The organism is Desulfovibrio sp. JY (genome assembly GCA_021730285.1).
Taxonomy (GTDB): Bacteria; Desulfobacterota; Desulfovibrionia; order Desulfovibrionales; family Desulfovibrionaceae; genus Solidesulfovibrio.
The window spans coordinates 57,672-115,342 of sequence record CP082962.1; the positions used below are offsets into that span (position 1 = coordinate 57,672).

The following is a 57,671-nucleotide window of genomic DNA, read 5'->3' on the forward strand; positions in this document are numbered from 1 at the left end:
CGTGCCCGCTTCGGGCGACTTCCCCTGCCCCCTTCCGAATCGCAGGGCCTGGTCGGGACAGACCGCCAGGCAGTTGCAGCAACCGACGCAACGGGAAAAATCGACCGTCTTTTCCCGGAAGTCGATGCAGCCCGCCTTGCACACGCGCTCGCACCGTCCGCACGCGCCGCAGGTTGCCGGGTCTATCCGCAGACGAAACAAGGCATGCTTCGAAACCATCCCGAGCAGGGTTCCCACGGGGCACAGCGTGTTGCAGTAGAGGCGGCCGTGGCGCGCGCCAAGCCACCCAACCGTCAGCAGCATGGCCAGGGCCACGCCGACGGAAACCGGGGCCATCGCCGGCCACGGGACCTGGTACACGGCATGGATGCCCCACCGTTCGGCGACAAACGCCGCCAGGTTGTTGGCGGCAAGCACGACGGGCTCGGCGAGGTTGGCGAGAATCCGACCGAAATTGCTGAACGGATCGAGCAGGTTGAGCAGCAATCCGCTCCCGGCCAGGAGCAGGAGCACGGTGAGGGCCAGGACCGTGTACCGGATCGCCGCGTGCGGTTTGGAAAACGCGTAGCGTTGCCGCTTTTTCCCGGCGATACGCCGCCTGGCGTCGGACAGGCGGCGTATCGCGTCCTGCAACGTCCCCAAGGGGCAGAAGGTGGAACAGTAGATCCGCCCGAAAAGGAGCGTGAGGGCGATGACGACCAGGAAACCCGTCGCCCCGAGAGCGGCGTTTCCCAGGAAGCGCAGCAGCGACGGGACGAATTGCAGGTAGAGCACGCCATCGGCCAGCCGGCGGACCCCGACGCCCCTGAAGTCCAGGAAAAGCCCCATGGTCAGAACCAGGAAGACGAGGGCGACGGCGACCCGTATGGGCTTGAGCCAACGAAGCGACATCTTAGCCGAGCTTGATGCGGTTGATGGCCAAGTCCTTGAGGTCCATGCGGCCGAGTTGCATGTCCGAGGCGAGCTGGATGTGCCGGATCTCGCCGGGTTCCAGGCCGAACAGCTTGGCCGCGGCCGCATCGGCGGCCACGCAGTCCCGCGAGAGGAGCTGCGCCTTCATGATGGCGACGTCGCTTTCCGACACGCCGCGAGGGCCGTTTCGCTTCATGATGGAGTAGGCGTCCACGACGATGAGGTCCGGTTTGCGCAACGAGGCGAAGTCGGCGATGCACTGGTGCAGGTCGTTGCGATGCCAGTAGCCGCGATCCCAGACCACGCCCATCAGGTTCTTCATGCCGGCGGTGAGCCTGGTGGAACTGTGGTCCTTGAGCACCGGCGCATTGATGAACACGTCCGCATCCAAAAGCGCCTGGTGGACCAGCGCCTTGGTCAGCCGCTTGCCGCGCGGGACCGCCACTTCCCGGTAATACCCCTCGCTGTCGGCCGAGAGCATCTTGCCCCCGGCGTCCTCGACCGCCTTGCCGATGCCGCTCGTGGCATAGCACTGTCGCCAGTTGTCGCAGGTGTGGTCGAAGACGACGACCTCCTTGGCCCCGGCCTCGAGGCACCGCGTCACGATGCGGCCCACCAGCGCGGGGTGGGTATTGGCTCCCCGCTCCGGCGGCACGTCCCAGCCGATATTCGGTTTGACCACGACCTTGCTGCCCTTGGGCACAAAGGCGCCCATGCCGCCATAGGCCTCGATGGCCGCGTCGAACATGGCCTCCGGCTCGCCGCCGCGAACGGCCACCAGATCCCAGTCCTTGCCCTTTTCGGCGGCGACGGCCGCCCTTCCCAAGCCGCCCACGCCGCCGAGCGCAAGACCGGAACCGGCGACGATGCCGCCACGAATGGCTGTCTTTAAAAAGTCACGACGATCCATGGTCTTTCCTCCTGGGGTTGATGCAACATGCGGAGCCCTATTTGACCACGACCAGTTCGTACTCCCGGGTTCCCAGGCCGATTTTTTCGGCGTGCTCCAGACAGGTACGCCATTCGGACTCGGGTCGGGAGTTGGTGAAATGGTCGTGATGGTCGACAAAATCCGGTTTGGCCATGTTGTCCGCAAGCTGGCTGCCCGGCAGCGGCGTGGCTCGCAGGCAGGCGTCCGCGCAGGCCTGATCCAGCGCCAACGGGTCGAAGGAGGCGAACATGCCGATGTTGGGCAGGATGGGCGCGTCGTTTTCGCCGTGGCAGTCGCAGTTGGGGGAGACATCCACGATAAGCGAGATGTGGAATTGTGGACGGCCATCCACCACGGCCTTGGTGTATTCGGCCATCTTGCGGTTCAGCATCCCGAGGGCGGTCTCGAGTTCGAAGGAAATCGCGTCGAAGTTGCATGATCCAAGGCAGCGGCCGCATCCGACGCAGTTGTCATGGTTGACGGCAGTCTTCTTGGTTTCCGGGTCGAAGTGGAGCGCGTCGTTGGCGCACTCCTTCAGGCAGGTGCGGCAACCCTTGCACTTTTCGGGGTCGATGCGCGCCTTGCCGTTGCTGTGTTGCTCGGTCTTGCCCGCGCGCGAGCCGCAGCCCATGCCGATGTTCTTGATGGTGCCGCCGAACCCGGTCATCTCATGCCCCTTGAAATGGGTCAGGCTGATGAACACGTCCGCATCCATGATGGCGCGCCCGATCTTGGCTTCCTTCACATATTCGCCGCCAGCCACGGGCACCGCGATATCGTCCGTGCCCTTGAGCCCGTCGCCGATCAGAATCGGGCAACCGACCGTCAGCGCCGTGAAACCGTTTTCCCAGGCGCACTGGAGATGCTCCAGGGCGTTTTTCCGGCTGCCCGGATACATGGTGTTGCAGTCGGTCAGGAAGGGCTTGCCGCCGAGCTCCTTGACCACGTCGGCCACGGCCCTGGCATAATTGGGGCGCAGGTAACTGATATTCCCCAACTCGCCGAAGTGCAATTTGATGGCCGCGAACCGGCCCTTCATGTCGATCTGTCCGATCCCGGCCTTCTTGATCATCTTTTTCAGCTTGGTAGGCAGACCGTCGCCGAAAGCCTTTGTGCGGAAATCCGTAAAATACACTTTTGCTTTGTCCATGCCTTTTCACCTTTGTTCGCCTACGCGGGTCTCCGCTTTTCCACGCGGCATCCAGCAAGGCTCAGAAATGCAACCGTTTTGGGTCCGATGCCTCGGCTGTGCGATGCCGCTTCCAAAGCGCCCCCACCCACCGCGTGAAGCGCTGCGGCCTGCCGTCAAACCGGACAGGCGCGCCGCGCTTCGGGGTGAGCAGGCGAACGTGCCTGTCTCTGTCTGTCGTGACCGTTCGTGGCATGGCGCTCCACTTATGTCGGGGTGTTGCCGGAGGCCGTAAAATCGGCTGTCGGGATTTATTGCATACTCCCCGGAAAGGACCGGGGGGAGGCACGATCCTCTCAATTTCTTGCCTAATCCGACAAGTCTCTCCCGAATTATCCAACCAGGATGCTGTTGCCAAGAGACTTGCGCGAAAGCCGCATGGCACCACCCGCCAATGCCGGAGGAGGCCAATAAGGAATGGGGGTTAGGGGCGGTCTGACAGTGGGACGCAGGCCTCGAAATCAAATTTTTCCAGCCGCGGCAAGGGCCGCATGAATCGTCTTGAAAGGAAGAAGGAGCGACAAGGGGGCATCAAGGAGCGGTATGGCGCCGTATCCGGCATACCACTGCGCAACACGTTCGTTTTTGGCGTCGATGAGCAGAGCCACACCGCCAGCCTGACTGGCGGCCAGCAGGCACCGGCGTCCGGCGGCCAGCAGGAGTTGTCCACCCAGGCCACGACCTTGCATGGATCGATCCACGGCAAGCCGGGCCAGTCGAAAAACCGGCACCTCATGGCGCGCCAGGCCGCGCGCGACAAACTTGGGAGTACGATCGAAAGCGAGAGACGCTGGGCTGACGCTGTAAAACCCGAGGATCCTCTGGCCATCCGCGTCATCCATGGCGAGGAATGTCTTGGCCCCACCCTGGAGGTGGCTCTTGCGCGCATGGCGGCGCAAAAAATCGTTCAACGCGGCATCGCCACAATCGAACGCTTCCCGATCATGGGTTTTGGCGATCGCCTCTTCGTGCCATGCCGGCACGTCCATGATCATTTCGGCATGGCCTGCGCCGCAGCCAGCAACTTCGCATTGGGGGCGGGCGGATTTTCCAAAAGATCCAGGGCGCGCAGGCTGTCCCGATCGGAGAGACGAAGCCTTTCCGCTTGGTCGATCACCGCGCGTGCAGCCTCCACCGCGCTGCTGACGACAAAATCCGTCAGATTTGTATGTCTGAGAGCAACTGCCCGAAGAAGCAAGGTTTTCTCCTCAGTCGGGATACGAAGCGACATCCGGCTGTTGTCCTCGATAGGGATCTGCGGCATGCCTTTCCTCCTGCCGTTGTACGTTTTCAAAACGTACATATCCCCTCTCCTTTGTCAATACCTCAATTCTTTGTTGCAGCGTCTGGAGCTGCCCCGATTTCATGGACAGCGCATCCGTCGAGAAGGAGACGTTCACGATGTCGAGGGGCTCCCCTTCCCGTCCGGTGTCGACCCGCCGCAACGTGAACCAGCGGTCGGAAGTTCACCGGGGCGTCGCGACCCGACCGACCGAAGCCGCGTTGATTGACTTGGCCCGGGCTCCGTGCCATGTAATCGGGTAACTCTGGAAAATGGTGGTGTTATGAGCAAGACCGAAGGCATCTGGAATGCGCTGAGTTCGTTTTTCATCAAGCACTCGACGACCATCTTCGTCATCGCCACGATCATCTGCCTGGTGCTCATCACCTATCTGACCAACCACCTGCGACCCTATGTCGTCGGGGCCTGGGTGGTGGTCGGCATCCTCACGTCGCTGCTTTTTTCCGGCGTGGCCCTGGTGGTCGTCCTGGCCGTGGCGGCGGTGCAAAAGGCCAGGCACCTGCGGCTGATTACCTACGAGCCCAACGGCGCAAACACGTTGCGCGCCAGCTTCGAGAACGAAAAAATCCGCCTTGGCGAATTTTACTCCCCCTACCTCGTTCCCAACGAGGGCAAGACGTTTACCCACTGCGAGATCGAGGGCCCGGGCGGCCTGTTGTTCCGGGGCACAAGCCGCCTGGAACGCTGCCGCTTCACCCTGTGCGACGTCATCGTGGTCAACGAGGGCGACAAGGTCAACACGGCGGCCCACTTCGTCGACGGGACGTTTACCGACTGCCACTTCGTCAATGTGGCCCTCTACCTGACCCAGGAGACGGCCGCGGCCCTTTTCAAGTCCCACAAGGACGCAACCGGCGAAGAGATGGTGATGTTCTGCTTCAGGCAGGGATAGGCGCGGCGTCCACGGCCAGCATGAGGCTGACCGCCACGATGACCAGGATGGAAAAGACGTAGACCGCCCGGGCCTGACGCTTGTCGTCGCCCGCACCGAAACGGGCCAGACCGAACCAGATCAGGGAAAGCGCCGTGGCCAGCGCGAAAAACCGCATCCCGGCATAGCCGCATACGGTCAGCAGTTGGGCCTCCACCATGAAGACCAGAATATGGCCGGCGATATGCCGCTTGGTGGTGGCGATGTCGCAAGCGACCGGCAGCACGGGGATGCCGGCGGCGCGGTAGTCGTCGTAGCGGCTTATGGCGATGGCATAAGAGTGCGGCATCTGCCAGGAACAAAAAAGCGCCAGCACGAGCAGCGCGCCGAGGTCGAAACGCTGGCTGACGGCGCAGTAGGCGGCAAGCGGCGGCGTCGCGCCGGCAAGGCTCCCGACCAGGGTGCTTAACGGCGAAATGCGTTTGAGCGCCAGACTGTAGGCCCCGACGTAGACGGCGAATCCCAGAACCGTAAGCCCCGTGGCCAAAGCGTTGGTCCCGACCCACAAGACGGCCAGCCCGGCCGCGCCAAGCACCCCGGCGTACACCATGGCGGCCCGGCCCGACATGGTCCCGACAGCCAGGGCCCGGTTCCAGGTCCGGGCCATCCTGCGGTCGATTTCCCGGTCGATGACGTTATTGACGACGCAGGCCGAGGCCACGACCAGGGCCACGCCGGCCAGGACGGCCAGCAACAATCCCGACTCCATATGCCCCCTCGCGGCCAGACCGAATCCGCCGAACGCGGAGATCAGGTTGGCGACGACGATCCAGGGCTTGGCAACCAGCACATACCGCCGCAGCCGGCCGTGCGGCCTTACATACGGGAGTGCAGGCTGTACATGATCCATAACGATCCGCCGATGAAAAGGAACATGATGAAGAAGGTGAAAAGCAGCGACAGCATGTTCCAGTACATGCCCGAGGACCGGTCCAGGTGGAGGAAGTAGTGCAGGTGGACGACGATCTGGATCACGGCGGCGGCGTAGAGGCACAACAGCGTGGCCCCATGCGGCAAGGCGCCGGTCATGACCAGGGCAAAGGGAATGCCGGTCAGCACCAGGGAAAGGACAAAGCCCAGGGTGTAGGTCCGAAAGGAACCGCTGCCGGCCCGGACGTCGCTTTCGCCGGAGGCGTGCGTCTGGCTCATGACATGACCCCCATCAGGTAGACGACGGTGAAAAGCCCGATCCAGATGATGTCCAGGAAATGCCAGAACATCCCCAGGCGGGCCAGGCGGGAGCGCACGGGCACGGTGAGCCCCTTGGTCAGGATCTGCCCCATCATGACGGCCAGCCACAGCAACCCCACGGTCACGTGGGCGCCGTGGGTGCCGACCAGCGTGAAAAAGGCCGAAAGAAACCCGCTGCGCTGCGGTCCGGCCCCGGCCAGGATCAGCCGGGAAAATTCGCCCAGTTCCATGACGATAAAGCCCAGTCCCAGCAGGAAGGTCAGCACCAATCCGGCCAGACCCAGGCCTTTTTTCCCGGCCCCAAGGGCCAGCGAGGCGTAGCCGAAAACCACGCTGCTCGTCAGCAGCAGCATGGTTTCGACAAAGACCTCGGGCAGGTGGAAGAGTTCCCTGGCCGAGGGACCGCCGGCCGTGTTGGGAGCCAGCACCACGTACGTGGCAAAAAGCGCCGAAAACACGATCAGGTCGGTCATGAGATAGAGCCAGAAGCCCAGGGCGTGCAGGCCCGGGGCGTCGTGATCGGCGCCGTGTCCGACCGGCCCGGTCATGGTCGCTGTGTCCGTGGTCATCGTGTCACCTCGTAAAAGATCCCGGTATGAAGCATGGTCATGACGCGCTCGCCGACGCGGCCGCCATGGCCTGGCGGCGCAGGTCCTCGATGCGTTCGACCTCGGCGGCGGGGATGACGTAGTGGATGTCGTCATCGCCGGCCCGGGCGATCACGGCCACCACGATGCCAAGCAGGCCGGCCAGGGCCAGCCACCAGATGTGCCAGATCATGGCGAAGCCGAACAGAAAGGCGAGAATGCCGATGATAAACCCGTATCCGGTGTTTTTCGGCATCTCGATGTCTTCATAATGGTCCGGCCGGGCATAGGCGATGCCCTTCTCCTTCATGTCCCAGAAGGCGTCGATGTCGTGCACCACGGGGATGGTGGCGAAGTTGTAGACGGCCGGCGGCGAGGACGTAGCCCACTCCAGGGTGCGGCCGTCCCAGGGATCGCCCGTCACATCCCGGTTGGCTTGCCGGTTTTTCAGGCTCACGACGAGTTGCATCAGCATGCAGCCGATGCCGCATAAAATGATCAGCGTGCCGACGGCCGCGATGATGAGCAGCGGTTGCCAGGCCGGGTTGTCATAGTGTTGCAGGCGCCGGGGCATGCCCATGAAACCCAGGATGTAAAGCGGCACGAAGGCCAGGTAGAAGCCGATCAGCCAGCACCAGAAGGTGCGCTTGCCCCAGGTCTCGTCGAGGGTGAAGCCGAAGGCCTTGGGGAACCAGTAGACGTAGCCGGCCAGAAAGCCGAACAGCGTGCCCGGGATCAGCATGTTGTGGAAGTGGGCGATGAGAAACAGACTGTTGTGGACCACGTAGTCGGCCGGCGGAATGGACATGAGGACGCCGGTGAGGCCGCCGAGCACGAAAGTCGTCAAAAAGCCGATGGTCCAGTACAGCGGCGTGGTCAGGCGGATCCGGCCGCGATACATCGTGAAAAGCCAGTTGAAGACCTTCACCCCTGTCGGGATGGCGATGAGCATGGTGGAGATGCCGAAAAAGATATTGACGTTGACGCTCGCGCCCATGGTGAAGAAGTGGTGCACCCACACGGCGAACGACAGGAACATGATGGCGGCCGTGGCATAGACGAGCGAGGTGTAGCCGAAGATGCGCTTGCTCGAAAAGGTGGCCACGACTTCGGAGAAAACGCCGAAAGCCGGCAGGATGACGATGTACACCTCGGGATGGCCCCAAGTCCAAAAGAGGTTGGTATAGAGCATCATGTTGCCGCCGAAGCCGTTGGAGAAAAAGTGCATGCCCAGGTACCGGTCAAGCGCGACAAGGGCCAGGGCCACGGTCAGGACCGGGAAGGAGAAGATGAGCAGCACGTTGGTGAAAATCGACGTCCAGGTGAAAAGCGGCAGGCGCATGAGCCTCAGTCCCGGGGCGCGCATCTTAAGGACGGTCACCAGGAAGTTGACGCCGGTCAGAACCGAGCCCACGCCGGCGATCTGGATGGACCACAGCCAGTAATCGACGCCGGTGCCCGGGCTGAAAGCCAGTTCGGTCAGGGGCGCGTAGCCCGACCAGCCGGCCTTGGAAAATTCCCCCACCCCAAGCGAGACCATGACCAGCAGGGCCCCGGCCACGGTCAGCCACAGGCTCACCGCGTTGAGGAACGGAAAAGCCACGTCGCGGGCCCCGATCTGCTGCGGCACCACGATGTTCATCAGTCCGGTCAGAAACGGCATGGCCATGAAAAGAATCATGATCGTGCCGTGGGCGCTGAAAATCTGGTTGAAGTGGTCGGGCGGCAGAAACCCCTGGGAGGCGCCCAGGGCGACGGCCTGCTGGGAGCGCATCAGGATGGCGTCGGAAAAGCCCCGCAACAGCATGATCAGGGCCACGATGATGTACATCACGCCGATTCGCTTGTGATCGACGCTGGTGAGCCACTCCCGCCAAAGGTACGGCCATTTCCGGAAGTAGGTGATGAGCCCGAGGATAAGCAGGCCAAGCAGCGCGGAACCGACGACCGCCCCCATGACGATGGGATCATGATAGGGGATCGCGGCGAGAGTCAGTTTTCCAAGCATGTCAACGCTCCTGTGCGACATCGGGCTGGCCGTGTCCGCCATGCCCCTGGGCGTGCATCATGATATCTCCATAATGGGGGGCCATGGGCGCGGTCTTGTGCATCACGTATTCGAAAAGCCCCGGGGCGATCGAGGAGAAAAGCTGGACGGGGTCCTTCTCGCTGGGCTTACGCAGGGCGTCGAGCCGGGCGATATCGAGCTTGTCCGGCGAAGCCTTGACCTTTTGTACCCAGGCCTCGAAGGCTTGCTGCGACAGGGCCTTGGCCGCAAACGTCATGGTCGGGAAGCCGCGGCCGCTAAATTGCTGGTTTTGCCCGGCGTACACGCCCTCGGTATCGGCCATGAGGTGAAGCCGCGTCTGCATGCCGCCCATGGCGTAGATCTGGCTGCCGAGCTGGGGGATGAAAAACGACGTCATGACCGTGTCCGAGGTGAGCCGAAAGCTGAGCGGCACCCGGGCCGGGAACACCAGTTCGTTGACCACGGCAATCCCCTGGTCGGGGTAGATGAAAAGCCACTTCCAATCGAGGCTCACCACGTCGATGCGAAGCGGCGCGACCCCGACGTCGAGGGGACGGTACGGGTCGAGGCGGTGGGTCTCGCGCCAGGTGATCACCGAGAGCACCAGCACGATGGCCAGGGGCACGAGCCAGACCACGGTTTCGATCCGGCCGCTGTGGGTCCACGTGGGATCGTATTTCGCCTTCGGATTCGAGGCCCGGTACTTCAGCGGAAACCAGATGGCCATGACGATGACCGGCACGACGACCAGCAGCATCAGGACAAAGGCCACGATGATCAACCGCCGCTCCGAATCGCCAATGGGTCCCTTGGGATGGAGAAGGACCATTTCGCTGCAACCGGAAAGCGACGCCACGATGCCAAGCAACATCAGGGCAATGAGCACGACGACCACACTTTTTTTCATGTGCCCCCCAATATCTTGAAAAATCCAGGCTCCATCCATTATTTACTTTTTTGCCGAGAGGTTGTCAACGCACCTTGCCTTTGGCGCCCGGGCGCCGGATCGCGACTCGCCATGATTTGCAACTTCGCGTGTGCCCTGACCGCGTATCTGTTCGCATATACGGGGAAGTCCATCACCTCCCGGGGCGCTCCAAGCCCTCCTCTCCCGGCGCATTTCGCCTGCATGAAAGGCCGTCAGCCTGGGTGCATCCCGGCATCCCGACGCTCAAATCCCGAAAAATTTGCTGCATTCGACGCAACGCACAGGCGATCCACACGAAACGCATATGAACTCCGTCAACAGGATGAAATTAAAGCCATTCCAGAGAATCAGCACCTACGAAAGGACGAGGGGGACGAAGGGACAGGATGGGATTGCGGATCAATCGGGGCCGCCAACGATGCCACCAGGCACGCATATGCCCGCGTAGAGCCTCCTCGAGTGTGCCGCGCCTGTACACTATCCGGCACAGCGTGCTAAATTTGGCGTGTTGTTCTCAAAGACAGTCCTTGTTCCACCGGGAGGCATGACATGAAAACAGTGCTCGTGACGGGCTTTGGTCCGTATGGCAACACGCCGGTCAACCCCTCGAACTTGTCCGCCAAGGCTCTGGACGGCATCACCATCGCCGGCGCGCGCGTCGTGGGCCGGGAGGCGCCCAGCTACTGGTTCACCTGCATCGACAGCGTGGTCCAGGCCATAGCCGAGGTGAAGCCCTGCCTCGTTTTCATGCTGGGGGAGTTCGGCGGACGCTCCATGATCACGGTGGAACGCATTGCGCAAAACTTCAACGATTCCAGCCGGTACAACCTGAGGGACAATGCGGGCAAGGTGCTCCAGGGTGAGCCGGTGGTTCCAGGCGGCCCCGCGGCCCACTCTTCCACGCTGCCCCTGCGGGCCATGGTGCTGGCCATGCGCAGGGCCGGTTTCCCGGCAGACATCTCCGACGCGCCAGGCACGCTCATGTGCAACCACCTGATGTACGGGGTGCTGCACCACATCGCGGCAAACGGGCTTCCAATCCGGGCCGGGTGGGTCCACCTGCCATCCCTGCCCGAGGTGGCCGCCATGGACCAGTTCCTTGGCAATCCCAGCATGTCCCTGGAGACGGTGGTCGGGGGGCTCAAGGTGTCCATTCAGGCTGCCCTGGAGCACGAGAAGGACGTTGATGCGCCGGTATTGTCCCGGTGGCAGTTGTAGAGAGTGATTTCCGATGTGCCCCCAGGGGGGGCGACCAACTGGTGCTGGACGCAGCGCCGGCCCGATCGCTGTAGGGCAGACCTGCGTTCCTGTCGTTTCGTGGATGCGTCAATACTTATCGGAGGATTGTCGTGGACAGGCTGTTTTTCGCCATGGGCGCGCTCTCGGCGTGCTTATCCGTGATCGCCGGGGCGCTTGGATCCCATGCCCTGAAGCACCGGCTGGCCCCGGACATGTTGGCCGTGTTCGAGATCGGCGTGCGCTACCAGATGTATCACGCCCTGGCCCTGCTCGGCGTGGGGCTCGCCTCCGCCAGGTGGGGCGGCACATGCATGAACGTCGGCGGCTGGTGCTTTGTCCTCGGAACCGTGCTGTTTTCCGGGAGCATCTACCAGTTGAGCCTCACGGGCACCACATTCCTCGGCATTGTCACACCCATCGGCGGCGCCATCTGGATGATCGGATGGGTGTCGATCGCCTTGGGGGCGTTGCGGGCGAGGTGAGCTGGCAGGCTTGTACGGCCCGCCCGGGAATAATCGAATGACGGGTGGGATTTGAAATGGCGGACAAATTGGGTCCGCCAACGATGCCAACAGGCATGGCCCGCTGCAAAATGAAAAAGGGGCCAGGACCATCAGTCCTAACCCCTTAAAATTTGGAGCCAGCGAGGAGACTCAAACTCCTGACCTGCTGATTACGAATAAGTTGCTAATATGGTTGCAATGAATTGTGATGCGTTGAAATTTGGTGAATATACCGTATTTACAGGGCATAACCGGATGCCCCAGGTTGACCTCGGGTGCGCTCCGAGTTAGCATTTTGTTAGCCAATGCCGCAACCATGTTAGCAATAGGTTAGCAAAAATGAGCAGGGAAAAAACCAAATTTACCGGGGTATACCGGCGCGTTTCCGACACCCGTCGTCACAATGGCAAGCCCGATATCTGCTTTGACATCAACCACCGCGACTCCACGGGGCGTCTCGTCTGGGAGAAGGTCGGTTGGGCCAGCGAGGGCTATACCGCCCAAATGGCCTCCGACATCCGGGGGGAGCGAATCCGAATCGAGCGTCATACTGGTGTGTTGCCGGAGCGCAGGAAAAAATCCGCCATGACCATGGGCGACGCCTGGGCCATCTTCAAGGAGAAGTGGTTGCCCAATCTGGCCCACCCCCGCGACGAGGAGAGTCGGTATACCTGCCACATAGCCCCGCGCTTCAGTTCCACTCCCCTGGATCGGATTACGCCGCTGGCTCTCGAAACCTTCAAGCAGGAACTGCTCGGCAAGGGGTTGGCCCCGGCGAGCGCCCGCCTCATCCTGGGGGATATCCGCCGCATCTATCGAAAACTCATCTCTTGGAATCTCTACTCGGGCACTGTGCCGACCGACGGACTCAAGATGCCCCGCGCCGACAACGCCCGCATCCGATACCTGACTCCGGACGAGGCGGAACGACTGCTCGACGCCCTGAAAACCAGAAGCCCGTCCTGGTGGCGCATGGCCATGATCAGCTTGCATACCGGCATGCGGATCGGGGAAATTTTGTCCTTGCGTGGCAGCGACATCAATCTGCCATCCAGAGTCGTTCACGTGCGCGACGCCAAGGCTGGCACGCGCATGGCGCACATGACCGATGCCGTCGCGCCGGTATTCGAGGATGTCATGCCCGCCACTCCGGATGGGCTGCTTTTCTGCTCCAGAGAAGGCAAACCGTTGCGTGTGACCGACACTAGCAACACGTTTGCCAAGGTGATCAAGACCCTCGGATTCAACGACGGCCTGACGGATCGCAGGCAGAAAGTCGTATTTCATACCCTCCGACACACCTTTTGCAGTTGGTTGGCGATTCAGGGAGTTCCCCTGTACACCATTGGAGAACTTGTCGGGCATTCCAGCCTGGAAATGACAAAACGTTATTCTCACCTGTGTCCCGACACCAAACGCAAGGCCATCAGCCACGTGGAGGTCATGGCCCAAAATGGCAAGCCCCCTATGGCTGCTCATTCGTCTTGACGCGTTTGCCTTCCAGGTATGCCTGCAACGACTTCCTGGAATAGAGAACTCGCCCACCATCCTTGATGTAGCTTGGTCCTCCGCCGCGACACCTCTTGGTCTTGAGAGTCGCGGCGGACATGGAGAAAAGCTTTGCCGCCTCCTCTTCGGTCAAGAATTCTTTTCGTCTGAGAACTTCTATTTCAGCGACAGGCGCTAACAATTTGGATAAAGCTGCATCCATAGCTTGAGCGATATCATCCTGTGTGAGCTGCATATTTCCTCCATCATTGGCTGGCCAGCCCGGGGCTCCGTCGCCAGCTAGCAACCGTGGGCAACGCGAAATACATGAAGGAAATTCCTTTGTATGACAAGAAAAATTTTTCTCTATATCTCGGAGTGTAATGGTGAGCTCAAGCAGGAGAAGCAAGACAGCCAGCTTGCGGCCAAACTAGCGAGATATCTTTTGACGGATAATTGTTTTTAATCATAAAAGATATTTTTAATAGCTGTCTCGGCCAAATTCCTTGGCAAGCTTCTGCTTGGTTGAAAAGCTGGAATTTCCTGCTTGTACTGCCGGAGAAACGCCAGCATGCAGCTCGGCTAGGTCTTTCCTGTCTCCAGCAAGGCAGCCTGAACGGTGCCGAAAAGAAACAGGAGGGATAAGAGAGCGCATCCAGAGCGCGAGGGACACGGCCATGGGATCGGCTTCGATGGGGGAGCAGTCTTGGACACGACTGACCCCATCGCCATCATAACTCAGATAGCGGCTTAAGCCGCCAAGGACGAGAACACGTATGGCCGGCGTGAAGAGCACCTCGAAGATCCGTTGACAGATCGGGTTGCCTTGCCTGTGGTGATGAGTTACATTGTATCTCAGAAAAAGGAGGTCGCCATGGCTGCCACATCGATGGTCCACGTCCGCGTGGATGAAAACGTCAAGGCTCAGGCGGCGGAAACTCTTGCCACGATGGGCCTTTCCATTTCCGACGCCGTCCGCGTCCTGCTGGTGCGGGTCGCCGCCGAGAAACAGCTGCCGTTCGAGTTGAAGGCACCGAATGCCACGACCCGCGCTGCGATGGCCGAAGCTGAGGACATTGTTAAGACTCGCCGCGCGCGTTTCCAGAGTGCTGAGGAAGTGTTCAATGCCATCGAAGAAGCCGGCCGGCAGTAAACGGGCTCCACTGCCGAGGGCGGCCGATTATACGAAGCCCTTCCTCAAAGATTGGAAGCGGTTGGAGCGTTCAGGCCGATACGATATGCGGCGACTCAAGGAAGTCATGCTGTTGCTGATTGCCAATGACGGGCCGCTCGCACCTGAATGGTCCGATCACCCACTCGTAGGCAATTGGGAGGGATATCGTGAATGTCACGTCGGCGGAGATTTTCTGCTTGTCTACCGACTCGCGGAAGCATCCTCCAGCAGCCTGATTGTTTTCGTCCGCGCGGGCACCCATGCCGAATTGTTTGAATGATGAGAGGGCGTGAGACCGGTCAATCGACTTCGCCACAGACGGTCCTGAGGAGCTTTTCCGCGTCAGCTTCCAGGTGGAGTTGGTCGAGAAACCCATCCGGCAGGTTGGCCAAGAGCTCCTCGGACATCTGCCGAGTCATCCCATCGTTCTTCCTGGGACGGACGGTTTCGTACTGCCGGCGGCTGATCTTGAGGATGCCCAAGGCTTATTTTTAGGAGATGCGGGGCTGACCATTACCCACAGGAATTTTCTGATAATTCTACGGCTCCCGCCTGCCGATTCTGGTTGACGGTGCGTCGCAGGCAAAACAAGGCGAAAGCGATCAACTGCAAGCGGGATTATGCCCGGATTCCCTTTTGCCTTCCGCACTTTCACCGGAATATCTTGCTATTTTTGTGAAATGGCACCAGAAATTCCAGCGAAAGTGCGGAGCGATTACCTCCCTACCAGGCAGGCATTACCGGGGCAAATCATCCTGCCTTCAGCAATGCGACAAACGTATTGAGGGTCTCCTTCAGCGAAAGCGCGGCCGCACATAGCGCTGCCTCGCGAGGCGACGGTGGCTCTGTGCCGTTTGCGACCTTCAGTTCACACATCGACAACGCCTGACTCACCAGTTTCTGCGCTTTCGCTTCAAACTCCTGCACGTCCAATCGAGACACGCATTCACCTCGGCGTTGGGGGCAAGCCAACGACGCACGGCCTCAGTCACTGTCAGCCAAAGCGATACGTTACGCGGCCTGGCGTCTGGCGTTTTCCTTGGCGACGGCGAGAAGGTACGTCAGGTCCTCCCCGAGGATTTCCGCCATACGCTGGGCATCGGATATCAGTACGCCTTGTGGCTTGCCCGTGTTCGTCGCCTTTCCGCGCATGGCCGACCATTTTGCCGCCCCCGCCTTGGCGGGGGCATCCGGCCAGACCATCTTGGCGAACTCGCCTTTTCTCCAGCCTCGGGCGTAAGCCCGTTCGGCGACGAGTTCCACAAAGGACCGCTCCAGTAAGGTTGCGAAATCGTCCATGGTTGCCTCCGGTCCTTTGACTTTAGCGGAAATTCCTTCAGTGTCTAGTGAAAATTTCCTGTTGTGTAAAGAAGGAAATTCTTATAAATTCGTCTCAAGGATAACTCCATGAAAGATATCTTTGATTTGCTCCTTCGTCGTATGGGTTCACACGAGGCTGCAGCCAGGGCTCTGGGCTACACCGGAAGACAGTACCGGAATATCAGAAAAAAAGTCGAAGATGGCGGGAAACTCCACCCGCGTGTGGAGACGTTTATCCTTGTAAAAAGTCAACTTATCCAAGGAAATTCCATCGATTTATTTGATCCCTCGCTGGCGACTGGTGGGGGCGCGGCCCCGGCCGGAAACGTATCGCTCGGCTAGGTATGGTTAATTCCCTGTCGCAAACCCTGCTCAAGATCACAGCTCCAGGCCTTCCGGATTTTTATCAGGGTACGGAGCTTTGGGACTTTTCCATGGTTGATCCCGACAACCGCAGGCCCGTCGATTTCACCCAGCGCCAGAAGATATTGGCTGATATCAGCGCAGCTTATGCCTCGGACAGAAATAATCTGCTGCGCGAACTTATGGAGAAACCCGAGGACGGCCGCATCAAACTTTTCCTGACATGGAAAGGCCTGGGGACGCGCAGGGACAAGGCCGAGCTCTTCCGGAAGGGACAATACCACCCCTTGGAGTTCGCAGGGCCCCGGTCAGAGATGGTTTTCGGTTTTGTCAGGGCACTGGGTGACGACACTGCCCTGGCCATCGTTCCCAGGTTGTTCGCCAAGGCGGCAGGAAACGAGGCCCAATATCCCATGGGGATTTTCTGGGACGATACGAATCTCACCTTGGCCGGGGCTCTTGCAACGGTCCGTTTCCGAGCCGGGACGTTCGCACCCCTTGGTTGTCTACGTTGACGGGCGAAGTGCTCTTACCCGGCCATCGGGTCCAGGAGGGAAACGAACAAATTTATTCTTATGGCTGGTTATAACGGAACGGATACGATAGCTATGAGACAAACCCCGAATCGTGGGGACAACGCGGCACGGTTTACGAGGCGCCGGACACGACTCGGCGCCTGCCCGGCGGCAACCCGGGCGGTGCCCCATAAGGGGCGGGGGGCTCACTTCTAGAAGATTCTTGCCCAGGAGGTTGTGATGTCGGACCGATGTGTTTGCATCCATGGTCACTTCTACCAGCCTCCCAGAGAAAATCCCTGGCTGGAAATCATCGAGGTCCAGGATTCCGCTTTCCCCTATCACGACTGGAATGAACGCGTTACAGCCGAGTGCTACGCCGCCAATGCGGTGTCGAGAGCCCTGGACCAGCAGGGCAGAATCGCCCGTCTCGTGAACAATTACGCCAGGATAAGCTTCAATTTCGGGCCAACCGTCCTCCTGTGGATGGAGCACAACGCCGCCGAGGCCTACCAGGCCATCCTGGAAGCCGACAGGCTGAGCCTGGAGAAATACTCGGGCCACGGTTCCGCCCTGGCCCAGGGCTACAACCACATGATCCTGCCGCTGGCCAACAGCCGCGACAAGTACACCCAGATTCTCTGGGGCATCAGGGACTTCGAGTACCGCTTCAAGCGCAAGCCGGAAGGGCTGTGGCTCCCCGAGACCGCCGTGGATCTCGAATCCCTGGACATGATGGCCGAGCTTGGCATCGCCTTCGCCATACTGGCTCCCAGGCAGGCAAAACGGGTTCGGGCCATTGCCGGGGGCGAATGGCAGCCGTCTGGCGAAGGGACAATCGACCCGGGCATGCCCTACCGAGTATCGTTGCCCTCGGGCAGGGCCATGAACCTGTTTTTTTACGATGGCCCCCTTGCCCGGGCCGTGGCCTTTGAAGGCCTTCTCAACAATGGCGAAGACTTCGCCAACCGACTCATGTCCGGCTTCCCGGCAGATAACGCCGAGCCCCGTTTGGTGCATATCGCGACGGATGGCGAAAGCTATGGGCATCACCACCGCGGCGGCGAGATGGCCCTCACCAGGGCGCTTGATTACATCGAGTTTAACGGCCTGGCGCGGCTGACGAATTATGGCCAGTACCTTGAGGAGCACCCGCCGACCCATGAGGTGGAGATCATCGAGAACAGCTCCTGGAGCTGCGTCCATGGGATAGAGCGCTGGAAATCGGATTGCGGGTGCAACAGCGGCGGCCACTCGGGCTGGAATCAAGCCTGGCGGGCTCCCTTGCGTGAGGCCCTGGACTGGCTCCGGGACAGCGTCAACACGGCTTTCGAACAGTTGGCCCAAGGGTTGCTAAGCGACCCATGGGCCGCCCGCAACGCGTACATTGACGTTGTCGTGGACCGATCGCCCGCCCGGGTCGGCGGATTTCTCAGCCGCCATGCAAGCCACCCGCTTCACGAGGATGAGGAGATCGCAGTCCTGAAGCTCATGGAACTCCAACGGCATGCCATGCTCATGTACACGAGTTGCGGCTGGTTTTTCGATGAGCTCTCCGGGATCGAAACCGTGCAGATCATCCAATACGCCGGCAGGGTCCTGCAACTGGCCGAGCAGCTTTTCAGCTTGTCCTATGAGCCGGAGTTTCTCGATCGCCTGGAACAGGCCAAGAGCAATATCGCCGAACTCAAGGACGGGCGCGGCATCTATGAACGGTACATCAAGCCCGCCAAGATCGATTTGATAAACGTCGGCGCGCACTTTGCCATGAGTTCTCTGTTCAAGGAATACGGAGAACGCGATTCGCTCTATGCCTATTCCGTGGCCACGGAAAACTACCGTCGTTTCCAGGCCGGCAAGGCAAAACTGGCGATCGGACGGGCAAAGGTCATTTCGGAAGTCACCTACGAATTCATCACCCTCTGGTTTGGCGTCTTGCATCTCGGCGATCACAACATCACCTATGGCATTAGCGAATATCTGGAGCCCCAAAAATACGAAACCCTGGTCAAGGAGCTTTCCGAAGCTTTTTCCAACGCCGATCTTCCCAAAACACTCCACGTGCTGGATCAATATTTCCAAACCTCCACGTACGCCCTGACCTCGCTGTTCATTGACGAGCGGCGCAAAATCCTGGGCACGATCATGGAGCCGACGCTGCAAGAGGCTCAGGCCACCTATGACGCGGTCTACGAACACCACGCGCCTTTGATCCGCTTCTTGAAAGAGGCTGGCACGCCGCCGCCCAAAGTCCTGTCCGTGGCGGCGGACATGTGCCTGAATGCCAAGCTCGGCAAGGCCTTTGAGAGCGGAGAACCAGAGCTGCAAACCGTGAGACCTCTTCTGGAAGAAGCCCGGTTGGCGGGCGTTACGCTGGAGGCGACCGGGCTTGGTTTGTCGCTTAAAAACACCATCGAGGGCATGGCGCAACGGTTCGCAGAAAACCCCAGTGAGCTTTCCTGCATGCAACAGTTGAACAATGCCGCGATGCTGGCCCGATCCATGCCGTTCGAGGTCAATCTCTGGAAGCCCCAGACCCTGTGTTTCAAGATCCTCCATGCGCACTGGTCCGAGTTCAAGGACAAGGCCGGTCAAGGAGACGCCGACGCCAAGGAGTGGATCCGGGACGCCACGCTCCTGGCCGAAAATTTTTCCGTCCAACTGCCTTCGCCATAGCCAGCGAACACGACTGGCGCTCCCTGGCCGCATACGGGCCGACACGAAGCAACGCTTCAAGGATTGTATGTTTCACTTCAAGTCCGATGACTCCCGACAGACGCCCTCGCGGCTCGTTGCGGCCACACGGAGGTCAAGGCGACATGCCCAGTAAGCCCCAGCGGCGCTACCCGATAGGAGCCGAGGTCCAGCCCAAGGGAGGGACTCATTTTCGCGTCTGGGCGCCCCGCGCCGCAACGGTCGATGTCGTTGTGGAGTCCGGGCCAGGGGCTCCGGCAACCATTGCCTTGGAGCCTGAGCAAAACGGCTACCATGCGGGACTGCTCTCCCAGGCCGCCGCCGGCACCCGGTATCGTTTCCGCCTCAATGGTCAAAGCCATTATCATCCCGATCCCGCCTCGCGCCATCAACCCGACGGCCCCCATGGCTCTTCGCAGGTGGTCGATCCCGCGACGTTTGCCTGGCGGGATGCCGGCTGGCCGGGCGTCGGCATCGAAGGGCAGATTCTCTATGAGATGCACATCGGGACGTTCACCCGGGAAGGCACCTGGGCGGCGGCGCAACAGGAACTGCCGGAACTGGCGGCCTGCGGCGTCACTGTCCTAGAGGTTATGCCCGTGGCGGATTTTCCCGGCCGTTTCGGCTGGGGGTATGATGGGGTCGGCCAATTCGCGCCGGTTTGGCTGTACGGCCAGCCGGACGATTTCCGACGTTTCGTGGACGAAGCCCATGCCTGCGGCCTGGGGGTCATCCTGGACGTGGTTTATAACCATTTCGGCCCCAGCGGGAATTACCTCCATGAATTCTCCCCGGACTATTTCACCGCCAAATATGAAAACGACTGGGGACAAGCCAACAATTTCGATGGAAAAAACGCAGGCCCGGTGCGGGAATTCTTTCTGACCAACGCCGCGTACTGGATAGAGGAGTTCCACCTCGACGGGCTGCGCCTCGACGCCACCCAACAGATCTTCGACCAGTCGCCGGAAAATATCGTAACCGCCATCGGCAAACGGGTGCGCGAGGCGGCGCATGGCCGAAAGACCGTCGTCGTGGCCGAAAACGAACCCCAGGACACGAATCTGGTGCGTCCGACCAAAGACGGCGGCAGCGGCCTGGACGGCCTGTGGAACGACGACTTCCATCACAGCGCCATGGTAGCCCTGACAGGTCGCAGCGAAGCCTATTACACCGATTATCTGGGCACGCCGCAGGAATTCCTCTCCATGCTCAAATACGGCTACCTCTACCAGGGGCAGCGCTACAAATGGCAAAAAAAACGGCGGGGTTCACCGGGCCTGCACCTGCCCCCGGCGGGTTTTGTCCTTTACATCCAAAATCACGACCAGATCGCCAATTCCGGGCGCGGCGAACGGATTCAGTTCCTCACCAGCCCGGGGAGGCTTCGGGCCATGACCGCGCTTATGCTGCTGGCGCCGGGCACCCCCATGCTGTTTCAGGGGCAGGAGTTCGGAGCCTCCTCGCCGTTTCATTATTTCTCGGATCACGATCCGGAACTGGCCAAGCTCGTCAAGGAGGGCCGCGCTTTGTCCGTGCATCAGTTTCGCAGCCTGGACACCTTGGAGATGCAATCCTATCTTCCGGACCCCGGCAACCCTTCCGTTTTCGAGCGCTGCAAACTCGATTTCGGCGAACGCGAACGCCACCGCCCCATCTACGATTTGCATAAGGATCTGCTGCGCCTGCGGCGCGAGACCAAGGTCTTTCGCGCCCAGAAGCCCGGCGGCCTGGACGGCTCGGTCTTGGCCGAAGAATGCCTGCTGCTGCGCTTTTTCGACGATGCCGGCGACGACCGCCTGTTGGTGGTGAATCTCGGGCGGGACCTGCATCTGGACCCTGCCCCGGAGCCCTTGCTCGCCCCGCCTGAAGGCATGCGCTGGCAGGTGCTCTGGTCAAGCGAAGATCCCAAATATGGAGGTACGGGCACCCCGCCGCTTGATTCCGAGGAAAACTGGCGTTTCCCCGGCCATGCCGCCGTGGCCCTTTATCCGATGCCAATGGAGCCACAAAAGGATGCCTGACACGATCCGCCTTCTTCCCAAACACGAGAGTCAAGACCCGGTCCACCATCCCCACCTGCTTCAGGAATGGCTGGTCACCAACGGCCTTGGCGGCTACGCCTCGGGCACGGTGACCGGCGCCATCACGCGGCGCTATCATGGTCTGCTGATCGCGGCCCTGCCGAACCCTCTGGGGCGCATGATGGTGTTAAACGGCCTCTCCGAGAGGCTGCGGCTGCCGGACCGGCGCGTGATCTATACCGGAGCCGAGGAGCTGGCAGGCGTTTCCCCCGAGGAAGTCTTTCCCCTGACCTCTTTTCGGCTGGATAACGGCTTGCCGGTCTGGCGATATGAAACAGAAGATTTCGTTCTCGAAAAGCGCCTGCTCATGCCCTATCGGCAAAATACCGTGCATGTGACGTACGAACTGCTCCGCGCTCCCGGGAAGCTGCGACTGAATCTGCGCCCGGCCATACAGTTCCGGTCCCATGACGCGTCGGTCAGCCTGCTGCAATCGCCAAGCTATCACCTCTCGGTGTATGAGGACCAGTTCGAGATCTCCGGCGAGGCGCAGCAACCGGTATTGCGCCTGCTCCTCCACGGTCCGTCCACGGCCTTCACCATCGACGGCAAGGAAACATCCCCCATCCCCTACAGGACGGAACGCGATCGGGGATACGCCAGCGTAGGCTCCTTGTGGAGCCCTGGCTATTTTCGCACCGACCTGGAGCAAGGGCAGCAGACGACCCTGGTGGCGTCGACCGAAGCGTGGGAAACCATCCGGGCCCTGTCCCCGGAAGCGTCTTCCCGGGCGGAATCCCAGCGATGCAGACTGCTTCTGGGCGCGGCCGCGCCGCAGCTTCGGACCGACTCCGCCGCCCAACTCGTTCTGGCGGCAGACCAGTTTCTCATCACGCCGGTGGGACGCGTCCAGGATGCCGTGCGCGCCAAGGCGGCCGGCGACGAGATCCGCACGGTCATCGCCGGGTATCACTGGTTTACCGATTGGGGCCGGGACACCATGATCAGTCTCGAAGGCCTCACGCTCATGACCGGACGCCATCACGAGGCCGCCTGGATATTGCGGACCTTTGCCGAATACTTCCGTAACGGCCTTATTCCGAACATGTTTCCCGAAGGGGAAAAAGACGGGCTCTACCATACCGCTGATGCGACCTTATGGTTTTTCCACGCCCTCCACCGCTACGTGCTGGCTACCGACGACCGCACCACGTTGCGGCTTGTTCTCCCCAAGCTCGTGGACAGCATCCAGCATCACATGCGGGGTACGGATTTCGGCATCGGCATGGACCCCGATGACGGACTGCTGCGCCAGGGCGCGCCTGGCTACCAACTGACCTGGATGGACGCCAAGGTGGAGGATTGGGTGGTGACGCCACGACGCGGCAAGGCCGTGGAAATAAACGCCCTGTGGTACAACGCCCTGCGTTTGCTCGAGCAATGGCTCCTCGAAACAGGCGATGCCGCCGCCGCGGGCCCCATCGGCCGCACCGCCGACCGGGTCCGGTCCTCCTTCAACGAACGCTTCTGGTATGAGGCGGGAGGCTACCTCTACGACGTGGTCGATGCCGAAAGCGGCGGCAACGACGAGGCCTGCCGCCCCAACCAGATCCTGGCCATTTCCCTGGATCATCCCGTCCTTGACCAGACCCGCTGGCCCTGCGTCATGGAGGTGGCGACCAAACGGCTCCTGACCCCGGTGGGCCTGCGTTCCCTGGCCCCCGGCCATCCGGACTACAAGGCCCGCTACGACGGCGATCTGCGTTCCAGGGACGCCGCCTACCACCAGGGCACGGTCTGGGCCTGGCTCATCGGCCCCTACGTGGATGCCTGGCTCAAGCTCCATCCGGACCGGCCGGCCGAGGCCAGGCAGTTTCTGACCGGCCTCGTGGCCCATATCGAGGAGGCCTGCATCGGATCGATAAGCGAAGTTTTCGATGCCGAGCCGCCCTATCTGCCGCGCGGGTGTATTGCCCAGGCCTGGAGCGTGGCCGAGGTGCTGCGCTGCTGGGTCAAGACGGCGAGCGCGGGCGAAGACTCGAAACATCAAACACGCCCGGCCCCTCAGGGCAATGCCACGATCCTACAAAACAAGGCAGGACGGTATGCATAGCACCGCAAGCCATTCCCGACACAACAGGCGATGTCCCGCAACGCTGCTTTTCCAGGGAATCGCGACCGTGCTTTTGTTGTTGGGCACGGCGTATCCGGCCTTCTCGGCCAAGGCGGCGAAAAACCAATTCTCGCTTGCAAACGTGGAGCAGGCGGCCAAGGCTCTGGCGGCCGTTCCCTACCTGCCGCCGCCGCCCATTCCCGAGGCGCTCAAAAAGCTTGATTACGATACCTGGCGCAAAATCCGCTTCAAGCCGGGCAGCGCCTTGTGGAGAAAGACGAAATCGCCCTTTACGCTGCAATTTTTCCACCCGGGCTTTCTCTATGACCGCACGGTCAAACTCAACAGCATCGATGCAGGCAAGGTCGAACCCGTGGTCGTGACCAAGGAAATGTTCGACTACAGCCAGGTCCAGGAACTCAAGGCCCAGCTCCCGACGGAAATCGGGGCCGCCGGCTTCCGGGTCCATGCCGTCATCAACACCACCGCCTACCTGGACGAATTCGTCGTATTCCTCGGCGCTTCCTATTTTCGGGCCGTGGCCAAGGGGCAGGCGTACGGGCTTTCGGCCCGGGGGGTGGCTGTCAACACCGCCGAACAGGAAGGCGAGGAATTCCCTTGGTTCCGCGAATTCTGGATCGAAAGGCCGGCCAAGGGCCAAAAAAAACTGACCATCTATGCGCTGCTGGACAGCCCAAGCCTGGCCGGAGCCTACGCGTTCACCATTATCCCGGGCCGCGAGACCGTCATGGACGTGACCTCGCGCCTGTATTTGCGAACCCCCATCAAAACCCTGGGGATCGCCCCCCTGACCAGCATGTTTTTGTACGGCGAGAATTCGCCACCGAGCGGGCGCATGGATTGGCGTCCCGAGGTGCATGATTCCGACGGCCTGCTGGTCCATTTCCAGACCGGGGAATGGCTGTGGCGCCCGGCCCAGAATCCCCTCACCCTGCTTACCAGCAGTTTCGAGGCGGACAACGTCAGAGGCTTTGGCCTGCTCAATCGGGACACGGACTTCGACAACTACCAGGACATCGAGGCGCGCTACGAGAAACGGCCGAGCCTTTGGATCGAGCCGCGGGGAGACTGGGGCCCGGGCAAGGTGGAGATGGTGCTCATTCCCTCGGATCAGGAGATTCACGACAATGTCGTGGCCTTTTTCAGTCCCCGGGAACAGGCCGCGCCTGGCAAGCCGATGCGCTTCGACTACCGCATGCGCTGGCTGACGGCTCCGGGCGGGCTGCCGCCCGGCGTCATGACCATCGCGACACGAACGTCCCAGCCCGACAAGAACAGCCGGTTTTTCGTCGTGGATTTCCTGGGAGACAAGAGCAAGCCCTTCAAGAAGGATGCGAAAGCCGAGGCCGTGGTCAGCGTCGGCCCGGGGGGAAAGCTGCTCGAGCAGCAATGCTTGCGCAATCCGGCCACCGGCGGCTTTCGCCTGACCTTCAAGATCGGCCTGGATGGCGGCACGACCCTGCAGAACATGCTGCCGGAAAAACGCGGTCCCATCGAGCTTCGGGCGTTTTTGAAATTCGACGACAAGAGCGTGAGCGAAACCTGGAGCTACGCCGTGACGCCGGGGAATTCATGAGCCCGGACTCCCGCCACAAGCAGGACCCAGCCCCGGGGCAACCCGGGCTTGAGGCCGCGGGCACCCGACTGCTGGCCTATTTGCGCCATGTGCCCATGCCCGAACCGCAGCGGCTTCGGACGGCGCTTGACTGCCTGGGGACGATCCCGGACGCGGTCCGCGATCCCGGGGAGGTCGAACGGATGGCCATGGCCGCACTGTTCACGCGTCTCGGCACGCCGCGCCCCGATCCGCGACTGCGGCCGACGCCCCCTCTGAAGCGTACCCCCATGGCCCCTGAAAACATGGGAACGCGAGCCTGGCGCCGGGTCGTCGGCAAGGCCACGGGAACGGCGACGGCCGAGGAGGGGGTCGAACCCAAACATTCCAGCCTCCCCCAAACGTATGCCAATCCGTCCTGGAGCAAGGTGGCCGGCCGTCGCCGCATGGTCCTGGCGCTGCTTATCCTTGGGCCGACCGCTTTCGCGGTCCTGCGCATGGCCGCGGTCCTGCCCCATGGCGGCGGCACGGTCCTGGAAAAAATACTGCTGGTCGTCTTCGCGACTCTTTTTGCCTGGATATCCATCGGGTTCTGGACGGCCATGGCCGGTTTCGCCACCCTGGTCCGCCGCTATGACCGCTTTGCCATCACCCGTCCCGCCCCCGCCGACGCGGCCCCGCGTCCGGACGTCCGCACGGCCGTGGTTTTTCCGGTCTACGGCGAGGACATGGACCGGGTCACGGCAGGCATGGAAGCCGTCTACCGCTCCCTGGAACGCGAAACGGACATCGGCCGCTACGATTTTTTCATCCTGAGCGACACCCGCGACCCGGAAGCCTGGGCCGAGGAAGAGGCCGCCTGGGCCGGCCTGCGGGAACGGGTCGGCGGGCAAGACCGCATCTTCTATCGCCGCCGCCGGGTGAACACCAAGATGAAAAGCGGCAACATCGCCGACTTCTGTCGCCGCTTCGGGGCGTATTACATCTATATGCTGGTCCTGGACGCCGACAGCATCATGGCCGGAGCGACCATCGCGCGCATGGTCTCGGTCATGGAGTCCAAGCGGCATGTGGGCATCCTGCAATCGGTTCCCGCCCTTGTCGGGCACGACACGCCCCTGGCGCGGTCCCAGCAGTTCGCCAACCATCTCTACGGCCCCATGTTTTCAGCCGGACTGCACTTCTGGCTGCTTGGCGACGCCCAGTTCTGGGGGCACAACGCGCTTATTCGCATCAAGCCCTTCATGCGTCATTGCGCCTTGCCCCGGCTTTCCGGCAAGCCTCCCCTGGGCGGCGAAATATCCAGCCATGATTTCGTGGAAAGCGCGCTCATGCGCCGGGCCGGCTGGGGGGTGTGGCTGGCTTACGACCTCCCCGGCAGCTACGAGGAATCGCCGCCGAACCTGCTGGCCGAACTGGCCCGGGACCGGCGGTGGTGCAAGGGCAACATGCAGCATCTGCGCCTGCTGTTCACCAGGGGGTTGATTCCGGTCCACCGGGCCCTTTTCGTCAACGGCATCATGGCCTACGGCTCGGCCCTGCTCTGGTTCCTGTTCCTGGCCGTCTCCAGCGTCGAAGCCGTCATCGAGACGCTCACCCCGCCCACCTATTTTCCGCCCACGCGCACCCTGTTTCCCGAGTGGCCGATCTGGGAGCCCTGGTGGGCCCTAAGCATTCTGGCCACGACCGGCGTTTTGCTCTTTTTGCCCAAATTCTTCGCCGCCATCCTGGTGCTCGCCAAGGGTCGGTCCCGGCTTTTCGGGGGTTTTCTGCGGCTCATGGCCGGCATCGCCCTGGATGTGCTCGTTTCTTCGCTGCTGGCCCCGGTACGGATGCTTTTTCACAGCAAATTTGTATTCATTACGCTCCTTGGGCTGGAAACCGGCTGGGGCCATCAGGTCCGCGACGACCGTGCCACCTCCTGGTCCGAAGCGATCCGGTTCCATGGCGGCGGAACGCTTTTGGCCGCCCTGTGGGGCGGCGTGCTGTATCTCCTAAACCGGGAGTTCTTCTGGTGGATCAGCCCGGTCCTTGGGCCGCTGTTGTTTTCGATCCCCCTGTCCGTGGTCACGAGCCAGCCGGGACTTGGCCGATGGCTCAGACTCATCGGCGTGTTGCGCATCCCCGAGGAAACGGCGCCGCCACGTGAACTGGCGGAACTGGCGGCCTTGCACGAACAAAACGCCCGCGCCCCAAGGCCGTTTGCCATTCCCAGGGAAAACGGCGTGGCCCTGACCGTGGTCGATCCAGCGGCCTGCGGTCGACGGATCGGCCTGATCGGCCGCCCCTCCCGCGCCGACAGGGCGGACAGGCCGACACGTCAGGACCTCGTGGACAAGGCCGTAAACCTTGGACCAGATGGCCTGACGCGGGCGGAGAAAGCGTCGCTGCTTGGGGATGGCGCCGCCCTGGTCGAAACCCATCGCAGGCTCTGGCTTCTCGGCGAGGACGTCTTGCGTCGGCAATGGCTGGCCATCTGGCGCTAGGGTTGTGTCCCTTAAAAATACGATAATATTTTTAAAGAAAAACAATTATTCTAAAGAGTTGTTGTCCTCAAAAAAAGCATGCCCTTTTAGAGGACGCGATATGAGGACAAGGAACGCGGCAAGCCCCGGTCACGTCGCCACGAACGGGCCTTGTCGTTCCGTGTTTCCGGGGATTCACACCGGTCGATTCCGACCGCCCCGGGCGGACCAACCGGTCCGGGCCAGGGCGAGGCCTCTCTCTTATTTGTCCACGACACCTTTGACGTGGCCAATCTTTTCTTGAATTTTCCCGCCCACGCCTTCAACCTTCCCTTCGGCTTCCAGGGTCGGATTGCCGACGACGTCCCCGACCACTTCCTTTATCTTGCCCTTGACCTGATGTAACTTTCCTTCCGCAATGTCTTTGGTGCTGGATTTCATGAATTCCTCCCCTGTGACATAGGTGTATGCAATAATGAGATGCTGACTTTCAGCAAACATCCTTGCTACATATGCTTGAGGATGATTTGCAATGATTGACTATAATTTCCCCAACAAATACAGAATGAGAAGAATAATCAAAATTGTGCCAACCACGCCGCTCGGACCATACCCCCAAGACCGGCTATGCGGCCACAATGGGATTACTCCAAGAAGAACCAGTATCAAAACGACCAGTAAAATAGTGCCAATGGACATAAGTCTACCCTCGTTTAAGAGTTGTGAAATACGAATAACTGTTCTTCAAGTGAAACCGCTTCACGGCAGGTTCTAGTCACTGGAAATGGCCTTGACCTGCAACCCCTTGGGGCGGCTTCAATATGCAACTTGTGCCTGGAAACAAGCAGCATCTGCGACATTCACAACACCACGGGCCGGATTGGCGGCCTTGGGTTCAGTTCCCGCGATCGTCATGTTGTTGACCACCCGTTTGACGCCATACACATCGCTGACAAGTTTGGTGGCCAAGTCCTTTTCAGCCGCATTCCTGGCCTTGCCCCCCAGGGTGACCACGCCTTCCTTCGTTTCGGCCGTGGTATTGAGGGCGTTGGTCGAGCGATGCGAGAGCAACGCCATCTTGACCAGGGCGTTGGTGGATGCGTCATCAACGGATTCGCCCATGGCGTCCATTTTATCGCCCATCGTTTTTTCACCGACCCTTTTTTCGCTGATCGGATTTCCGCCTATCTCCACGTCGGCAGGAGCCACTGTCATCTCGTTGGTGACTTTCTTTACTCCATCCACATCCCTGGCGTATTCCGTGGCCAAGTCTATTTGGGCTTCGCTGGTGGCCTGACCGCGCAGGACGACGACCCCTCCCGTTACGGAAACCTGGGTCGCCATGGCGCTCACGCTCCTGTGAAACAGCAGCGTGGATTTGACCTTGGCAAGGAGCCACCCATCCGAGTTCGCAGAGGGGACAGCACTTTTCATTGTAAGCTGGTTGTCCACGCTGACGACTCCGGGCAGACCGAGAATAGTCTCTCGGGCCAAGGATTTGGAGTATTCCTCGGAAACAGTCCCGCTTAAGGTAACGGCTCCGTCCCTGGATTGAATCCGAATGGCATCACCTTTGAGAACTGTCGTGAACACATAGGACTTCTTTACCGCCGTTTCGATGTCGTCATCCATGGCGGAAGCGAACATGCGATCGCCTCTTAATAATAAGAAGGCCAACACTGCGAGCAACACCAAACGATATATCGCAACTTTCATACCTTATCCCTTTTTATGTTCACCTTTACGGCCTCCTAGAAACTTTATTGCAAAAAATTTGCTTTCATACTTTTTCTCAAAATCGACATATTTTTGTTAATAACCCTGGTATTCTAGTCTACTACAAACACTTTTGCTGTTTTAGTTGCGCTACGCCATCAGGCTCTTCTAACCAAGCGCAAGAGGAAAATCAGGATCACCGCCCCCAAGGTGGCCACGATGATTGCACCGAGCAGTCCTCCTCCACCGATGCCGGCGAAGCCGAACAGATATCTGCCGATCACTGCGCCGAGGATTCCGACGGCCATGTCCCCGAGGACACCGAACCCGCCTCCCTTCACCAGGACGCCCGCCAACCATCCGGCTATCAGACCGACCAGCAGAAACCAAAGAAGCCCATTCATGATCCACTCCCATGTCCCTTTTGGGGACTTACCGAGATCCATAGCACGTTTTCCAAGGAATGCGACAATAACGGGACTTCCCGCGAATATATATTTTGCACATAATTCCATGCGAACCTCATGGCGCGTCATACGGCAAATCAAAGCGCATCTAACAACGCCTGAACCTTTGCTTTTCCAAAGCGTAACAATGCAAGAAACGCAGAGCGCGGCAAGAGGCAATCGCCTGTGGGCGACCCGTCAGACGGTGTTGGTGTATCGACCAAATCGACGCGGATATGGATGCTCGATGTGGTGCAACAGATGGGGGAAGCGGCAGGAAGGACTGGATATATTCTGGCGACAGGCTCCGACAAGCTTCCCCTGTGCCCATTTTCGCCCGCCAGCCCAAGCCCTTCACCTGCGCAGCCGCGGCGAACATCACCCAAAAGGGGGAAGCCAATCGGTCAGATCATGCGCGACCGCAATCGGTCCGTTCCATTTTCTATCGACAGCAATTATTATTGATTACGGTGCCAAGCGATTTATTCAACAATAAGTGCCCTTGTCATTCGACCTTCCGTGGGTGGAGATACGGCAGCAGGCGATCCGTTTCTTTCTTGACTACGGCGTAACACTCGCAACTCAACTGCTCCAGCTTGGGCCGATCCAAAACAGTGATGTGCCCTCGGCTATACTCAATCACACCGAGTTTTTGTAATTTGCCGGCAGCATCGGTAACGCCCTCGCGGCGTACGCCCAGCATGTTGGCAATCAATTCCTGCGTCATGGTCAACTTATTGCTTGGCAGGCGGTCCAGGGAAAGCAAAAGCCAGCGACAGAGCTGCTGATCAATCGTATGGTGGCGGTTGCAGACAGCCGTCTGGGCCATTTGCGTGATAAGGGCCTGGGTGTAGCGCAGCATCAACTGCTGCAGATCGCCATGCCGGTTGAACTCCTCCTCGAGCCTGCCTGCCAAGAGTCGATAGGCGTGCCCGGCGCTTTGCACGATCGCCCGACTCGGGGTTCTGCCTCCGCCCCCCATGAACACCGCGATGCCGATGAGGCCCTCGTTGCCCACCACCGAAATTTCCGCTGAAGCACCATTTTCCATCACGTAAAGCAGCGACACGATGGAATCAGTCGGAAAATAGGCGTGGCACAAGGCATCCCCGGATTCATACAAAACCTTGCCCAAGGGCATCGCCACCAGTTCGAGATGCGGGATCAGTCGGTTTTGGACTTCGGCGGGCAAGGCGGCCAGAAGATGGTTCTGTTGTGGTGAGGTCATCTCGGACATCCGAGCCTCCTTTTTGACCTGGAAAACAATGTTCCCTTAATGCCCCCAAAAAAAACTTTTTCCAACTCTTTTTTTTGAAATTCACATCCGAGTGTCCCGGTATCTATGGTTAATCCAATCCCCTGAAGCGTCCAAACCCGAGGGTTTGAGACGGACTCGTGAGTTGTGGGCAAAAAAAACAGGACGGATTTGGAAAATGTGCCCTATCGCACAGACCCGTCGAATCCCCAGGGGTACACATCGTAATAACGAGAAAACCTCCAAACGCAAACGGAGACGGTCATGCTCGGAACTCTCGCGGTTATCCTTATTGTCTTGTGGCTTCTGGGGCTGGTTACCTCATACACCCTGGGAGGATTCATTCACATATTACTGGTTCTGGCGATTATAGTAATCGTTGTCCGGCTTATTCAGGGCAGGCGTATTTAGCCAGTGAACGCCGGCGGCATTCGCGCAGTATCTTCTGCCAAACACAGACCGCTAAAAAACGCCTCTGAGCTGTGCTGCACACACGTCATCATGCGTTGAAGCTATTTTAAAATTAACTATGCGGTATCCAAAGGGTAAGGATTGTTCCAATGTGTTTTGAATCTATCATCTTTCGGAGCCACACAGGCTAAATTCTTTTCCAAGGGGAACAGGACCAACACTGCCGTGCGCAGGCGGCGCGGCGTAACACGAAGGAGTTTTTTATGAATATCCGTCTCGCCTTCCCGATCTTTGCCCTTGTGCTCTTGTCAGCCTTGATCGTTGCCTTCGCCGGTGCGGCCCAGGCCCAGATGGCGCCGCAAACCATGCAACAAAACATGGCCATGACTTCCACGGGGCCCCTGAGTTCGCAGCAGCAGGCCATACTGGCCGAGGCCTGGACCTTGACTCCCCAGGCGACGGCCCGGGCCAGCATGACCGACCTGCCCCTTCGCAACTGCGAAGGGCTGTACTGCGGCATCCTGGCCAAGATGCCGATGGGCGCCCAGGTCGACATCCTGGTCAACGACCGCGAGGGCTGGGCATTGGTCCATGTGCCGAGCCTCAATATGTATGGCTGGGTCAACACCAACAACATCTTCTTCTAACCTCCGATGTCCCGGGGCCGGCCGATTCATCATCGGCCGGCCGTCTCGACCGCCCCCAGGCCGGTACCGCTGCACCGGCCTGGGACTGCATCCGCCAGCTTATCGACGAGAACATGAGATCCGGCAAATGGGCCGGACGCGTTCACACCAGCTTCCCACCCGCCCCCCTCGGCTCCCAGCACACCGGCCACGCCAAGCCCCTCGGCCGCAAGTTGGGCTGGGCTTGAAATTTTGCGGCAGTGCATCCTGCGCTTCGACAACACCATCCCGGCCAAAGAGGAGGCGAATACGTCGACGCCGCCCGAAATGACGTGCGCTGGCAAGGAGTTCGCTGGAATGCGCACTCTCTGCGCCCCTGCCTCGATGCTCTTATGCAAAGACTTTCCAATAGACTGTCGAAAAATCTTCTCGCGTAATTCAAACGATACAACAATAGAATAAGTTCCAATAATTTTTAATAGTTGCCATTGGTTAATCCTGATATTGAATTGTATCGTCAGCCTTTTGGTTATCCTTAGGTGCGATAGCGCACAGACGCAGTGAGAATTCCCTGTAAATGTCCCATCATCGCAGATCCTCATTGCTATGTCGGCAAAGAGATGCATCGGAGAATATTATGCAAAAGACCAGGGAAGGCTCCCCGCAGAACGGCACCATGCAAACGACCAATCAACCCCAACAGCTCCGGCCCGCGACCGCGCCGGCTCTCAAAACGCCAGAATGCGCGCCGCATCCCCCGCAAGCGGCTGTGGACGCCCCACGTCGCGAGAGTCCCGAAGAAGCGTTTAGGAAATTGTATTTGCGAAGCTAACCAAAAAATCGTCGTAGTCCGGGCTGGCGAGCAAAAATACGGACGCGACGCACAAAGCACTCATGATTTCATACCGGAGCAACCACCATGAAAAGACGATATGATACCCAGATACAAGTAATATTTTTCATCGGAATCATGGCCATAACAGCGGTTGGATGCGTCCCGAGAAACAAATCCAATTACGATCCTTCATATGGTTCAGCCACATATTCACAAAAAAATTACGTAGCAGTTGAACCTTCCACGCGTCGCTACTATCGGGACGAGAACGGAAGGCTCTATCACGTCGACCCAAAGGGGGGATTGCGCGTGATTGAACGAAATGTCCGCGTTGAACAGGGGACTGGCGGATTGTTTACAATCATAGACAACAATAATACGCGATACTATTATGACGAAACAGGCAGGCTTTACTACAGAGATAATATTGGAAATATTATCTATGTAGAGGAAAGCGACTCTGGCAAGGTCATCGATCCACTACCCATTTTGCGCGGTGACTATTCCGGACAGTCCATGCGTTTAAGAAGCCCTAGATATTGTACAGGAGAGTGGAACATGTGCTTGAACCATTGCAATCATCCGGTTGGCCTTGGAAACAAGCGAGCCTGTTTTGAGCAATGTGACTTCGCAAGGGAGCAATGCCTGCGACCTTATTAGGACTGCCCTCATGAGAAGACCAGAGTTCAGATATTCAAGGGCGGCGCGCAAGGCTGACTCAGTGAGAACTGCCTGGATAACAGCTGATTTACAATGACCGATTGTGCTCTAGAAGCATTCACGTCCACCTCGGCCCCCTGACATGGATACAACCTCTACAAACGGAGTTACAATGCGAAAGATACTGATTTGTATGCTTTCAGTGCTTAGCCTGGGACTCGCTTTGCAGGCCGTCGAGGCCCAAGCCGAGACATACGCCTGCGTCCGCCCCGATGGGGCCCAAGTCTGCACCATCAACGCAGGCAGGACCGACCCGAGCGTGCAGTGCAATCGTGAATGCCAGGATTGCAATTTGGTCTGCACCGCCCAGATGCGGGTCATGAGAGACGGTGGCCAAATCATGACCTCCCCCGGTCAATCCATGCCTGGACGCCGCCCCCCGGCGGTGGCTCCCGGAACCGTGGAAACGCCCAAATATTGTCGACAACTGTATAACGGCTGCGTCAGCGCCTGTCGGTCGAATCCCAACAACAAGAATAGGTATGACCGCAATGCCTGCATCTCCAGTTGCAAAAGCACGCGGAGTGGCTGCGGCAGAAGGTAGTCAATCAACGCTAAAGGCAACAAGGGCATATCCCTCTAAACTTTATGGACACATATACAGCCAACTCTCATGCTCACGGACAATGGAATTCGGTGCAACGGAAAACCTAGTCGCAACACCAAACCATAGCCATTCGAGGTTATTATGAAATACGGGTATTCTTGGATATTCTTTCTGATTGGTCTCATCATTCTCAGCGCGGAAGTATGTTACGCGCAAGAGACAATGCAGCATCCTGCACCTGATGTTGATGGGAAAGTGTGGATGGCGTCAACCGAACAGGAGAAGCGAGCCTTTTTATTTGGAGCGTCAAGTGCGCTCGTGCTCGAATATCATGTCAGGGAGAAGCATTCGGAACAGCCGTCCAGATTCGTCAAAGGCTGGGTCGAGGCATTGAAAGATATGAGCTGGGCGACACTAGCCAACAAGATAGACGCTTACTACCGCAATAATCCCACAAAAATGGATAAACAGGTATTTGATGTCATTTGGCATGAAATTGTCATGCCGAACTGGAAAAATTAAGGATACCACCATGCAAAAAATACTGCTCACCACGTTGATGTTACTCTTGCTGGGCATCCCAGCCTGCACACGCATGTCTCCTACGCAGCAGGGCGCCTTGTCCGGCGCGGCCATTGGAGCGGGGGCTGGCCTGGGGATCAGCGCCATAACAGGCGGCAACCTTGGCGTTGGTGCACTGGTTGGCGGTGCTCTTGGTGGTGTTGCCGGGACAATCTACGGCAACCAACAGGAGCAAAAAACGTATAGACGGTATTAATAAGACTTGTATAAATACAAGGAGTCAAAACAAAGCAGAATGACGCATGATCTCTGCATCCACTACGGGAATTTTACCCTCAACAACTACCAGATCATCATTGTTATCATCCGTCCAAGAGGACGGTAACCAGGAGAGAACGTATGACAAGCTTCAAATTTATGCTTCGTGCCTGTTTTGCAACTTTAGCCTTGCTGATTGTAACCGTCCCACCAGTTGCCTGGGGACAAACGGCATCGCCTCCCGTCGCTGAGGGACAGGCCAAGGTGAAAAAGCATTCAGTGGATTGGATTGAAATGCGGATCACCAAGCTCCATAAGGATCTTCACATTACCGCCGCACAAGGGGCGGCCTGGAATGCCGTCGCTGCTGTTATGCGTGACAATGCCCAGTCGATGCGGACCATGCTCGATACTTGGGCCGAGAAGGCTCCCAAATTAACTGCGCTCGATAGCTTACGGATGCAGGGGGATATGGCCGAGGAACATGCCAAGGGCATGCAAAAACTTATCCCTGCCTTTGAAGCCCTTTACAATATGATGCCTGATGGCCAAAAAAAGATTGCCGACGAGGTTTTCGCACGCCATGAAGGTCGAAAATACCATAAGGGTACGTAAAGAGTTGAAGTATCGGCTGCCCATATTGCGTATCATGACCATGAGTCCCCTTTAAGGAGGACATTATGAATCCATTGAAAACAAGCATTCCCAGTTTACTGGTGATTGCTTTTATTGTCTTAACAACAAGTTATAGCATTGTACCTGCGCTTGCCTACGATGGGAATGTACGAGGTGGCCACAATGGATATCATCATCCAGCGCATCGGGTGAGGCACCCAAAACAACCATGTCTATTATCCCCCACACGGTGCGTACTACGCGAGGCAGCGGGGGTATTACCCGCCGCCGCCACCGGTTGTATTGATGCCGCCGCCGATCTTACCGGGATTTAACATCGTTATTCCGCTTGGGAGGCGTTAGTGCTCGGGAGTGCCTCGGAGACGGTGTAACCGCTTTTGTTGATGGTTTGCCGAGACACTCCTGAAGTGCATTCGAACCCCGTCACCTCACCCTCTTGCCGCCTCCTTCCGGAGTGGCAAGAGGGTTCCAGGAGACACGGAGTGCCCGATCTCCTTGCGAGGTCACTCCCCAACAGCTGCAACAGGAACACTACATTTTTTCAGGAGGAGCATCATGACCACTACATGCAGTATCGCGATCACGTTTGAAATGTTTATCTTTTCACTGCTTATGCTATGCTTGGCAAGCCCTGCCTGCAGTCAACCGTTTCCGGAAACGTATACCCGTCCAGGAACCGTTGTTCACGAACAAGCGGGAGGACATTTCGTTCGAGTCGGAACCCAACACCGCTACTACGTGGACAGCATGGGGCGACGTCACCGCATCGTGCGCGAAGTGATTGAGCCATCGGCTCCCCTTGGGATGCTCTACTACATCGAGAATGATGACCACCAGTACTATGTTGACGAAGGACATAGACTTTATACCCGGGACACATCTGGAAGAGTTTATTACCTTGAGGAAGTAGGGCAAAGGGGCAATGTCCAATCAAGGACTACCATGCGTGAAAATAGGCCATATATGGCAGTTCAGCCAATGATGCAACGTGAATCTTGCGCCAGTCAATATGGAAAGTGTATGGCAGGATGCCAAGGTATTTCTCGTCGAGAAGCATACACAAAACCTGTATGTATCAACAATTGCGAGATAATTAAAAATGGATGTCGTGGACAATAAGGGGATTGCCACGTCCGGAAGGAGAGAAAGCCGGGACTCTCCTTCAAAATTCCGGTGCGTTCATCAAGCACAACCAGCGCATCCGAGCCTTCTACAGCCCACACGCGGACGAAATCCATCTGCCGCCCAAGGAGCCGTTCGTAGCGCTGGAGGCCTGTTACGCCACGGCCTTGCCCGAGTTTGGCCACTGGACTGGGCACGTCTCGCGTTGGGCCAGGGAATTCCCTGGACGGTATTCCGACCGGGGTCATCCAAAATCACATTCCGGCGAGAAGACCAATTGGAAAGCGACTGGGCACGTGCTCGTAGAGAAGCAGAAGTCGGCTCTCAGGGCCGAGGCGAAAAACCGCCGGGAGCAACAGGAGAAGACCTCCAAGCCTAACCTTCCAACGCTTGCCAATGCCAAGGGAGTCGCCCCGGGCTGGTATGCCTCGTCGGTTGCGAAAAACGCTCTCTCACTCCGCCTGCTTGCCTGGACAAAGGGAGAATCCACGCAGCAAGAGGTCGAATAACGCCGGGAAGGCGCCCTTTGAAGTCTGAATATTGCCTGTATTGCCGGATTGTTGCGTTGCAGCCCAAATTTTTGAGCGCTATTTGTCTATGAAGATCGACAAGTCATATCGAGAAGCAATGCTTCAAGCGAAGGTGATGCGCAATAATTGTTGAAGAACTTTCTTGTTTTTTGCGCTATACAGGGAGGAAGCGCCGGATTCGAATGTAACACGCCAACGAGCAAGGTGGTGCATTATGAAAATTCTTCTGGTTTATCCAGTTTATCCAGATACTTTCTGGAGCTTCAAGCATATCTTGCCCTATCTTTCCCGAAAAGCGGCCTTTCCGCCGCTGGGCCTGCTGACGGTCGCCGCCATGCTGCCGGAGCGGTGGGAGAAGCGACTTGTCGATGCCAACGTCGCCCCTCTTCGTGACGAGGACCTGGCCTGGGCCGACATGGTTTTTCTGAGCGCCATGCTCGTGCAGGAGGCCGGAGCCAAGGACGTCATCGCCCGGGCCAAGGCCATGGGGAAGCGCATCGTGGCCGGAGGACCGGCCTTTACCGCCCAACCCGAGCGTTTTCCGGGCGTGGACCATTGCGTCCTCAACGAGGCCGAACTCACCTTGCCGCCCTTCCTTGAGGATCTGGCCCGGGGGACGCCGAAACCCCTTTATACGACGCCCGACAGGCCGGACATCGCGACGACTCCGATCCCGCTATGGGAATTGATCGACTTCCGGGACTACGTCACCATGTCCGTGCAATACTCGCGCGGTTGCCCGTTTGATTGTGAATTCTGCGACATCGTGGTCCAAAACGGCCGCCGGCCCAGAGTCAAATCGGCCGACCAGATGCTGCATGAAATACAAAGCCTGCACGAGGCCGGCTGGCGCGGCCCGGTCTTCATCGTGGACGACAATTTCATCGGCAACATCGCCTCGGTGAAACAATTCCTGCCCCGGCTCATCGACTGGCAGACCCGGCACGGCTATCCCTTCAAATTCATGACCGAGGCGAGCATCAACCTGGCCCGGGACGGCGAACTGGTGCGCCTGATGAGCAAAGCCAATTTCCACAAGCTCTTCATCGGCATCGAGACGCCCTCCACGGACAGTCTCCAGGAATGCGGCAAGAAACAGAACGTGGCCACGGATTTTACCCAGGCGGTCAAGACCCTGCATCAAAACGGCCTGCAGGTCATGGGCGGGTTCATCGTCGGGTTCGACAGCGACACGGAAAGCATCTTCGAACAGCAAATCCGTTTCATCCAGAAAATCGGGGTGGTCACGGCCATGGTCGGCATTCTTACCGCCATGCCCAAGACACGGTTATGGCGCCGACTCAAGGCCGAAAACCGGCTTCTTGGCGATGCCACGGGCGAAAATACGGACGCCAGCCTGAACTTCATCCCGACCATGAGCCGCGAAACGCTGATCAACGGCTACAAACGCCTCCTCTCCACGCTCTATTCCCCGGAATATTACTATGACCGCATCAATACTTTTCTGAAAAATTACAATCCGACAGCCCGAGGCAAATTTGTCCGGAGCGATTTCCAAGCCTTTCTCAAAAGTCTGTGGCGCATCGGCATCTTGTCCCGGGCCAGGTTCGACTATTGGAAACTCATCCTCAAAACAGCCCTGACCAAGCGGAAGGCCCTGCCCGTGGCCGTGGAACTGGCCATCCTCGGCCGGCACTTTCAGTTGGTCGCCAAGCGGGCGCTGCTGGCCAGGGATGCCTGGGCCGAATCCGCGGCGAGCGAGTCCTCCCGTACTGGATGAGGCACGGGTGGCGAAAGGGCACAGCAGTCGGTGGGGGGGAAACCGGCGGATGAGGCGTTGCGGCAGTTTCGTCGCAACGCGCCCCGGCCGTGGGGAACACAACCGCTAAAATCGCCCCCGATGTCGCAGCCGGGGGAGAACGCATCAACAACCTGACTTCAGATTGCAGCAGACAGTATGACATAAGGCCAGACCTGCGCGCAAGATCTCGGGCTCGAGCAAGGAATGCATCATGAGCATCAAAGAGTTCGGATTGAAAACCCGGGCGCGCCACACCCTGCGAAATGACCACACTACCGAACTGCTGCGTTCGGAACTCTACAGTCTCAAGCAACTCACGCTGCACGCCGTCAAACTGGCCGGCCTGCACACCCTTGATTCCCACCCTGGGCCGGATATGTTGTTGCCGCGACTGGCGGACAATGCGCGGGCGTTGCGGGCGGCCTATGACATCGTGACGGTCACGGCCACGCCTGGAGGGCGGGTCGTACCGGCCGAGGCATGGTTGCTCGATAATTTTTATCTCATCGAGCAACAGATCAGTCTGGCCCGCCGGCACCTGCCCCGGGGCTACAGCCGGCAGTTGCCGCGACTGGCCGAGGGACCATCGGCCGGATTCCCTCGCATCTATGACCTGGCGCTGGAACTGATCTCGCACATGGACGGCCGCATCGACAACGACAACGCCACCCAGTTCATTGCCGCCTACCAGACCGCCACACCCTTGATGCTGGGCGAATTGTGGGCCTTCCCGATCATGCTGCAGTTGGCGCTGCTGGAAAATATCCGCCGCATAGCCATCCGCATCGCGCGTCGGCGCGAGGAACGCGACGCGGCCATCTTCTGGGCGCAACGCATGCAGGCCACAGCGGAAAAGGAGCCGAAAAAGCTTATCCTGCTGCTGGCCGAATTCGCCAACGCCGATGTGCCGCTGACCGCGCCCTTTGTGGAGGAATTCCATGCCCGGCTCCATACCCAGGGAGCCCCCATGGCCTTCATTCAGACGTGGATCGGCCAAAAGCTCCTCGAACAGGGGGTGACCGCCACCCAGCTTTCCGAGGCGGCCGGCCGGACCGCCGCGACCAACCAGCTCTCCATCGCCAACAGCATCGGCAGCCTGCGTTTCATCGGGGCCATGGACTGGAAGAAATACGTCGAGTCCTTAAGCCTCGTCGAACAAGCCTTGCGCGAAGATCCGGCCGGGATGCACGCCCTTCAGGATTTCGCCACCCGCGACCGCTACCGGCATGTCGTCGAGGAGGTGGCCAGGGGCAGTGCGCAAAGCGAACTGGCGGTGACCCGGCAAGTCCTTTTGCTGGCGCGCGCGGCGGCGCAACGCCTCGGCGCCGACGACCGCACCGCCCATGTCGGCTACTACCTGCTCGATCGGGGCCGGCCCCTGCTGGAACGGGCGGTCGATTGCCGCCTGTCGCTGGCGGCCTGGGCCGGCCGGACGAACCGGACGGTCCGTCTGGTCCTGTATCTCGGCCCCATTCTGGTTCTGACCATCCTTATGGCCTGGGTCGCGTTGGCCGCTTTCGGCGGGTTTTCGCCGGGAGACTGGCGGTATTGGCTTGTCGCGATCACTGCCCTGCTTAGCGGCTCGGCCCTGGCCGTCCCGCTGGTCAACCTGGCGGCTACCTGGCTCCTGCCGCCCCATACCCTGCCTCGGTTGGATTTTTCCCAAGGCATCCCGGCCGGGCACCGCACCATGGTGGTTGTTCCGACCTTGCTCGGCTCCCCGCAAGACATCGCGGCCCTGGTCGAAGCTCTGGAAATCCGCTACCTCGGCAACCGCGACCCCAACCTGTTCTTTGCCTTGCTGACGGATTTTCCCGATGCGCCCGAGCGGGTGCAGCCCACCGACGACGACGCCCTCGCCCAGGCCCGCACGGCGCTTGAGCTACTCAACGCCACCTATAGCGACGATCGGCCGTGCATCTTTTTCCTGTTCCACCGGCCCCGGGAATGGAACCCCTTCGAACGGACCTGGATGGGTCATGAGCGCAAGCGCGGCAAGCTCGAGCAGTTCAACGCCCTGCTGCGCGGGGAAGCCGCATCCGCCTTTTCGGAGACCGTGGGCGATGCGTCCATCCTCTCTTCGATCCGCTACGTCATCACCCTGGACACCGACACGCAACTGCCCCGGGACGCAGCCCGGGCGCTGGTTGGCAACATGGCCCATCCGCTCAACCGTCCGGTCTACGATCCCGCCAAGGGGCGCATCGTCGACGGGCACGCCATCCTGCAACCCCGCGTGTCCATCAGCCTGGCCAGCGCCGGGCAGTCGCGCTTCGCGAAACTCTTCGCGGGCGAGGCCGGCATCGATCCCTATACCCGCGAGGTGTCCGACGCCTACCAGGATGTTTTCGGCGAGGGATCGTTTATCGGCAAGGGCATCTACGACGTGGACGCCTTCCGTCGGGCCGTGGATGGGCGCTTTCCGGAAAACCTCATCCTGAGCCATGATCTCCTGGAAGGCGGCTATGCCCGCTCCGCCCTGGTAACGGATGTGGACCTCGTCGAGGAGCATCCGCGCAGCTATGCCATGGACGTCAGCCGGCGGCACCGCTGGATCCGGGGGGACTGGCAACTGGCCGGCTGGCTGTTGCCGCGCGTGCCCGGACCGTCCGTCGCGGACGGGAAAAAGGCGCGGCGGCAACCGAACCCGCTGACGGCCCTGTCGGTATGGAAGCTGTGCGACAACCTGCGCCGCAGCCTCGTCGCGCCGTCGCTGTGCGCCTTGCTGGTCCTGGGCTGGCTCTTTGGGCCCGGGCCGGCCTGGTTCTGGACGCTGCTGGTGCTAGTCGTGGTCTTCCTGCCCACCCTGCCGGGAGCCCTGCTCGAACTCGCGCGTAAGCCCGGGGAACGGAGCTGGTGGGCGCAGCTGCGCCAGACCGGCAAATCGGCCGGCCGGCCGCTGCTGCTTACGCTGTTGACCCTGGCCTTTTTGCCCTACGAGGCGCTTGTCTGCCTGGACGCCATCGCCGGCTCGGGCCTGCGCATGCTGTTCACGCGGCGCGGCCTCCTGCTCTGGCACGGCCCCGCCTATGCGCAGCGCAACGCGCGCCGCACCCTGGCCGATTTCGCCGTGGAGTGTGGTTCGCGCCAGCCCTGGCCGTGGCCGTGGCCCTGGCCCTGACGCCCGGCCAACCGGCGGCCTTGCTCTCCTGCGCGCCCGTCCTGTTCCTCTGGCTGGTCTCGCCGGTCGTGGCCTGGTGGATCAGCCGGCCGCTTGCGGCCCCGGTGCAGGAGCTGGGCGCCGATCAGCGGCTGTTTTTGCGGGGAGCGGCCCGGCGCACCTGGCACTTCTTCGCGCACTTCGTCGGCCCGCTTGACAACTGGCTGCCACCCGACAACTTTCAGGAATATCCCACGGAGATGCTCGCCTCGCGCACCTCGCCGACGAATATCGGCCTGGCCCTCTTGGCCAACCTGGCCGCCTGGGATTTCGGGTACATCTGCGCCGGGGAGTTGCTGCGCCGCACCGAGGCCACCCTGGCGGCCATGGAAAAGCTCACGCGCTACCGGGGCCATTTCTACAACTGGTACGACACGCGAACGCTCACCCCCCTTCGTCCCCAATACGTTTCCACCGTCGACAGCGGTAACCTGGCCGGCTGCCTGCTGACCTTGCGGGCGGGACTGGCCGAGCTCAAGGACCAGCCGGTGCTGTCCCCCCGCGCCTTGGCGGGACTTGGGGATACCGTGCGGGTACTGGCCGAGCACGTCTCCGCCTCCCGCGCCCCGGCTCTCGCCAGGCAGGTGGCGAAACTTCGGGAAACGCTGCGCGACGCCGGGCGGCAAGGTCCGCCGCGCGACCCGGCGGCCATTGACGCCGTACTGGCCGCGCTTCAGGACCCGGGGGAGGACCTACTGGCCGAATTGTCCCGGGACGACGCCGTCGACACCTTGCCGCATGACTGGGCGCAAGCCTTCAACCGGCAGGTCCGCGCCCTGCGGGAAGAGCTGCGCTTGTTCGCGCCGGGGGCGGCTTTACCCGAAAACAACCCGACCCTGGCGACCTTGGCCGGAGAGGGCGCGCTGACCGCCGAAACGCCTCCCCAGGCCCGGGAAGCCCGGCGACGCCTTGGCGTCATCGACGATTTGCTGGGACGCTGCCACGAATTGGCGACCATGGATTTTGCCTTTCTTTATGATACGGCGCGCGACCTGCTGGCCATAGGCTACGACGTGGGCGAACGGCGGCGGGATCCGTCCTGCTACGACCTGCTCGCCTCGGAGGCCCGACTCACCAGCTTCCTGCTCATTGCCGAGGGGCAAATCCCGCAAAAACACTGGTTTTCCCTCGGGCGTCTCCTGACGAGCCACGGCGGCGACCCGAGCCTCATTTCCTGGAGCGGCTCGATGTTCGAGTACCTCATGCCGCAACTCGTCATGCCCCATTACGAACACACCTTGCTCGACCAGACCTGCAAGGCCGCCGTGTCGCGCCAGATCGAATACGGCCGGCAGCGCGCCGTGCCCTGGGGCATTTCCGAATCCTGCTACAACGCCGTGGACGTCAACCAGGCCTACCAGTACAGGGCATTTGGCGTGCCCGGGCTGGGGTTCAAGCGGGGACTCGGCGAGGATATGGTCATCGCGCCCTATGCCAGCGCCCTGGCCCTGCTCGTGGCTCCGCGGGAAGCCTGCCGTAACCTGGAGCGCCTTGCTGCCGAGGGATTTCAGGGCGATTACGGCTTTTACGAGGCGATCGATTACACCCCCGCGCGCGTGCCCCGGGGGAAAAATCACGCTCTCGTGCGGGCGTTTATGGCCCACCACCAGGGCATGAGCCTGCTGGCGTTCGCCCAGGCTCTGCTCGGCGAGCCGATGCAACGTCGGTTCATGGCCGCACCCTCCATCCGGGCGACGCAGTCGCTTCTGCAGGAGCGGGTGCCGAAAAACGCGGCCACGCTCCACCCGCATGCCGCCGAAGTCAGCGCCGCCGCCCACCCGCCGGCCACGGAAGCGGGCGCGATCATGCGCGTTTTCACCGATCCGAATACACCCCTGCCCGAAGTGCATCTTCTCTCCAACGGCCGGTACCACGTCATGGCCACCAATGCCGGCGGCGGCTACAGCCGCTGGCACGATCTGGCCGTCACCCGTTGGCGCGAGGACGCCACGTCGGACGGCTGGGGCACGTTTATCTACCTGCGCGACAGCGACACCGGGCGCTATTGGTCCAGCGCCCATCAGCCGACGCTGCATCCGGCCGAGTACTATGAGGCGGCCTTCGTACAGGCGCGGGCCGAATACCGACGGCGCGACCAGGGTATCGAAACCCACACCGAGATCAGCGTCTCGCCCGAGGACGACGTCGAGATCCGCCGGGTCACGCTGACCAACCTGTCCTCGCATCCCCGGCATATCGAGGTGACGAGCTATGCCGAGGTCGTGCTGGCGCCGCAAAACGCCGACCTGTCCCACCCCGCGTTTAGCAACCTCTTCGTGCAGACCGAGATTCTGCCCGACCGGCAGGCGATCCTGTGCACGCGCCGACGTCGCACGCCGGACGAGCGGACACCGTGGATGTTTCACCTGTTCGCCGCCCCTGGCGTGGCTGCCGGCGAAGCCTCCTACGAGACGGACCGTGCCGCCTTCCTCGGGCGCGGCCGAACGGCGGCCAATCCCCTGGCCATCTCCGGCCACGGCGGCCCGGCGGCGCTCTCCAATACCGCCGGCGCGGTGCTCGACCCCATCGTCTCCATCCGTCGCACCGTGACCGTATCCCCCGACGTCTCGGTGGCCGTGCAGATCATCTCCGGCGTCGCGGACACGCGCGAGGCCGCCCTGGCCGTGATCGAGAAATACGGCGACCGGCATTTTGTCGAGCGGGCCTTTGAAATGGCCTGGTTTCAAAGCCAGGAAGTGCTGCGCCACCTGGGCGCGGCCGAAGCCGACGCCCAGATATACGGCCGCCTGGCCTCCTGCGTCGTTTTCGGCAACGCCCTGCACCGCGCCGCGCCGAGCGTCATTGCCCGAAACCAGCTCGGCCAGTCCGGGCTGTGGCGTTTCGCCATTTCGGGCGACCTGCCGATTGTCCTGGTGCGCATTGGCGACATGGACCACATCGACCTGGTCGGACAGATGCTCGCGGCCCATGCCTATTGGCGGATGAAGGGACTGGCCTCGGACCTGGTGATCATAAACGAGGATTTCTCGGGCTACCGGGCGGCGCTGCACGACCGGATCATGGGGCTCGTCAACGCCGGTCCCGAAGCGGCGGTCGTCGACCGGCCGGGCGGGGTTTTCGTGCGCCGGGCCGAGGAACTTTCCGAAGAGGACCGGGTGCTCTTCCAGACCGTCGCCCGGGTCGTGCTGACCGATTCCGCCGAGACCCTGGCCGAACAGGTGGAATGCCGTCCGCCGGCCAGGCGTTTGCCGCAACGCCTGGAGGCCTGGCCACGACAGGCCGCCGAACCGGTCCGGGCGCTCCCGGCGCGCGAGCGTATTCTGGGAAACGGGCTGGGAGGCTTCACCCCCGACGGGCGCGAATACGTCATCACCCTGGAGCCCGGCCAGACGACACCCGCGCCCTGGGTCAACGTCATCGCCAGCCCCCACATCGGCACGGTCGTGAGCGAATGCGGCAGCGCCTACACCTGGGCGGAAAACGCCCACGAATTCCGGCTGACCACCTGGCAAAACGATCCCATCGGCGACGCCGGCGGCGAGGCGCTCTACCTGCGCGACGAGCGGACGGGAGCGTTCTGGTCGCCGACGGGACTGCCCGCCCGCGGCCGGTCCGGCTATGTCTGCCGGCACGGCTTCGGCTACAGCGTGTTCGAGCATGATGCGGAAGGCATCTTCTCGGAACTCTCCACCTATGTCGCCATGGACGCGCCGGTCAAATTCCTGGTGGCGAAGCTGCGCAACCACTCGGGGCGTTCGCGCCGCCTGTCGCTGACCGGATACTTCGAGCTGGTGCTCGGCGAGTGGCGACATACCAATCTCCTGCACATCGTGACCGAAAAGGATCCGCTGACCGGAGCGGTTTTCGCCCGCAACGCCTACGGCCGGGAATGCGGCGGCCGGATCGTCTTTGCCCAGGTCAGCGAGCGGGAGCGCACGGTGACCGGAGACCGGACCGAATTCCTCGGCCGAAACGGCACCCTGGGAAATCCCGCCGCCCTTGGCCGCAAGTCCCTGTCGGGCAGGACCGGGGCCGGCCTTGATCCGTGCGCCGCCATCCAGACCCGGATCGAACTGGCCGAAGGAGAGGAGCGGGAGATCGTCTTTCTCCTCGGCGCGGCCCGGGATGCCGACGAGGCGCGCTATTTTATCGAACGCTTCGGCGGCCCGGCCGGCGCGCGCCAGGCCCTGGAAACGGTGTGGGAACACTGGAACCGCACGCTTGGCGCGGTCAACGTGGAGACGCCCGATCCGGCCCTCGATGTGCTGGCCAACGGCTGGCTCCTCTACCAGACGCTGTCGTGCCGCCTCTGGGGGCGCAGCGGCCTGTACCAGTCCGGTGGGGCCTACGGATTCCGCGACCAGTTGCAGGACACCATGGCCCTGGTCCATGCCGCGCCCTGGCTTACCCGCGAACACTTGCTGCGCTGCGCCGGACGCCAGTTTCCCCAGGGCGACGTGCAGCATTGGTGGCATCCGCCCAACGGCCAGGGCGTGCGCACCCATTTCTCCGACGATTATTTGTGGCTGCCCTACGCAACCGCCCGGTATGTGCTGACGACCGGGGACACGGGCATCCTCGACGAGAGCGTGCCGTTTCTGGAAGGCCGCGCACTCGACCCCCATGAGGAGTCGTACTACGACCAGCCGCAGCGCTCGTCGGAAACGGCCAGCCTCTATGAGCACTGCGCCCGGGCCATCCGCCACGGGCTGCGTTTCGGCGCGCACGGCCTGCCGCTCATGGGCTGCGGCGACTGGAACGACGGCATGAACCGCGTCGGCCGGGACGGCCGGGGCGAAAGCGTCTGGCTGGCCTGGTTTCTGTACGAGAACCTGGAGCTGTTCGCCGGTCTGGCGCGCGGCCGGAGGGACGCGGCCATGGCGGAGACATGCGCCGAGCAGGCCGCCCGGTTGCGCGAGAACATCGAGGCCCAGGCCTGGGACGGCGACTGGTACCGCCGGGCCTACTTCGACGACGGCACGCCGCTTGGCTCGTCGGAAAACGTGGACTGCCAGATAGACTCCATCAGCCAGAGCTGGGCGGTCCTGTCCGGCGGCGGCGATCCCGAACGGGCCAGGCAGGCCATGGCGGCGGTGGATGCACGTCTCGTGGACCGCGACGCGCGGTGCATCAAGCTGCTCGCCCCGCCGTTTGACGCCTCGGACCTCGAACCCGGCTACATCAAGGGCTACGTGCCCGGGGTGCGGGAAAACGGCGGCCAGTACACCCATGCCGCGATCTGGGCCACCATGGCCCTGGCCCGGCTGGGCGAGGGGGAACGTGCCTGGGAGTACTTCGCCATGCTCACCCCGGTCGGTCACGGGAATTCTCCGGAAGCCATCGCCCGCTACAAGGTCGAGCCCTACGTCATGAGCGCGGACCTGTACGCCGCGCCGCCCCACACGGGCCGGGGCGGCTGGACCTGGTACACCGGGGCGGCCGGGTGGATGTACCGGCTGACCGTGGAAACGCTGCTGGGCCTTACCCTGGAGGTGGACCGGCTGCGCCTCGCGCCGTGCCTGCCGGCGCATTGGGATTCCTACAAAATCCACTACCGCCACCGCGATACCGTGTATCATATCACGGTCAGGCGTCTTGGCGAAAAGGCCACGCGGGAAATCCAGGTGACGCTGGACGGCGTCATGGTCAACGAAACGATCGAGACGGGAGCTGGACGGGCGCAGGGCCTGATCCCCCTGGCGGATGACCGCCGGGAACACCATGTCGCGGTGGATATACGCTGACGGCAGCGCCGTTTAAGGCGTCTGTGCCCGCCTCTCAGGGGAATACACACGGGAAAGGGGCTCTTCCCCGCGCTTCTTGCGGCGCTTCGGGATGAGCCTCTCCAGGGATGGGGCGTCTTTGCGCAAACCGTCCCTGGGGAGGCGTCGGAAGAATGCAGCAAAGATATCCCGGCAGGATGGACAGGACATTATAAATGTAATATATAGTAAGAATAGCCAAGAACCCTGAGAACCATGATCTAAAGAAACACTCGAAAAATGGTTTTTGACAAATATTAAAAAAAAGGCCGTTATGTACAACTTATTCAAACTTTGTTACCAGCTGGCTGCTGCTTTCGCAATCCTGTTTTTTGTTTTGATATCCCCTGCACATGCCATGACGCTTCCTATCCATGGAGCGGTGCTCAACAGCACCGAGACGTTCACCGGGAAGGCGACGGTACACTTTTGGGGCGATGGGAATTTGACCCTGACGACGAACAAGGGCGTAATCTGCAAGGGTGATTTTGTTCATGCCTCGCAGCAAAAAGGCAAGGGCACGGTCACCTGCGAAGACGGCCGTCTGGGCACCTTCGAATTCGTCACCGCCGGATTCTCGGGCACTGGCGCCGGCATGATCGGCGCCGAGCACTTTGCCTTCCGTATCGGGAAGTAGTCGCGCCGGCGGTCCTCCCGTTGCACGCGACTCCCAAGGACCGCAGACGCCGTCTTCGACGAGGCAGGACAGGAACGCCGCTAGTGTCGCGTCCTCGAAGTCGGTGTATATAACTTTCTGGGGCAACATACCAAGATAATTTGTTTTTTCTTAAAAAATACTATCGTATTTTTTAAGGGATGCCACACTAGCGAAAAACATGGCACCATCACCGGACTTCTATCGGCCTTTTCTTCTGGCTATCTTCCTGGCGGCCATCGCGATCATGGGCACACTCCTGTGGCCATTCAGGCACGCCATGGTTCTCGCCCTGGTCCTGGCCACCCTGGTACACCCCTTGCGGAGGCGGCTGCCCCGACCGGTCCAAACGCGTCGGTTTTTTGCCGCAACCATCCTCACGCTGCTGACGATCCTGTTCGTGCTTCTGCCGCTGGCCGGGCTGGTGACCCTGCTGACCAGCGAGGCCGTCACGTTCATTCACACGGCCATCACCTGGTTTCGGACCGGCGGGCTTACCGAGGCCGTGGCCTGGCTCCACGCGCTTCCCCTGCCGGACTGGGCCAAAAGCTACCTTGACGTATCCTCCATCAATTTGCGCAAAATCGAGGCCCTGGCCTTATCCTCCGGGGGGGACATCGGTCTGTGGTTCCTCTCGGCCGGCAAGGGGGTTGCCAGCATGGGGCTGCAACTGCTCGTGCTGGTCATGTTCCTTTTTTATCTTCTGGCCGAAGGGGAGCGTCTCACGGAGTTGCTGCGCAAGGCGTCGCCGCTGCGGCGGGATCAGGAAGACGCGATTATCGCGCGTTTCAAGGCGGTGTCCCAGGCCGTGCTCCTGGGCGGCCTGGGCACCAGCGTCGCCATCGGGGTGGTCACCGGCATCGGGCTTTGGATCGCGGGGATAAGCCCGCTGCTCTGGGGCGCCGTCGCGGTCATTGCATCGCTGATACCCGTTGTGGGACTCAGCCTGATCATGCTTCCGGCGATTATCTCCCTTATCGCCACAGGCTCGGTCAAAATGGCGATCTTCCTTGCGCTCTACTGGCTTGTGATCGTCAGTTCGGTCGATAACGTCGTGCGCCCGCTTTTCATGCGCGGTACGGCGCGCATGTCCCTGGTCTGGGTCTTCGTCTCCATCATCGGCGGGGTGCTTATGTTTGGCCCCCTTGGGCTGTTGTATGGACCGTTGGCGCTCAGCATCTCGTTTCTCTTCCTTGAAATCTTTTTCGACGCCCAAAAGGAAACGGACGACCCTGCGCCGCCTGGAGCATGATGCGTGGACAGATTTGGCCCTCATACGCGGATGTGGTGAAAAGAATGGGCCGCAAGGATCACTTCAAGGGGCCGCGGCAGGCGCTTGGGTGATTCGTTGCCAACGCGAGGCAACGCCGTTTCACAACGCAGGGCAGCCTCCTGTCCGTTCGGGATTCGGGGAGGCCGCTTCCGTTGGTCCGATCAGATACGCGAATAGGTGGCAACGTCTTCCTTGAACTCCTCGATCATGGCTTCCGTCAGGGACGGCCTGAAGGCGGAGATGGCCTCGGCTATGATTTCCGTTGTCACCGGAACGTTGGTCCGGCTTGCGCATTCCTTTTCAAAAGCGTGTTGGGCGACGATCTGGAAGAGGTATTCGAGGTCAGCCGGAGTGAATTTCGTCGTCAAGGGCACGATGCGGTCCATATCGACAATTCCGGTGTTCATCTTCGATAAATAGTATTCCAGTATGGTTCTTCTTCCGTCGTCGTCCAGGGTTCCCACTGGAATGATGCAATCGAAGCGACCGGGCCGCAGCAAGGCGGCGTCGAGTTGGCGGATGTAGTTGGTCGCGCATACGAGCAACACCTTGTTGCCCTGGCTTTTTATAAGCGGCACCTGCTTGAGGAACTCGTTGGTGATGGACCTGTCGACCCGGTTGGCCGTATCCCGGCTGCCGGCGAACTCCTCGAACTCGTCGATAAAGAGGACGACTTCATCCAAGCTGCGTACCTTTTCCATTATTTCGCGAAGGTGCGCCCCGATCTTGTCCACCCCGTCGACCATGAGCATGCTTGGCGCGATTTCGATGAACCACCAGGCAAGCCTTCCGGCCATGGCCTTGACGAAATGGGTCTTGCCCGTGCCGGGAGGACCGAAAAAAATGATGGTTTTCGGCGGAATGACGCCGTGCTTCCGTGAGAGATCCTCCTCGATCAAGGGGAGGACGATCCTTTTTTGAATAAGCTGCTTGGGCGGCTGGGTGTCGGAGATGGTGTCCCAGATGTCCCGGCTGATGGTGCGCGCTCCCATTTGCACCAAAAGTTTTTCCTGGTTGTGCGTGGCGAGTTCCTCGTCCGTTCCGATATTTTCGAGGTAGTCGTTGCAAGCGATTCTGAATCCGACATCCCGGTTCAGCCGTTCGGACAGTATCCACTTGTGCCGCATGATCTTTTGCCAAAGATCGGTTGCGACGTCCGCATCGAACTTGGCGCCGCTGGCCTCGAAAATCTTGCTGGCGCACACTTCGGGGGCAGGCGATTCGAATATTTTATCATCCAAGATATCAACTCCTTATTACAACATCTCCCCGCAAACGCTGCGACCTTGTAAAGTATAGTCCAGCGATATACCCCATGGCCAATAGATGGTTACGGGAAATACGAATATGATGTTTATGTATGCTTGGTATAATAAGACATCGCTCAATATTGTCACGGTATATTTTAAAAATACCTGCCGCACTAAGGGCGTTATCGCCTTGTTATGCCCCTACCATGAAACATAATCTAATTCTTCCTCATTTCAATACGGGATTACCCAGGCTGAAACATTAAGCATTGCAGTTGCCTGCTCAATTCAAACCCGGCGACAATGCGTCATTATATTTCGGGAGAGAAGGGCAGGCCGCGCCTTGCCCTTGGACCGCCTTGCTGTCGGGATTGGCGAAAGGAATCGCGCCATGAACGAGTGGCAAACGCCTCCGGGGAACCCGGCTGCGGTGTTTTTCGGACGAAAGGGCTGGCAGGCTGGAGGCGAGGGGCGCAAGGCTTCCGGTCGTGTGGGCGACGCGGCTCGCCGGGCGGCGTTCAGGCCGCGGGAATGCCCTGCGGCGGGCAAGGGAGCACAACGGTCACCCTGGTCCCTTCGGCCTCGGAGGTGGCAAGCTCGATGCGACCGCCGTGCGCCTTGGCGATGAGTTGCGCACTGTATGTCCCCAGGCCCGTACCGCAAGTCTTGCCGGACGTGGCGTACTTCTCGAAGAACCGACCACGCACGGCTTCCGGCACCGCGCCGGCATTGCGGATGACAATGCGCAGCGCACCCGGCACTGTTTGGCAGGAGATGGTGACGAGCCCTTCCCTGGGCGAGGCCTCCACGGCATTTTTCACCAGATTCATGAACATGTCTTCGATGAGAAAGGCTTCCCCGCAGAGTTGCGGTCCCCCGGGTGAGCAATCCAAAGCCGCCGCCTGGAGAACGATGCCCACCTTGCTCTGTGTGGACAATACCGCCAGGGATTCTTTCACGGTGTCGAGGATATGATAGATTTCAACCGGCTTTCTGGCCGGTGTGTATTCACCTTTCTCCATTCGCCGCAAGGGCTCGGCGGAATTGATGAGGTGGATCACCTGCCGAATGCCGAGCATGATCTGAGGAAACGCCTGCATCATGGAGATGTCGTTCACCCCACCCATGACCAACTGTGCCAGGCTGAAGAGATTTATAAGGGGACCCTTGATGTCGTGCTGAATGATGCGTTCGGCGTTCTCTCGAAATTGTTCCTCCTGCTTGCGCTCCGTGATGTCCTGCATCACGATGCGGCATACGGGAGCGTCTCCGGCATCCTGGGCGATGCTGGCCGCCAGTTGCGCCCAGAATTCGCCTCCGTCCTTTTTCCTCAAGCGCAACTCGTAGGCGACCGGCACGGAGGTCTCAAAAAGTTTTTTGCGTCGCTGGTAATAAACGTCCTGATCATCCTTGTGAATACACCGGGTCCAAGGCTTCCCGACCAATTCTCCCCGGGGGAAGCCAAGCAGCGTTGCGGCGGTGAGATTGGCCTCCAGGATCAACCCTGGCTCGCTCACCGTGCAATACCCTACCGGAGCGAGGTCGTAGAGATCGAAGTAGCGGGCCCGGGCGACGTCCAGTTCCACCTGGGCCCGGCGCAGCTCCTCGTTTTGCATCTCCAGTTCGATCTGATGCACGCGCAGTTCGTGGAGCGCCTGCCGCATTTCCTCGGGGGAAAGGTGGGCCTCGTTTGTCGCAGCGTCCGCCCGCGCCAATGCTTCGGCTTGACGCCGCAACTTATCCATCATGAGCCGAGCCTCCCTGGGCAATGCGTTGCGTGACCGCCATGGCATAGACATGACCGGCCGCGTCGGCCAGAAAGCTGGCCGTCAGCCATACAGGCAAAGTCCGTCCGTCCTTGGTCATGCGCCGCGTCTCATAGGGCACCTGCATGTCGCCCCCCGCCACCCGCCGCATGTTCTCCAGTTCCTGCGTCTGGATATCCTCCGGAATCATGTCCCTGATGTTCATGGCCGAAGCCTCGTCCTCGGTCCAGCCGAAAAGGCGCTGCGCCGAGGGATTCCAGGCCATGATATACCCGTCCATGCTCAGTACGGCAATGGCGTCCTGCGAATCCCGCGCAATTCCAGCCAGGCGGAGCTGGTCATGGGCCTCCCGCAAGAGCGCATGCGACTTCTTCATTTCGGTGATGTCGACAAAGGTGAGCACCGCCCCCTCGATCACGTTGTCGAGCGTACGGTAGGGCAGGATACGCATCGTGTACCATTTCCCTTCCATCGTCTGCACTTCCAATTCTTTGGGAATCAGTGTCGCCAACACCGATTGCACGTCGGCAACCAGGCTGGAATAACCCACCATATTGGAAACGATGTGCCCGACCGGTCGCCCGATATCCACCTGGAGCAGGTTGATGATCCGGGTGGCGGCCGGGGTGAAACGCAGGATGCACAGCCGATGGTCCACGAAGATCGTGGCGATGCCCGTCCCGGCAAGCAGGTTGCTCATGTCGTTATTGGCCTGCGACAGGTCGATCAGCTTGTTTTGCAGTTCGGCATTGACGGTGGCCAACTCCTCGTTGACGGATTGCAATTCCTCTTTGGACGTTTCCAGTTCTTCATTCGAGGATTGCAGCTCTTCGTTTATGGACTGCATTTCCTCATTGGAGGATTTGAGTTCCTCGTTGGATGTTTCCAGCTCCTCGATGGCGGTCTGGAGATATTCTTCCTTGGCGCGCAGTTCCTGTCGCAGCGCCGTCACACCGGCATCACTCGCCTGGACCGATTCACATGCCCCATGGCCGGGCTTCGGGAGTACGGCTTGTTGCGCCTGCTCATGGTCCAAATGCGGCGAACTCTCCAGGATGACCAGATACAGGGGCGCGTCGGGAACCACGACCTGGCCTGCCGCCACCGGACAAACCGTCAGGTCGACCGAGGTGAAGTCCCCATTGGTTTTCACGCGAAGCGCCTGGCTGCGTACGGTTTCCCTGGATGACCGGGCCTTGTGCAGGGCCGTGCTCAATTCCCGGCGCAACCCCTCTCGCGCCATCTTGAGGATGTTGTTGACCCCGGCTTCCCCGGGCGCGGGCTCCAGGTATCGGCCCGTGCGCCCATGCAGGTAGAGGATGTCGCCACGGGCGTTGACCAGCGCGCCCGACAGGGCGATCTGCCGCAACAGGGCCTGCTCGGTCAGTTCACGCAGAGGCAGTTTCGCGGGATCGGCCTCCTTGGCGACGGGCCGCGGGAGCGATGCGTCAAGCGCCATAAGCGGGGGCAGAAACCGGCCCACGGCCAGGAGTTGTCGCCCATGCAGGTCATCCTTGCGCTGATATATCTTCGATTTGCGATCCAGGACGGCAAAAAGATCCCCAAAATCCCCCACCGTTTCCGAGGTGCCCAAAAAGAGAAAACCTCGGGGAGCCAAGGCGTAATGGAAAAGGGGGATGAGTTTTTTTTGCAGTTCCCCTCCCATGTAGATGAGGAGGTTGCGACAGAGGATGCAGTCGAGTTTGGAAAAAGGAGGGTCCTTGATCACGTCCTGCTCGGAAAAAACCAGCATGTCGCGGATGCTTTTATGGATGCGATAGGCACTGCCGTCGGCCTCGGCCGTAAAAAAGCGGGCCAGCCGTTCCGGCGAGACATCGGCGGCGATGCTGGCCGGATACAATCCGCTTCGGGCCGTGGCGATGGCCTGGCTGTCAATGTCGGTGGCAAAAACCTGCGCCACGTAACGTTGCTGCGTGGTCTCCAGATACTCCTGCAGGAGGATGGCGATGGAATAGGCTTCCTCTCCGGTGGAGCAGCCCGTTGACCAGACACGGACCAGGGAACCAGCGGGTTTGTCGGCAAAGAGCTTCGGGAGGACCTGCTGCTCAAGCGCCTTGAACGCCTCGGGGTCGCGGAAGAAACTGGTCACGCCGATGAGCAGGTCGCGAAAGAGCGCTTCCACCTCCGCCGGGGTTTGCTGCAAATACCGAATATAGGCATCGAGCGCGGCGATTTGATGCACGGCCATGCGCCGCTCGATGCGGCGATGGATGGTGCTCGGTTTGTACTGGGAAAAATCGTGCCCCGTTTGGGCGCGCAGCAGGATGCATATTTTTCGCAACGCGTTTTCGGTCGTATGCCTTGGCGCGGCCGCCGCCAACTGGGGCTTGCCAAAGGCATGGGCCACATAGGCGCTGATCTGGGCGGGCATCTCGGCCGGCGGCAACGCGTAGTCCACGAGGCCGGTGGCCAGGGCGCTTCGCGGCATGCCGTCGTACTCGGTCGTGGCGGGAGTCTGGGCAATGACCATGCCGCCCTCGCCCTTGATGGCCCGGACGCCCTGGGCGCCGTCACTGCCGGTGCCCGAGAGCACGATGCCGATGGCCCGCTCGCGCAGCCCCTGGGCCAGGGAGCGAAAGAAGAAGTCGATGGGCAGGCGTTGCCCCCGTGGCGCGGCCGGTTCCATGAGCTGGAGCCTGCCGCCCAGAAAGGCCATGTCGCGATTGGGCGGAATGATATAGGCGCAGTTAGGCTGCACCTCCATCCCGTCCTCGACCTCGAAGACCTGCATCCGGGTATAACGGCGGATGAGTTCGGTCAGCAGACTCTTGTGGTCAGGGGCCAAATGCTGCACCAGGACAAACGCCATTCCCGGGTCGGTCTCGGCAGGCATGCCGGAAAAAAAAGCTTCAAAAGCCGCCAACCCCCCGGCCGAGGCGCCAATGCCCACGATGGGAAAGATTGCTCCGGGCTCCCGAGGCGAATCCGTTTCGGCCTTGTCGATCATTGGCTGGGCTGCGTGTTGCTGCTGCGGTACGGCCTTTTTCTTTGTCATGATGCGAACTCTCCGTGCTCATTTCATATATACCCGTTCCACACTTGTCTTGCGAGGGAAACCTGGGGTTGCCCCCGCAACGCCCCCATCCTGACTTGGTCAGGAGTGGCACCAAACGTATTCCTCTTGCATTCCAGGCAGCGTTTGGGAGCGGTGGACAATGAGCGGATTCTCATCGTCCAAGTACGGGGGCAAACGCATAAACCACGCCTTGATTCAGGGGAAGGCCTCTCGGATCTTTTCATGTTTCCTGTCCATTTTTCGGCCAAGCTGGCGTCTGAGCTTTGCCTCGTGCTGCCTGGCTTCTTTGAGCCGGTCGTCGCGGTCCCGCTTGGTCAGAGCCATTTTTTCAATCTCCTGGGGCTGACGTTTCCAGGTCCGCTCGATTGTTTCCAGGCGCAACGCCCTTTGTTCGCGAAGGGCTGATAGTGCTTTTCTCCGCTCGGCCATGCAGGCCCGATACTCGGCCAAGAGCTTGTCGCGCTCTGGGCTTTGCCGCTGTAACGGCTTGGCTTGATGGCGGTCAGCCGTCTGCGCATTGTGTCGCGCCTCGCCCCCCACTCATCCTCTGGCCCATTTCGCCTGCACCACGGCCCAGCCCCGTATCCCAAAATTTCAAAATCCGACGAATTCGCCGCATCCTATCGGAATGACATATGATCCATGTAAAATCCGCGTTCAAATTCGTTCAAAATTTGTCAACACACTGAAATTACATACTATTTCAGAAAATCAGCACCGGCGTACAGGCAAAGTGAGAAAAATGGGGAGAGGGAGATCGCGGATAAATCGGGTCCGCCAACGATGCCAACAGGCAGGGCCCGCTGAAAAACGAAAAAGGGGCCAGGACCATCGGTCCTAACCCCTTGAAATCTGGAGCCAGCGAGGAGACTCGAACTCCTGACCTGCTGATTACGAATCAGCTGCTCTACCAACTGAGCTACGCTGGCACAGGTGAGGGAATGCTTGATACACGCGGCGTCACAGGGCGTCAAGCCGGTTTTGACACCTGACTCAACTCCGCCCTGCTCGGTCGCATCCGCGAGACCAGCGCCTGCCCTTCCCGGCTCAAAAAGCTCCCAGACGCCTTCCGTCCGTTACGCCGCCTCAGTCCCCATTTTTATGCGGATCGTAACGGTTGACGATGGGCAGCCGCCAGTCCTTGCCAAAGGCGCGCGGCGTGATTTTCGGCCCGGGCGGGCTTTGCCGTCGCTTGTACTCGTTTCTGTCCACAAGCCGCGTCACCCGGTCCACCACCGCCGCGTCCATCCCGGCCGCCTTCATGGCCGCAGGCGAAAGCCCCCGCTCCACATAGGCCGCCAGCACCGGGTCGAGGGCGTCGTATTCCGGCAGCGAATCCGAATCCTTCTGATCGGGCCGCAGTTCCGCCGTCGGCGGCTTGACCAGCACCCGCGCGGGCACAAGGTCCGTGCCGGCCTGCTCGTTGCGCCAGCGCGACAGCGCATACACCAGGGTCTTGGGCACGTCCTTGATCACGGAAAACCCGCCGGCCGTATCGCCGTAGAGCGTCGAATACCCGACCCCGACCTCGGACTTGTTGCCCGTGGTCAAAACCAGCCGGCCGAACTTGTTGGAAAGGGCCATGAGCAGCGTGCCGCGAATGCGCGGTTGCAGGTTTTCCTCGGTCACGTCAAAGGGCCGGTCGCCGAAAAGCGGGGACAACGTGCCCAAAAACGCCTTGAAAATATCCTCGATGGCCGCCACGTGGAACGTGATGCCGAGCTTTTCCGCCAGTTCCTGGGCGTCCTCCAGGCTGTCGTCCGAGGAATACCGTGTGGGCATGGCCACGCCGAGCACGTTCTCCGGCCCCAGGGCGTCCGCCGCGATGACCGCCGTCAGCGACGAGTCGATGCCGCCGGAAAGCCCGATGCACACCCCGCCGAATCCGGACTTTTTCACGTAATCCCCGGTGCACAAAACCAGCGCCTGGTAGACCTCCTCGACCT

48 protein-coding genes and 1 tRNA gene (2 of these 49 cut by a window edge) are annotated in these 57,671 nt (G+C 60.3%); 25 read left to right on the forward strand and 24 right to left on the reverse strand.

What is annotated here, in order from left to right; all coding sequences use genetic code 11:
• The 5 genes from K9F62_00200 to K9F62_00220 form a co-directional block, all read right to left on the reverse strand.
• Positions 1-891: the 5' portion of a 4Fe-4S binding protein gene (locus K9F62_00200; protein UJX41165.1), read on the reverse strand. The gene continues 705 nt to the left of window position 1, outside the view; the window shows 891 of its 1,596 coding nt (coding positions 1-891); it begins with the start codon at positions 889-891; its stop codon lies off the left edge, out of view.
• A gap of 1 nt (position 892) precedes the next feature.
• On the reverse strand, positions 893-1,822 hold the full coding sequence (locus K9F62_00205) for a DUF362 domain-containing protein (GenBank protein UJX41166.1): 930 nt from the start codon (positions 1,820-1,822) through the stop codon (positions 893-895).
• Positions 1,823-1,859: 37 nt separating this feature from the next.
• A complete protein-coding gene (locus K9F62_00210; protein ID UJX41167.1) occupies positions 1,860-2,993 on the reverse strand; it encodes a DUF362 domain-containing protein in 1,134 nt (377 codons plus the stop codon).
• Positions 2,994-3,493: 500 nt separating this feature from the next.
• Positions 3,494-4,021: a GNAT family N-acetyltransferase gene (locus K9F62_00215; protein ID UJX43084.1), complete on the reverse strand. Its 528-nt coding sequence runs from the start codon at positions 4,019-4,021 to the stop codon at positions 3,494-3,496.
• A 2-nt stretch (positions 4,022-4,023) separates the two neighbouring features.
• Entirely contained in the window at positions 4,024-4,296 is a 273-nt protein-coding gene (locus K9F62_00220) for a DUF1778 domain-containing protein (GenBank protein ID UJX43085.1), read from the reverse strand.
• A 301-nt stretch (positions 4,297-4,597) separates the two neighbouring features.
• Here K9F62_00220 and K9F62_00225 point away from each other — a divergent pair, with 301 nt between their 5' ends.
• Positions 4,598-5,227 (forward strand): hypothetical protein, encoded by a 630-nt coding sequence (locus K9F62_00225; GenBank protein UJX41168.1) that lies wholly within the window; start codon positions 4,598-4,600, stop codon positions 5,225-5,227.
• Here K9F62_00225 and cyoE read toward each other — a convergent pair.
• Genes cyoE through cyoA form a run of 5 tightly spaced genes read right to left on the reverse strand, consistent with a single transcriptional unit; the run spans position 5,214 to position 9,980 of the window.
• Positions 5,214-6,116, reverse strand: coding sequence for a heme o synthase (gene cyoE, locus K9F62_00230; GenBank protein UJX41169.1), 903 nt, complete (start codon positions 6,114-6,116; stop codon positions 5,214-5,216). The two genes, K9F62_00225 and cyoE, sit on opposite strands and share 14 nt — an antisense overlap.
• A complete protein-coding gene (cyoD, locus tag K9F62_00235; GenBank protein UJX41170.1) occupies positions 6,083-6,415 on the reverse strand; it encodes a cytochrome o ubiquinol oxidase subunit IV in 333 nt (110 codons plus the stop codon). The genes cyoE and cyoD overlap by 34 nt, the downstream gene beginning before the upstream one ends.
• On the reverse strand, positions 6,412-7,026 hold the full coding sequence (gene cyoC / locus K9F62_00240; GenBank protein ID UJX41171.1) for a cytochrome o ubiquinol oxidase subunit III: 615 nt from the start codon (positions 7,024-7,026) through the stop codon (positions 6,412-6,414). The genes cyoD and cyoC overlap by 4 nt, the downstream gene beginning before the upstream one ends.
• Positions 7,027-7,063: 37 nt before the next feature.
• The gene (gene cyoB, locus K9F62_00245; protein ID UJX41172.1) at positions 7,064-9,073 is read right to left on the reverse strand and encodes a cytochrome o ubiquinol oxidase subunit I; all 2,010 of its coding nucleotides are present in this window, start codon (positions 9,071-9,073) and stop codon (positions 7,064-7,066) included.
• Complete coding sequence (cyoA, locus tag K9F62_00250; protein ID UJX41173.1) at positions 9,054-9,980, reverse strand: ubiquinol oxidase subunit II; 927 nt, start codon at positions 9,978-9,980, stop codon at positions 9,054-9,056. Before cyoA ends, cyoB begins: the two co-directional genes overlap by 20 nt.
• A gap of 570 nt (positions 9,981-10,550) precedes the next feature.
• Between cyoA and pcp the strand changes: the two genes are divergently transcribed.
• The 3 genes from pcp (at position 10,551) to K9F62_00265 (ending at position 13,231) form a co-directional block, all read left to right on the forward strand.
• Complete coding sequence (gene pcp, locus K9F62_00255) at positions 10,551-11,219, forward strand: pyroglutamyl-peptidase I (protein ID UJX41174.1); 669 nt, start codon at positions 10,551-10,553, stop codon at positions 11,217-11,219.
• Positions 11,220-11,350: 131 nt separating this feature from the next.
• On the forward strand, positions 11,351-11,722 hold the full coding sequence (locus tag K9F62_00260) for a DUF423 domain-containing protein (GenBank protein ID UJX41175.1): 372 nt from the start codon (positions 11,351-11,353) through the stop codon (positions 11,720-11,722).
• A gap of 360 nt (positions 11,723-12,082) precedes the next feature.
• Positions 12,083-13,231: a site-specific integrase gene (locus K9F62_00265; protein UJX41176.1), complete on the forward strand. Its 1,149-nt coding sequence runs from the start codon at positions 12,083-12,085 to the stop codon at positions 13,229-13,231.
• Here the strand turns inward: K9F62_00265 and K9F62_00270 are convergent.
• The gene (locus K9F62_00270; protein UJX43086.1) at positions 13,209-13,454 is read right to left on the reverse strand and encodes a helix-turn-helix domain-containing protein; all 246 of its coding nucleotides are present in this window, start codon (positions 13,452-13,454) and stop codon (positions 13,209-13,211) included. The genes K9F62_00265 and K9F62_00270 overlap by 23 nt on opposite strands.
• Positions 13,455-14,105: 651 nt before the next feature.
• On the opposite strand from K9F62_00270, the gene K9F62_00275 reads away from it, so the two are divergent.
• The gene (locus tag K9F62_00275; GenBank protein UJX41177.1) at positions 14,106-14,384 is read left to right on the forward strand and encodes a type II toxin-antitoxin system RelB/DinJ family antitoxin; all 279 of its coding nucleotides are present in this window, start codon (positions 14,106-14,108) and stop codon (positions 14,382-14,384) included.
• A complete protein-coding gene (locus K9F62_00280) occupies positions 14,356-14,685 on the forward strand; it encodes a type II toxin-antitoxin system YafQ family toxin (GenBank protein UJX41178.1) in 330 nt (109 codons plus the stop codon). Before K9F62_00275 ends, K9F62_00280 begins: the two co-directional genes overlap by 29 nt.
• Before the next feature lie 470 nt (positions 14,686-15,155).
• On the opposite strand, the gene K9F62_00285 is transcribed toward K9F62_00280, so the two are convergent.
• Positions 15,156-15,347, reverse strand: a complete 192-nt coding sequence (locus K9F62_00285; protein UJX41179.1) for a hypothetical protein — start codon at positions 15,345-15,347, stop codon at positions 15,156-15,158.
• A 69-nt stretch (positions 15,348-15,416) separates the two neighbouring features.
• Positions 15,417-15,704 (reverse strand): immunity protein, encoded by a 288-nt coding sequence (locus K9F62_00290; GenBank protein ID UJX41180.1) that lies wholly within the window; start codon positions 15,702-15,704, stop codon positions 15,417-15,419.
• 108 nt (positions 15,705-15,812) lie between these two features.
• Between K9F62_00290 and K9F62_00295 the strand changes: the two genes are divergently transcribed.
• The 7 genes from K9F62_00295 to mdoH all read left to right on the forward strand — a co-directional run bounded on the left by K9F62_00295 (position 15,813) and on the right by mdoH (position 27,496).
• Complete coding sequence (locus K9F62_00295; GenBank protein UJX41181.1) at positions 15,813-16,067, forward strand: hypothetical protein; 255 nt, start codon at positions 15,813-15,815, stop codon at positions 16,065-16,067.
• A gap of 2 nt (positions 16,068-16,069) precedes the next feature.
• Positions 16,070-16,603, forward strand: a complete 534-nt coding sequence (locus K9F62_00300; GenBank protein UJX41182.1) for a hypothetical protein — start codon at positions 16,070-16,072, stop codon at positions 16,601-16,603.
• Positions 16,604-16,843: 240 nt separating this feature from the next.
• Entirely contained in the window at positions 16,844-19,279 is a 2,436-nt protein-coding gene (locus tag K9F62_00305; GenBank protein UJX41183.1) for a DUF3536 domain-containing protein, read from the forward strand.
• A gap of 143 nt (positions 19,280-19,422) precedes the next feature.
• Positions 19,423-21,321: a malto-oligosyltrehalose trehalohydrolase gene (gene treZ, locus K9F62_00310; GenBank protein ID UJX41184.1), complete on the forward strand. Its 1,899-nt coding sequence runs from the start codon at positions 19,423-19,425 to the stop codon at positions 21,319-21,321.
• Complete coding sequence (locus K9F62_00315) at positions 21,314-23,434, forward strand: amylo-alpha-1,6-glucosidase (protein UJX41185.1); 2,121 nt, start codon at positions 21,314-21,316, stop codon at positions 23,432-23,434. The genes treZ and K9F62_00315 overlap by 8 nt, the downstream gene beginning before the upstream one ends.
• Positions 23,427-25,031: a glucan biosynthesis protein G gene (locus K9F62_00320; GenBank protein ID UJX41186.1), complete on the forward strand. Its 1,605-nt coding sequence runs from the start codon at positions 23,427-23,429 to the stop codon at positions 25,029-25,031. Before K9F62_00315 ends, K9F62_00320 begins: the two co-directional genes overlap by 8 nt.
• Positions 25,028-27,496 carry a glucans biosynthesis glucosyltransferase MdoH gene (mdoH, locus tag K9F62_00325; protein ID UJX41187.1) on the forward strand — a complete coding sequence of 823 codons (2,469 nt, stop codon included), beginning with the start codon at positions 25,028-25,030 and terminating at the stop codon, positions 27,494-27,496. The genes K9F62_00320 and mdoH overlap by 4 nt, the downstream gene beginning before the upstream one ends.
• Before the next feature lie 240 nt (positions 27,497-27,736).
• On the opposite strand, the gene K9F62_00330 is transcribed toward mdoH, so the two are convergent.
• The 5 genes from K9F62_00330 to K9F62_00350 form a co-directional block, all read right to left on the reverse strand.
• Complete coding sequence (locus K9F62_00330; GenBank protein UJX43087.1) at positions 27,737-27,895, reverse strand: CsbD family protein; 159 nt, start codon at positions 27,893-27,895, stop codon at positions 27,737-27,739.
• 120 nt (positions 27,896-28,015) lie between these two features.
• Entirely contained in the window at positions 28,016-28,174 is a 159-nt protein-coding gene (locus K9F62_00335) for a DUF3309 domain-containing protein (GenBank protein UJX41188.1), read from the reverse strand.
• A 117-nt stretch (positions 28,175-28,291) separates the two neighbouring features.
• Positions 28,292-29,191 carry a BON domain-containing protein gene (locus tag K9F62_00340; protein UJX41189.1) on the reverse strand — a complete coding sequence of 300 codons (900 nt, stop codon included), beginning with the start codon at positions 29,189-29,191 and terminating at the stop codon, positions 28,292-28,294.
• Between the two features lie 158 nt (positions 29,192-29,349).
• Positions 29,350-29,595 carry a GlsB/YeaQ/YmgE family stress response membrane protein gene (locus tag K9F62_00345; GenBank protein UJX43088.1) on the reverse strand — a complete coding sequence of 82 codons (246 nt, stop codon included), beginning with the start codon at positions 29,593-29,595 and terminating at the stop codon, positions 29,350-29,352.
• Between the two features lie 547 nt (positions 29,596-30,142).
• A complete protein-coding gene (locus tag K9F62_00350) occupies positions 30,143-30,874 on the reverse strand; it encodes a Crp/Fnr family transcriptional regulator (GenBank protein UJX41190.1) in 732 nt (243 codons plus the stop codon).
• Between the two features lie 282 nt (positions 30,875-31,156).
• Here K9F62_00350 and K9F62_00355 point away from each other — a divergent pair, with 282 nt between their 5' ends.
• The 12 genes from K9F62_00355 (at position 31,157) to K9F62_00410 (ending at position 49,651) form a co-directional block, all read left to right on the forward strand.
• Positions 31,157-31,303: a lmo0937 family membrane protein gene (locus tag K9F62_00355; GenBank protein ID UJX41191.1), complete on the forward strand. Its 147-nt coding sequence runs from the start codon at positions 31,157-31,159 to the stop codon at positions 31,301-31,303.
• 263 nt (positions 31,304-31,566) lie between these two features.
• Positions 31,567-31,950: an SH3 domain-containing protein gene (locus K9F62_00360; protein ID UJX41192.1), complete on the forward strand. Its 384-nt coding sequence runs from the start codon at positions 31,567-31,569 to the stop codon at positions 31,948-31,950.
• 2,222 nt (positions 31,951-34,172) lie between these two features.
• On the forward strand, positions 34,173-34,553 hold the full coding sequence (locus tag K9F62_00365; protein ID UJX41193.1) for a hypothetical protein: 381 nt from the start codon (positions 34,173-34,175) through the stop codon (positions 34,551-34,553).
• A 10-nt stretch (positions 34,554-34,563) separates the two neighbouring features.
• A complete protein-coding gene (locus K9F62_00370) occupies positions 34,564-34,809 on the forward strand; it encodes a cell envelope biogenesis protein OmpA (protein UJX41194.1) in 246 nt (81 codons plus the stop codon).
• A 143-nt stretch (positions 34,810-34,952) separates the two neighbouring features.
• A complete protein-coding gene (locus K9F62_00375) occupies positions 34,953-35,426 on the forward strand; it encodes a Spy/CpxP family protein refolding chaperone (protein UJX41195.1) in 474 nt (157 codons plus the stop codon).
• 576 nt (positions 35,427-36,002) lie between these two features.
• Positions 36,003-36,566, forward strand: a complete 564-nt coding sequence (locus tag K9F62_00380; protein ID UJX41196.1) for a hypothetical protein — start codon at positions 36,003-36,005, stop codon at positions 36,564-36,566.
• Positions 36,551-37,078, forward strand: coding sequence for a hypothetical protein (locus K9F62_00385; protein UJX41197.1), 528 nt, complete (start codon positions 36,551-36,553; stop codon positions 37,076-37,078). The genes K9F62_00380 and K9F62_00385 overlap by 16 nt, the downstream gene beginning before the upstream one ends.
• Positions 37,079-37,313: 235 nt before the next feature.
• Positions 37,314-38,840 carry a DUF4070 domain-containing protein gene (locus K9F62_00390; protein ID UJX41198.1) on the forward strand — a complete coding sequence of 509 codons (1,527 nt, stop codon included), beginning with the start codon at positions 37,314-37,316 and terminating at the stop codon, positions 38,838-38,840.
• A 232-nt stretch (positions 38,841-39,072) separates the two neighbouring features.
• On the forward strand, positions 39,073-41,982 hold the full coding sequence (locus tag K9F62_00395) for a hypothetical protein (GenBank protein UJX41199.1): 2,910 nt from the start codon (positions 39,073-39,075) through the stop codon (positions 41,980-41,982).
• On the forward strand, positions 41,937-47,726 hold the full coding sequence (locus tag K9F62_00400) for a hypothetical protein (GenBank protein UJX41200.1): 5,790 nt from the start codon (positions 41,937-41,939) through the stop codon (positions 47,724-47,726). The genes K9F62_00395 and K9F62_00400 overlap by 46 nt, the downstream gene beginning before the upstream one ends.
• Before the next feature lie 292 nt (positions 47,727-48,018).
• Entirely contained in the window at positions 48,019-48,381 is a 363-nt protein-coding gene (locus K9F62_00405) for a hypothetical protein (protein ID UJX41201.1), read from the forward strand.
• Between the two features lie 199 nt (positions 48,382-48,580).
• On the forward strand, positions 48,581-49,651 hold the full coding sequence (locus tag K9F62_00410) for an AI-2E family transporter (GenBank protein UJX41202.1): 1,071 nt from the start codon (positions 48,581-48,583) through the stop codon (positions 49,649-49,651).
• A gap of 182 nt (positions 49,652-49,833) precedes the next feature.
• Here the strand turns inward: K9F62_00410 and K9F62_00415 are convergent, their stop codons facing one another.
• The 6 genes from K9F62_00415 to K9F62_00440 all read right to left on the reverse strand — a co-directional run.
• The gene (locus tag K9F62_00415) at positions 49,834-50,913 is read right to left on the reverse strand and encodes an AAA family ATPase (protein ID UJX41203.1); all 1,080 of its coding nucleotides are present in this window, start codon (positions 50,911-50,913) and stop codon (positions 49,834-49,836) included.
• A 527-nt stretch (positions 50,914-51,440) separates the two neighbouring features.
• Positions 51,441-52,670, reverse strand: coding sequence for a PAS domain S-box protein (locus K9F62_00420; GenBank protein UJX41204.1), 1,230 nt, complete (start codon positions 52,668-52,670; stop codon positions 51,441-51,443).
• Positions 52,660-55,704 (reverse strand): PAS domain-containing protein, encoded by a 3,045-nt coding sequence (locus K9F62_00425; GenBank protein ID UJX41205.1) that lies wholly within the window; start codon positions 55,702-55,704, stop codon positions 52,660-52,662. Before K9F62_00425 ends, K9F62_00420 begins: the two co-directional genes overlap by 11 nt.
• Before the next feature lie 216 nt (positions 55,705-55,920).
• Positions 55,921-56,175: a hypothetical protein gene (locus K9F62_00430; protein ID UJX41206.1), complete on the reverse strand. Its 255-nt coding sequence runs from the start codon at positions 56,173-56,175 to the stop codon at positions 55,921-55,923.
• Between the two features lie 403 nt (positions 56,176-56,578).
• Positions 56,579-56,654: transfer RNA gene (locus tag K9F62_00435), tRNA-Thr, on the reverse strand.
• A 157-nt stretch (positions 56,655-56,811) separates the two neighbouring features.
• Positions 56,812-57,671: the final stretch of an NAD+ synthase gene (locus K9F62_00440; GenBank protein ID UJX41207.1), read on the reverse strand. 883 nt of this gene lie beyond the right edge of the window; only the last 860 of its 1,743 coding nucleotides appear in the window; the start codon falls outside the window, past its right edge; it ends in the stop codon at positions 56,812-56,814.

Bases quoted from the DNA above. Each gene is read 5' to 3' on its own strand.
- K9F62_00340 (UJX41189.1), bottom strand. From the start codon at position 29,191: ATGAAAGTTGCGATATATCGTTTGGTGTTGCTCGCAGTGTTGGCCTTC.
- K9F62_00375 (UJX41195.1), top strand. From the start codon at position 34,953: ATGACAAGCTTCAAATTTATGCTTCGTGCCTGTTTTGCAACTTTAGCC.
- cyoC (UJX41171.1), bottom strand. From the start codon at position 7,026: ATGACCACGGACACAGCGACCATGACCGGGCCGGTCGGACACGGCGCC.
- K9F62_00210 (UJX41167.1), bottom strand. From the start codon at position 2,993: ATGGACAAAGCAAAAGTGTATTTTACGGATTTCCGCACAAAGGCTTTC.
- K9F62_00280 (UJX41178.1), top strand. From the start codon at position 14,356: ATGCCATCGAAGAAGCCGGCCGGCAGTAAACGGGCTCCACTGCCGAGG.
- K9F62_00320 (UJX41186.1), top strand. From the start codon at position 23,427: ATGCATAGCACCGCAAGCCATTCCCGACACAACAGGCGATGTCCCGCA.
- K9F62_00365 (UJX41193.1), top strand. From the start codon at position 34,173: ATGAAATACGGGTATTCTTGGATATTCTTTCTGATTGGTCTCATCATT.
- K9F62_00215 (UJX43084.1), bottom strand. From the start codon at position 4,021: ATGGACGTGCCGGCATGGCACGAAGAGGCGATCGCCAAAACCCATGAT.
- K9F62_00265 (UJX41176.1), top strand. From the start codon at position 12,083: ATGAGCAGGGAAAAAACCAAATTTACCGGGGTATACCGGCGCGTTTCC.
- cyoB (UJX41172.1), bottom strand. From the start codon at position 9,073: ATGTCGCACAGGAGCGTTGACATGCTTGGAAAACTGACTCTCGCCGCG.
- K9F62_00410 (UJX41202.1), top strand. From the start codon at position 48,581: ATGGCACCATCACCGGACTTCTATCGGCCTTTTCTTCTGGCTATCTTC.
- K9F62_00420 (UJX41204.1), bottom strand. From the start codon at position 52,670: ATGATGGATAAGTTGCGGCGTCAAGCCGAAGCATTGGCGCGGGCGGAC.
- K9F62_00385 (UJX41197.1), top strand. From the start codon at position 36,551: ATGTCGTGGACAATAAGGGGATTGCCACGTCCGGAAGGAGAGAAAGCC.
- K9F62_00355 (UJX41191.1), top strand. From the start codon at position 31,157: ATGCTCGGAACTCTCGCGGTTATCCTTATTGTCTTGTGGCTTCTGGGG.
- K9F62_00300 (UJX41182.1), top strand. From the start codon at position 16,070: ATGGTTAATTCCCTGTCGCAAACCCTGCTCAAGATCACAGCTCCAGGC.
- mdoH (UJX41187.1), top strand. From the start codon at position 25,028: ATGAGCCCGGACTCCCGCCACAAGCAGGACCCAGCCCCGGGGCAACCC.
- cyoA (UJX41173.1), bottom strand. From the start codon at position 9,980: ATGAAAAAAAGTGTGGTCGTCGTGCTCATTGCCCTGATGTTGCTTGGC.
- cyoD (UJX41170.1), bottom strand. From the start codon at position 6,415: ATGAGCCAGACGCACGCCTCCGGCGAAAGCGACGTCCGGGCCGGCAGC.
- K9F62_00335 (UJX41188.1), bottom strand. From the start codon at position 28,174: ATGTCCATTGGCACTATTTTACTGGTCGTTTTGATACTGGTTCTTCTT.
- K9F62_00220 (UJX43085.1), bottom strand. From the start codon at position 4,296: ATGCCGCAGATCCCTATCGAGGACAACAGCCGGATGTCGCTTCGTATC.
- K9F62_00305 (UJX41183.1), top strand. From the start codon at position 16,844: ATGTCGGACCGATGTGTTTGCATCCATGGTCACTTCTACCAGCCTCCC.
- K9F62_00225 (UJX41168.1), top strand. From the start codon at position 4,598: ATGAGCAAGACCGAAGGCATCTGGAATGCGCTGAGTTCGTTTTTCATC.
- cyoE (UJX41169.1), bottom strand. From the start codon at position 6,116: ATGGATCATGTACAGCCTGCACTCCCGTATGTAAGGCCGCACGGCCGG.
- K9F62_00380 (UJX41196.1), top strand. From the start codon at position 36,003: ATGACCACTACATGCAGTATCGCGATCACGTTTGAAATGTTTATCTTT.
- K9F62_00425 (UJX41205.1), bottom strand. From the start codon at position 55,704: ATGACAAAGAAAAAGGCCGTACCGCAGCAGCAACACGCAGCCCAGCCA.
- K9F62_00290 (UJX41180.1), bottom strand. From the start codon at position 15,704: ATGGACGATTTCGCAACCTTACTGGAGCGGTCCTTTGTGGAACTCGTC.
- K9F62_00390 (UJX41198.1), top strand. From the start codon at position 37,314: ATGAAAATTCTTCTGGTTTATCCAGTTTATCCAGATACTTTCTGGAGC.
- K9F62_00345 (UJX43088.1), bottom strand. From the start codon at position 29,595: ATGAATGGGCTTCTTTGGTTTCTGCTGGTCGGTCTGATAGCCGGATGG.
- treZ (UJX41184.1), top strand. From the start codon at position 19,423: ATGCCCAGTAAGCCCCAGCGGCGCTACCCGATAGGAGCCGAGGTCCAG.
- K9F62_00315 (UJX41185.1), top strand. From the start codon at position 21,314: ATGCCTGACACGATCCGCCTTCTTCCCAAACACGAGAGTCAAGACCCG.
- K9F62_00405 (UJX41201.1), top strand. From the start codon at position 48,019: ATGTACAACTTATTCAAACTTTGTTACCAGCTGGCTGCTGCTTTCGCA.
- K9F62_00360 (UJX41192.1), top strand. From the start codon at position 31,567: ATGAATATCCGTCTCGCCTTCCCGATCTTTGCCCTTGTGCTCTTGTCA.
- K9F62_00205 (UJX41166.1), bottom strand. From the start codon at position 1,822: ATGGATCGTCGTGACTTTTTAAAGACAGCCATTCGTGGCGGCATCGTC.
- K9F62_00370 (UJX41194.1), top strand. From the start codon at position 34,564: ATGCAAAAAATACTGCTCACCACGTTGATGTTACTCTTGCTGGGCATC.
- K9F62_00350 (UJX41190.1), bottom strand. From the start codon at position 30,874: ATGTCCGAGATGACCTCACCACAACAGAACCATCTTCTGGCCGCCTTG.
- K9F62_00275 (UJX41177.1), top strand. From the start codon at position 14,106: ATGGCTGCCACATCGATGGTCCACGTCCGCGTGGATGAAAACGTCAAG.
- K9F62_00395 (UJX41199.1), top strand. From the start codon at position 39,073: ATGAGCATCAAAGAGTTCGGATTGAAAACCCGGGCGCGCCACACCCTG.
- K9F62_00270 (UJX43086.1), bottom strand. From the start codon at position 13,454: ATGGATGCAGCTTTATCCAAATTGTTAGCGCCTGTCGCTGAAATAGAA.
- pcp (UJX41174.1), top strand. From the start codon at position 10,551: ATGAAAACAGTGCTCGTGACGGGCTTTGGTCCGTATGGCAACACGCCG.
- K9F62_00295 (UJX41181.1), top strand. From the start codon at position 15,813: ATGAAAGATATCTTTGATTTGCTCCTTCGTCGTATGGGTTCACACGAG.